Below are 56,153 nucleotides of genomic sequence, written 5' to 3' on the forward strand. Positions count from 1 at the left end.
ATCTTCCGGCAACGACAGCACGACAGGCCCCGGACGCCCCGACGTCGCCGTGTGAAACGCATGACTCAGGTATTCGGGAATGCGCTTGGGATCGTCGATTTGCGCGACCCACTTCGCCATCTGACCGAACATGCGCCGGTAGTCGATTTCCTGGAAGGCCTCGCGGTCGAGATGCTCGCGTGCGCATTGACCGATCAGCAGGATCATCGGCGTCGAATCCTGAAACGCGGTGTGCACGCCGATCGACGCATGTGTCGCACCCGGGCCGCGCGTGACAATCGCGACGCCTGGGCGGCCGGTCAATTTGCCGGTTGCTTCGGCCATGTTTGCCGCCGCTGCTTCGTGCCGGCACACGATGGTTTGAATACGCTCGGTCTCGTCATGCAGCGAATCCAAAACGGCGAGAAAGCTCTCGCCTGGGACGCAGAACACACGTTCGACACCGTGGGTGAGCAACGCATCGACTACGAGACGCGCGCCGGTGGTTTGGGCGGCAGGAAAATCAGAAGCAAGCGGCATTGCGATGAAGCCTCCAGTGTGACGATGGGTGCGATCGGTGCAGTCGGGCTGTTGCCGCATCGAGCCTGGACAGAAGCCGATGGGCGCTTCGACAGCTTACGCCGACAGCGCGTCCAATGTCACGGCGCAGCGCAACCGCATCCACGAAGCGTCCGTTGACCAGGCAGAAACGAAAACGCGGGCCGAAGCCCGCGTCATTAGCAGAACAAACCGCCGTACAAACCAGGCCGCCTCAACACTCCACAATATTCACCGCCAACCCGCCGCGCGACGTTTCCTTGTACTTCGTCTTCATATCCGCGCCGGTCTGCATCATCGTCTTAATCACGGAGTCCAGCGACACGTAATGTGTGCCGTCACCGCGTAGCGCCATTCGCGCGGCATTGACGGCTTTTACCGAGCCCATCGCGTTGCGCTCGATACACGGAATCTGCACCATCCCGCCGACCGGATCGCAGGTCAGCCCGAGGTTGTGTTCCATGCCGATTTCCGCGGCATTCTCCACTTGCGCCGGCGTGCCGCCCATCACCGCTGCGAGCGCGCCCGCCGCCATCGAACAGGCGACGCCCACTTCACCCTGGCAACCCACTTCCGCGCCCGAAATCGACGCGTTCAGCTTGTACAGAATGCCGATCGCTGCCGCCGTCAACAGGAAGTCGATCACGCCCTGCTCGTTCGAGCCCGGCATGAAACGCGTGTAGTAATGCAGCACCGCTGGAATGATGCCGGCCGCGCCATTGGTCGGCGCGGTGACCACACGCCCGCCCGCGGCGTTTTCCTCGTTGACGGCGATTGCGTACAGATTGATCCAGTCGACCATCGACAGCGGATCGCGCAGCGCCAGTTCAGGATTGCCCGACAGCGCGCGATACAACTGCGGCGCACGGCGCTTCACCTGGAACGGGCCGGGCAGATTACCGTCGGCATCGGGATTGTTGATGCCGCAACCGCGCGCCACGCACGACTGCATCACGTCCCAGATCTTCAGCAAACCCGCGCGCGTTTCTTCTTCCGTGTGCCAGACGCGCTCGTTTTCCCACATCAGCTGCGCGATGCTCTTGCCGGTCGATTGACACAGCGCGAGCAACTCGCTGCCGCTGCGGAACGAATGCGGCAGTTGGTCGACGGCGCTCAGCACTTTCGTGTTCGGCGCGCCGGCCGTCACCACAAAGCCGCCGCCAACCGACAGATAGGTCGACTCGCGCAGTGTCTCGCCTTGCGCATCGAACGCGCGCAGCTTCAGGCCGTTCGGATGCTCGGGCAGCGCCTGCCGATAGAACGAAATATGATCTTTCTGCACGAACGGCACGTCGTGCGTGCCGAGCAGCGCGAGCTTGCGCGACGCACGCACCGCTTCGAGCCGCTGAACGATCGTGTCGGGGTCGACGGTGTCGGGCGCATCGCCCATCAGCCCGAGCATCACGCCGCGGTCCGTACCGTGGCCCTTGCCCGTCGCGCCGAGCGAACCATACAGATCCACTTTCACCGATGCCGTCGCGCCGAGCAGCCCGTCGCGTTCGAGCCCTTGAACGAACATCAGCGCCGCGCGCATCGGCCCGACCGTATGCGAACTGGACGGACCAATGCCGATTTTGAAGAGGTCGAAGACGCTGACTGCCATTGCTGCTCCCTGCTGATAAAAGTAAGTTTAGCGCGCCGGCAGCGGTAAGCACACGGCGAGCCACGCGGGTGGCATCGGTGCGAGCTGCAACGCGATCGGCGTATAGCGTCCATCGAGACGCGCCGCCAGGTGAAACAGTTCCGTCGCGTTCTTCGGATCCCACTGACCCGAATAGCCAGGCAAACCGGCCTCGCGACGTTTGGCATCGAACGCGACGTTCGAATGCACGAATTCTTCATGTGTCTTGCTGCCGTCCGCATACGGCGTGAGCCAATCGAGCGCGCCCGCGAGCGACGCACCGTTCGTGCCCTTTTCCAGCAACCAGTTGCGGTTGTGGCGGCGCGCGGCGAGCGCGGCGGTCACAAGCGGTTGCAGGTCGTAGGTGACGTAATGCAGCGCATCGCGTTCGCCGAAGTCGAACGTTGACCCGTCCGGCGCGATGTTGTCGCCGATATGCTCGTCAAACAGACGCTGAGCCGCGTTGATCATCTTGCGGTTATCGAGCGTGAACGCGGCCATTGCGATCAGCTTGATCCGGTGACTCTGCCAGTTGTTGCGATAGGTGCCCTTGAGCGGGCGCGGCTGCGCGTCGATCTGCGTGATGTAGCCGTTCGCGAACTTCGTCAGAAACGCCATCGATGCGTTGCGGGTTTTCACCGGCAGTGCGCTCGCGGTCATGTCGTAGGCGAGGATCAGGCCTTCGAAACGGGTTTCGTCGATCGGATTGAAGCTCGGCTGGTAAGTCGTGACCCACGCAAACAGCAAACGGTCGACCAGCTTCAGATAACGATCGTCGCTGGTCGCGCGCCATGCAAGCGCGGCGTCGCGCAACAGATCCAGATCCTTCTCCGCCTCGACGCTCTGATCGTAGATGCCCTCGTGTGGCAGCGTGCCTTCGGTATGCAGTTTTGCAAGCGCTCGCGGCGGGTCGTTCAGATGCGCCTGCACATTGCTCACCAGTGCTTTGACGCCGGGATCGGCGTTGGTCCGCTCGCTGGTTTGCAGCGCGGGCGCCGCACAAAAATTCATCGCGGCCCGTGCCTGCCGCAGCGGCAGCAGCACGGCTGCGCCAGCCAGCAATAGCGCGCAGGCCTGCTGCCACGTCTGGGCTCGCCTTATTGCGGTCCGGCTTTGCATCAATCGCACCTTTCGCGCCATGCGAAACTCCTCGTTAGGCTGATTCGGTGTGTGATGTTAGCCGTTTGCGGGCACGAACGACAGAACCGCGCACCACCCGCTTACAACATGCGGGCGGTACGCGGTCATGCAGGCGACGGCCAGGATTATTCGTAGTCGGCGACCGGCACGCAGGAACAGAACAGATTGCGGTCGCCATACACGTTGTCCGCACGGCCGACCGGCGGCCAGTACTTCTTCGCGATCAGCGTCGGCAGCGGATACGCGGCGGTTTCGCGCGCATATGCATGCTTCCATTCGTTCGCGATGACGACCGCTGCCGTATGCGGCGCATGCTTCAGCGGATTGTCTTCGCGGTCCGCACGGCCTGCTTCGACCGCGCGGATTTCCTCGCGGATCGCGATCATCGCTTCGACGAAACGGTCGAGTTCTTCCTTCGATTCCGATTCGGTCGGCTCGACCATCAGCGTGCCCGGCACCGGGAAGCTCATGGTCGGCGCGTGGAAGCCGTAGTCGGCGAGACGCTTGGCGACGTCGTCGACGGTGATGCCGCTCGTCTCCTTGAGCGGACGCAGATCGAGAATGCACTCGTGCGCGACCAGGCCGCCGGGGCCCGAATACAGCACCGGATAATGCGGCGCGAGTTTCTTCGCGATGTAGTTCGCGTTGAGGATCGCGGTTTCGGTGGCGGCGGTGAGGTTCTTTGCGCCCATCATCGCGATGTACATCCACGAGATCGGCAGGATCGAAGCGGAGCCGTACGGTGCGCCCGACACCGCACCGATACCGTTCGGCGTGCGTTCGTAGCCCGACGAGATCTGGTTCGGCAGGAACTGCGCGAGATGCGCGCCGACCGCGACCGGACCGACGCCCGGTCCGCCGCCGCCGTGCGGAATGCAGAAGGTCTTGTGCAGGTTCAGATGCGAGACGTCGCCGCCGAACTGGCCCGGCGCACACAGGCCAACCATCGCGTTCATGTTCGCGCCGTCCACATAGACCTGGCCACCGTGCGCATGCACGATCTCGCAGATTTCGCGGACGTTCGCCTCGAACACACCGTGCGTCGACGGATACGTGATCATGATCGCGGCGAGCTTGTCGGCGTGTTGCGCGGCCTTCGCCTTCAGGTCTTCGATATCGACGTTGCCTTGGGCGTCGCACGCGACCACGACCACCTGCATGCCGGCCATCTGCGCCGACGCCGGGTTCGTGCCGTGTGCCGAGGCGGGAATCAGGCAGACGTTGCGGTGGCCTTCGCCGCGCGACGCGTGGTACGCGTGAATGATCAACAGACCCGCGTATTCACCTTGCGAGCCGGCATTCGGCTGCAGCGACACGGCTGCGTAGCCGGTGGCCGCGACCAGCATCTGTTCCAGCTGATCGATCATTTCGCGGTAGCCGACCGTTTGCTCAGCCGGAGCGAACGGGTGAATCTGACCGAATTCGGGCCAAGTGACCGGCAGCATCTCCGAGGTCGCGTTCAGCTTCATCGTGCAGGAGCCGAGCGGAATCATCGAGCGGTCGAGCGCGAGGTCTTTGTCCGACAGGCTGCGCAGATAGCGCAGCATTTCCGTTTCCGAATGGTGGCGGTTGAACACGTGGTGCGTGAGGTACGCGCTGGTGCGTTCGAGTGCGGCAGGCACCGTGTTCTCTGCGGGGAGTTCTGCGTCGAGGGCGTCGATTTGCGGGATTTCGTCGACAAATGCCGCTTGCGCAAATGCTGCGAGCAGATCGGCCAGATCGCTGCGCTTGGTGGTTTCGTCGATCGAGATACCGACGCGCGTGTCGCTCACGCGGCGCAGATTAATGCGCTTGGCCGTCGCCGCATCATGCAGTGCCTGGGTGCGTGCACCGGTTTCGAACGTGAGCGTGTCGAAGAAAGTGTCGTTGACGAGCGTGTAGCCGAGCTTCTTCGCGCCGGCTGCGAGCAGCGCCGCAATACGGTTCACGCGCAGCGCGATCGTCTTCAGGCCGTGCGGGCCGTGATAGACCGCGTACATGCTCGCCATGATCGCGAGCAACGCTTGCGCGGTGCAGACGTTCGAGGTCGCCTTTTCGCGGCGGATATGCTGTTCGCGTGTTTGCAGCGCGAGACGCAGCGCCGGATTGCCTTGCGCATCGACGGTCACGCCGACCAGACGTCCCGGCATCTGACGCTTGAATTCGTCGCGCACGGCGAGATATGCAGCGTGCGGGCCGCCGAAACCGACCGGCACGCCGAAACGCTGCGTATTGCCGACGGCCACGTCCGCGCCCCATTCGCCCGGCGGCGTGAGCATGGTCAGCGCGAGCAGATCGGCGGCGACAACCACATGGCCGCCCGCCGCGTGAATCGCTTCAGTGAGTGCGCGGTAGTCGCGCACATCGCCGTTCACGCCCGGATATTGCAGCAGCACGCCGAACGCGTTGGCGTTCGCCGCATCCGCAGCCGGGCCCACTTTCACTTCGATGCCGACTGGCGTCGCGCGCGTTTTCACCACTTCGATGGTTTGCGGCAGCACGTCGTCAGCGACGTAGAACACGTTCGACTTCGGCTTGCCGATGCGTTGCAGCAGCGTCATCGCTTCGGCGGCGGCGGTTGCTTCGTCGAGCAGCGATGCGTTCGAGATCGCCAGACCCGTCAGATCGACGATCATTTGCTGGAAGTTCAGCAGCGCTTCCAGACGGCCTTGCGAGATTTCCGGCTGATACGGCGTGTACGCGGTGTACCACGCCGGATTTTCCAGCACGTTGCGCAGGATCACCGTCGGGGTGTGCGCGTTGTAATAGCCCTGCCCGATATACGAGCGGAACACCTGGTTCTTGTCCGCCAGCTCACGCAGCGCGGCGAGCGCTTCGGCTTCGCTCTTCGGCTGGGCGAAGGGGCCGAGCGGCAACGTTTCGCTGCGGCGGATCGTCTTCGGAATGACGGCGTCGATCAGCGCGGTGCGCGAGGCGAAGCCCAAGGCTTCGAGCATCGCTTGCTGGTCGGCCGAATCCGGGCCGATGTGCCGTTCGGCGAAGGCGTCATGCACTTCGAGCGCGGCGAGCGAGAGAGGAGTGCGGTTCATCAGACGATCCGGGTGTTCGAGCTTCATGGGGTGTTCCTGGCGGTGCGGCGCGCCATGCCTGACGGACGCCGCACCTGAAGGTTTAAACGAGTAAGTGGATCAGGCGCCGATCGACTTCGAGTACGCGTCGGCGTCGATCAAACGATCTTGCGCGGCGCCGTCGGCCGGCTTGATCTTGAAGAGCCAGCTGTCGTACGGCGCGCTGTTGACCGAATCAGGCGTGTCGGCGACGGACGTGTTCGCTTCGATGATTTCGCCCGAGACCGGCGCGTAGATATCGGAAGCGGCCTTCACCGATTCGATCACGGCGACGGTGTCGCCTGCGGTCACGGTTTTGCCCAATTCCTGAACTTCGAAGAAGACGATATCGCCGAGCGCTTCCTGCGCGTGGTCGGTAATGCCGACCGTCAGCGTGCCATCCGCCTCAGTGCGGACCCATTCGTGCGATTCGGTGTATTTCAGATCGGCCGGGATGCTCATCGGATGCTCCTATGCGGTGTGATTCGGTATTGACTTAATAAAGGGGGCCCCCAAACCTGTCGCTTCACGCCAGGCCCCCCGAGGGGGCAGGAAAACTTGGGGCAACCACGTTTTCTTGAAGGGGTGACGAACGCGCCGGCCGCTTAAACCGCAAGCACTTTGCCGTTGCGCACGAACGGCAGTTTTACCACGCTTGCAGGTACGTTTTTGTCACGAATCTGAACGTGAACGGTGTCGCCGGGCTGCACGCCTTTCGGCACGCGCGCGAAGGCGATCGATTCCTGCATCGTCGGCGAAAAGGTACCGCTGGTGATTTCGCCGTCGCCGTGCGGCGTGACGACTTTTTGATGAGCACGCAGCACGCCTGCCGCCTTGCCGTTGTCCTTCAGCAGGATCAGGCCGACGAACGCGGCCTGCGAGCCGTTCGCTTCGAGTTTCGATTTGCCGACGAAGTCGCGCGGCGAGGTCAGATCGACGGTCCATGCGAGGCCGGCGTCGAGCGGCGAGACGTTGTCGTCCATATCCTGGCCGTACAGATTCATGCCGGCTTCGAGGCGCAGCGTGTCGCGCGCGCCGAGACCCGCGGGGCGCACGCCTTGCGCTTGCAGCGCGCCCCACAGCGCTTCGACGTGAGCCGCCGGGACGATGATTTCGAAGCCGTCTTCGCCGGTGTAGCCGGTGCGGGCGACGGTCAATTCGCCGAACGGCGTATCGGCGACGCGCGCGGCGTTGAAGGGTTTGAGCGATTCGGTGGCGGCGCGCGCGACCGGCACGGTTTGCCAGACTTTTTCGCGCGCATTCGGACCTTGCACGGCGACGATCGCGTAATCGCGGCGCGGCGTGATGGTCAGGCCGAAGCTGCCTTCTGCGTTGAGCTGGCCGAACCACGCGATGTCTTTGTCGGCGGTGCCGGCGTTGACGACCACGCGGAAGTGATCTTCGCCGAAGTAATAGACGATCAGATCGTCGATCACGCCGCCGTTCTGGTTCAACAGACAGGAGTAGAGCGCGCGGCCCGGCGTTTGCAGCTTGGCGACGTTGTTCGCCAGTGCGTATTCGAAGAAGGCGCGTACGCGCTCGCCGGTGAAATCGACGACGCACATGTGCGACACGTCGAACATGCCGGCGTCGGTGCGCACGGCGCGGTGTTCGTCGATCTGCGAGCCGTAGTTGACGGGCATATCCCAGCCGCCGAAATCGACCATGCGGGCGTTGAGCGCGCGATGGGTGGCGTTGAGCGGGGTGTGTTTGAGTTCGGTCATGGGGCCTCGGGCGTCTCGCGAAACAAAAAAGGCCATGCGGCGCTACGCCTCGCGGCCTGATGCCTGCGAGCGATGCGTTGCATGACCCCTCTGTCCTCGATACCTGAGAGATTGCGCTACCGGGCGATGTGATTCGAATCGCTACGGTGAAGCGCGCGCCCCTTCGGTGGGCAGCCTGCCTAAGTCTGAATCATGTTCACGACGCAGACGGCTACTGCCGCTCTCCAGAGTGCGAAAAACCTGAGCCGTGAGGCGGGTTTTTCGACGCGGTCGGTCCTTTTGCCTGAGAGTTTGCGGGTGTGCCCCTTCGGCGGCGCGGCCTGCTGAATAGTGCGGCCAGCGCGCTCTCCCGACGCGTGCGGCGAATGTACGCGAGGGCCGGGGGCTTGTCAAATAAAGGCCCGCAAGGAGCTTGGTGATTGGCGCTGCAGGATGGCGTGCGTCAAAAAAAGCGCGGGACGTGATGCCCGCGCGGTTGCTGTTTTAGTGCCTGAGTTGGCGCGATTATTCGCCGATGGCGTGGGCTGCGTTGTCCAGTTCCTGGTTCAGCACGCGCTGTTCGTCGCCGGAGATGCCGCCACCGTGTTGCGCGGCCATGTCGTGGGCTTCCTGACGGATCACGTCGAGCCGATGGTGCAGCGCGGCGCCTTGCGGGGGCGGGTAGTAGCCCTCGTTTACGCGGGCGTCGATGCGGCGGCTGAGATTATCGATGCGGCCGTCGACCTGATGGAGGCGCTGATCCGCAATTTGCTGTGGGGATGGGCGCGGTGCGGGCGCCGGCGCGGGTTGGGGGGCCACCACGCAGGCGGCCAGCGAGGTGAGCAATGCGCATGCGGTTAGCGCGCAGATAGAACGATGCATGGACTCTCCGGGTTTTGTTTTGTTGCTTGGAATAGGAACGGTTTTGCCTTGCCGGGGGCTGACGTCTCGGTTGGTTTTTTTGTAACTGGATATTCCTTTCGGGTTGTTAGTTTTGCGGTTTTTTGCCTGCGCGGCGCTTTGTGTCTGTGTGCCTGCGGGGTTGGCCTTTCCTTGATTTGTTATTGGTTTATTAGCGTCGCCCCTGTGCGGGGCAGGCACTTACTTTCTTTGCCGCCGCAAAGAAAGTAAGCAAAGAAAGCGGCTTCACACCGCTAATTCTTAAGCGGGTCCCCTGGCTTGGAGGAGGTAGTGGAGCATCTGGAATCGGTGCTCCCGCACACTCGGCGTTGGTGACAAGGCAGTCATTCTTCCGGCGGCGCTGCGCGCGCCGCAGCGGTACTTCATAAAAACCGCCTGGAGGTTTTGGCCCTTGCGCCTGGTTCGGCCCGGTAGCTCGTCCTCCCGTCCCAAATGCCTCGCCCTCGTGTCCCCCATGCCGCACCGAGGCGCTAACGTCTTACTCGGAGTGGCGGCTCGCGCTCCCATACTTGGACATCTCGCCGAGGCGAAGCCGATGGCACCCACCGAACAAGGAATCACCCACTGGTTTCCCTTGCAGACCGTTCCAGCGAGCACGCAGTGCGAGGCGGGAAGAATGATGCCCGAAGCGCCTATCTGCTATCGGTGTTGGGAAGTACCGCTGCGGCGCGCGCAGCGCCGCCGGAAGAATGACTGCCTTGTCACCAGCGCGGAATGCGCGAGAACACAGATTCCAGATGCTCCACTGCCTCCTCCAAGCCAGGGGACCCGCTTAAGAATTAGCGGTTTGAGCCGCTTTCTTTGCTTACTTTCTTTGCGGCGGCAAAGAAAGTAAGTGCCTGCCCCGCACAGGGGCGACGCTAATAGACCAATAACAAATCAAGGAAAGGCCAACCCCGCAGGCACGCAGACAAAAAGCGCCGCCAAAGGCAAACAAACCTAAACCCTTTATCGAATTCGTTCGAACGCCAACCGCACACCCTCATCCGAGCTCCGAGCAGCAAGCTCGACAACAGTCATAACATCAACTGCATCCTGTGCACTAACAGGAAACTTCACGCCATTCTGAATGGCATCAGCCAAGGCAATATAAAACCCAACATAATCCCCATTGCGGGTAGGCAACTGACGCTCAACTTCCTGATCACCTTCCAGCACTCGCACCACGCCGGCAGCGTTGCCAGACCCAAATCCCTCATTGCCGGGCCGCAAGCCGGCCTTCAACTGATCTTCCTGGGTATCGAGCCCATACTTCACATAGCTCCCACGCGTGCCATGAATCGCAAACCTCGGCGCGACCAGCGCCGTCAGCGCGCTTGCATGCAACACGACCTCGAACGCGCCATACCCCAACTGGATATGCACATAATCCGGCGCACTGGCCTGATCGCGATGCGTCCGAACAGTGGCCGAAACCGTCGCCGGCGTACCAAACAAAGCCAACGCCTGGTCGATCAGATGCGGCCCGAGATCGAACAGCAAACCGCCCCCCCGCGAAGCCTCCTCGCGCCAACGCTGCCGAACCTCCGGCCGGAACCGGTCGAAATGCGATTCATATTGCGTGACGCGCCCCAACTCGCCGCTGGCGAGCAGATCCCGTACGGTCAGAAAATCACCATCCCAGCGGCGGTTGTGAAAGGGCACGAACAACTTGCCACGTGCAAGCGCGATATTGGCAAGCGTGTGGGCGTCGGCGGCCGTGAGCGTCACTGGCTTGTCGACCACTACGTGCTTGCCCGCTTCGAGCGTGCGGCGCGCGAGGTCGAAGTGCGTGTCGTTGGGCGTCGCGATCACGACGCAGTCGATTTCGTCGAGCGCGAGCAGCGCATCCAGATCTGCGACCACCTTCGCGTGCGGGTAGTCGGCCAGCGCGTGCTCGGTCTGGCTGGTCGCGATCGCGGCGACATTCGCCCGCCCGCAGTGCTCGATCACCGGCGCGTGGAAGGTCGCGCCGGCAAAACCGTAACCCATCAATCCAATCTTCAACGATGCGGACATGCGTGTCTTCCTGCAAAAACGGCGCGCCGCTTTGCCACCGCGGCGACGGCGCGCAACGACGTAATTGTGGCATGTCCTGAAGACGGACTGTCAGCGTCGTCGCGGGTGTCCGGCAGAGACATCGTTCGCCGCGGTTGTTAAGTCAGCCACCGCAGTTTCCGCCCGGGGGCCGTCACTGCAACCGTACGCGTGGGCTGCTGGCGCGGCCGTGCGGCGCGTGGCGCCATCGCCGTCACCCGCGGCAGCCACCCGCGGCAGTCTCCCGCAGCGGCATCCATGGCAGGCTTCCGTGTTAACATCGCTCCTCTCGCGCGGATCGCTGCGAGCCGGAACGCCCCTCGCACCACGAAAGGCACCCGTTCCAGCCGCCCGCTCCGCGAAGCATGCCCCCGGGCCTTCGGTCTAGCGACTCCGCACCCAAGCGCCCTCAACCGCATTACCAATCCACAGACGATGTCCGCAGGCCTGAACCCCGCTCAAAATGAAGCGGTCCGTTATCTCGACGGTCCGTGTCTCGTGCTCGCCGGCGCAGGCAGCGGCAAGACGCGCGTGATTACGCAGAAGATCGCGCACCTAATCGAAGCCAAAGGCTTCGAGCCGCGCCACATCGCCGCCGTCACGTTCACGAACAAGGCCGCGGCGGAAATGCGCGAGCGCGTCGGCAAGCTGCTCGAAGGCAAGACGCTCACCACGCCCGGCAAGGAAGGCCGTAAAGTGCCCGTCAATCAGTTGACGGTCTGCACCTTCCACTCGCTCGGTGTGCAGATTCTGCGGCAGGAAGCGGAACACGTCGGCCTGAAACCGCAGTTCTCGATCATGGATTCGGACGACTGCTTCGGTATGATCCAGGAACAGGTCGGCTCGACGGACAAGGGCTTCATCCGCAAGATCCAGTCGATCATCTCGCTGTGGAAAAACGGCCTGATCATGCCGGAAGAGGCGATCGCGATCGCCGCGAACGAGGACGAGCACCAGGCCGCGATCGTCTATCGCAACTATGTGGCGACGCTGCACGCGTATCAGGCGGTCGATTTCGACGATCTGATCCGCTTGCCCGCCGAACTCTTCGCGAAGAACGAACAGGTGCGCGACCGCTGGCAGAACAAGCTGCGCTATCTGCTGATCGACGAGTATCAGGACACCAACGCGTGCCAGTACGAGTTGCTCAAGCAACTGGCCGGTCCTCGCGCGGCGTTCACGGCCGTGGGCGACGACGATCAGGCAATCTACGGCTGGCGCGGCGCGACGCTCGAAAACCTCGCGCAGCTCGGCAAGGATTTTCCGAAGCTGCACCTGGTGAAGCTCGAGCAGAACTACCGTTCGACGGTGCGTATTCTGACTGCCGCCAACAACGTGATCGCGAACAACCCGAAGCTGTTCGAAAAGAAACTGTGGTCCGAACACGGCATGGGCGACACGATCACCGTCACGCCGTGCAATGACGAAGAGCACGAAGCGGAATCCGTGGTGTTTCGTCTGTCCGCACACAAGTTCGAGCGGCGCGCGAATTTCCGTGACTACGCGATCCTGTATCGCGGTAATTTCCAGGCGCGCATCTTCGAACAGGTGCTGCGGCGCGAGCGCATTCCGTATGTGCTGTCCGGCGGCCAGTCGTTCTTCGACAAAGCCGAGATCAAGGACATTTGCGCGTATCTGCGCCTGATCGCCAACGCGAACGACGACCCCGCCTTCATCCGCGCGATCACCACACCGCGCCGCGGCGTCGGCAATACGACGCTCGAGGCGCTCGGCTCGTTCGCGGGCCAGGCCAAGGTGTCGCTGTTCGAGGCGGTGTACATGGGTGGCATCGAGGCGCGGCTGTCGCCGCGTCAGATCGAACCGATGCGCGTTTTCTGCGACTTCATGCAGCGTCTCACCGATCGCGCCGAAAAAGATGCCGCAGGCACCTTGCTCGACGAACTGATGGACGCGATTCACTACGAGGCCTATCTGTACGATGCGTTCGACGAACGCCAGGCGCAGTCGAAGTGGCAGAACGTGCTGGAATTCATCGAGTGGCTCAAGCGCAAAGGCACGAAGGCTGAGCCTGACGGTTCTGAGAAGGGCGAAGCAACCGGCTTTGACAACGCCGACGGCCTAGCCGACACCGGCAAGAATCTGCTCGGCCTGATCCAGACCGTCGCGCTGATGTCGATGCTCGAAGGCAAGGAAGAAGATCCGGACGCGGTGCGGCTTTCGACGGTGCATGCATCGAAGGGGCTAGAGTATCCGCACGTGTTTCTGGTGGGCGTCGAGGAAGGCATCATGCCGCACCGCGGCGGCGCCGACGACGCGCCGATCGACGATGCGCGCATCGAGGAAGAGCGCCGCCTGATGTACGTTGCGATCACGCGGGCGCAGCGCAGCCTGCATCTGAACTGGTGCAAGAAGCGTAAGCGGGCGCGCGAAACGGTGGTGTGCGAGCCGTCGCGTTTCATTCCCGAAATGCTGCTCGACGACGCCCCGCCGCCGACCCCCGAGGAAGCGCCGATGTCGCCGAAAGACCGGCTAGCGAGTTTGAAGGCGTTGTTGCAGAAGCCCTGAATGTGAACGCTAGCGCGCCGCTCGCAAGACCCCGCGCGCGGCAGGTGCATCGGCGGTTTTGAGGCGCGCCGGCGTTACAGTGGCACGGCTCGACAACCGGGCGATACTCGGAGACCGCCGCATGGCCACGCCGCCCCTCGCGCACTATCGCCGCGCACTCGAAACCTACATCGACGCGAAGGACAACACGCGTGCCGAACGCATTGCCGAGGCGTTTGCGCCGGACGCGGTGCTCACCATTTCGTTGGCGACGTCGAATATCGCGTTTCCGGCGCGCACCGTCGGAATCGATGCGATTGCGAAAACGCTCGTGAGCGATTTCGGCGCTCAGTATGCGCAGTGCCGGACCTATTACGTGTGCGATTCACTGGCGGTGAAAGACCGCACTATCGAGGCATTGCCGTGGCTGGTGGTGATGCGCGAACTCGCTACCGGCGCATTGCGCGTCGGCCACGGCGTGTATCGGTGGACGTTCGACGAGGCTGCACGCGTGGCGCAATTCCACATCCACATCGCGCGCATGGACGTCGTGCCCGATGCCGACGGTGCGTTGCTCGCAGCGTTGCAAAATGGCTTGAGCTATCCGTGGCTCGCGCCGGCTGACATGCAGCAGCATTTCACATCGCTCGCGCGCAGTACGCCGGCGATGGCGTTCGTCGATGCGTTCAGCCGTCCGGCGGCTGCGCCGGACCATACCCGCACCGGTGCCTAAAACGAATCACGCGTAAAAAATCCCTGCCCGTGTGGCCACGGCGCAGGGATTGTTCGTTTTGCCAGAAACGCCAGGAGCGATTTATTTCGCCGCGCTGACCATGTAATCGACGGCAGCCTTCACGTCCGCATCGGATGCGGTGGAGCCGCCCTTCGCCGGCATCGCGCCCTTACCGTGCAGCGCGTAGTTGTAGACGGTGTCCATCGGTTCTTTCAGGCGCGACGCCCAAGCGTCCTTGTCGCCGAATTTCGGTGCATTCAGCACGCCTGCCGCATGACACGCCTGGCAAACCTGTTGATACAGCGCCTTGCCGGCTTGCGATGCGTCCGCGCTTTGCGTGGCGCCCGGTGCCGGCGCGGCTGTTTGCGGCACGTTCGCCATCGCCGCCATGGCGGCAGCGGCCTGGGCGGCGCCAGCATCCGACGCACCTGCTGTGGCGGCGGCTACGCCCGACGCTGCTTGTGCACCCGGAGCCGCCGCTGCGGGCTGCGCCGGTTCAGGGAAGCTCGCGCCGGAATTGTTCGCCATATAGGCAACCGCGCGGGAGATTTCGAAGTCGCTGTAGTCGTCCGGGCTGGTGCCGCCGCGCGCGGGCATCGCGCCCTTGCCGGTCAGCGCCGTGTGCAGGAGCGTGTCGAAGCCTTGCGCGATACGCGGCGCCCAGTCAGCGGTAGTGGTGAATTTCGGCGCGCCAGCCGTACCCGCCGCGTGACACGCGGAGCAAACGGCCTTGTAGACCTCTTCGCCGGATTTGTAGACGCGCGGCGCATTGGCGTCGCGGACGTCGACCTGCGCAAGCGGCTTGATGCGGGCGCTGACCGCGGCTTCGGAGAGACTGTCTGTGCCGGCGCCGGTACGAGTCGAGACATCGACGTAGACCGCCAGCAGAACGATGATGATGATCGGTACAGCAAACCCCGCGATGATCGCAGCGATGAGCTGCTTGGGGGTTTTGATCGGGGCTCCGTGTGGTGCTTCGCTCATGCTTGTCTCGTCTCCGTGGGTATGTGAGCGGTACAGCGTGACGGCAACTTCTTGTTCTTGAATCAGCCACGGACGATTATAGACGTAACGTTTCGGCGGCGGCGAGCGGCGTGGCGAGGTGTTCAGCAGGCGTTTACCCGCATCGCGGGGCGCTCCTTGTGGCGCTCGGGCGGCGGTTTTGATGCGCCAAATACCGCCATGCGGGCCGTCCGGTGGACGGTTTGGACGAAACCGGGTATCCTTGCGGTCTCGCTTTGGCGTCGCTCCCGTTCAGGTTGCCGCGCTTTCGTGTTGAAGCGCCCGTAGCTCAATGGATAGAGTACTGCCCTCCGAAGGCAGGGGTTGCTGGTTCGATCCCAGCCGGGCGCGCCAAATCTGACAAGGGTTCTAGCCATATCTCCCCCCAAATTGACCGGCCTTCATACCCGACTAGGGCAGCATGAGGGCAAAACTTGCGCGACGCCGCTAGAAGGGGTGAGGATTTCGCTCACCCCTTTGCAATGCCTCGCCGAGCATATCGGGCGACTACGCAAGCGATCCGGACGGGGTGCCGTCGATCACCCCGATGTCGCGCAGGCGGGCGGCAAGATGCGACCAGATCGAATGCTCTTGCGCGCCGAGTAGCTTGGATATTGCGCGGCCATGGCGCGCCGCGGTATCGCGGTGCACACCGACCATTTCCCCGATCGCGCCGCATTTGTGGTCGGCGCCGAAATGTCGTTCGGTGAGCCAGCGGGTTAAATTGGTATCGCGATACTCTTTGCGCTCCACACCAGGCACAAACTGAATAACGAAGTTGATCGCGGTGTGCCAGATGTCATCGTTGCGCCACGGCCAGCGCGACCGCGTCTCGGGTTGCCGGCCGAACGACCTGGGACCGCACGCCGCCAACACGAACGCGAGTTCGAAACGAGACAAATCTCGCACTATGCGCATAATCGCGCCGCCGGCGCCGTCGAATTCCACATCGATAAAGCCAGTCGCGCCCCCCGTAGAACTCCCGCTCGTCGAATCGGATGCACGGGCATACGCGCGCTCTAGCGTCGACGCGACGACCGCTTTAGCGTTCGCGAATTCGTTCGATGAGTCGGGGCTGAGTAACGTAAGCAGATGCCTTGGCATTCTTTCGTGCGCCAGCCCTTCCGGCTGCGGATCGACGTCATCCCAGTGGATAGCTGCGGAACCGTCAGCGTAGATCTTGACGGCGGTTCCAACCCGGCCAGCGTGTATGCTGCGGACGCGATCGCCTGGTTGAATTGCGGGAAGTTGAGTTTGCTCGGGACGAGCGGGGATATGGCTCATGGTGTGGCCTCTTTGATTGGCGGTTATTCCGCTCCCCACTGTCAAATGGGGTGGGCGGGCGCATGACAGGGTTGACAGACCGGCAATCAAAGAAACCGGCGCATCCGAAGATGCCCCCGCCAAGGCCCACCCGCTGAAAGAGGCGCACAAAGGCGTCACGCACAAAAAAGCCGCTCTGCGCGGCTGTGCGCTTTGATTGGTCGGGCTGTCAAACCCGGTGCCTGTTGTCTCGGGCACGACTGGAGTATAGCCGGTTAGGCTTTGTTTACAAGTGGCAAGTGTTGGATAGCGCACGTCCCGCGCTTGCGCCGCCTCGTTCCTAGCGACGCTCAAATGGCGCCGCTTCTTTGGTTTGCCCATCGATGCCCCCCCCGTTGGGACTGGTTGCGGCGCACATGCGCTGTATGGCTACACTACGGCGCTGCGATTGCCGTCCATTCCGCGATGAGCGGGGCAATCTCCGATTAGATCGATGATTTAACGGTCGGGGCAGCATCTTGGCTCCGCTTGATGGTTCGGAGGGCAACATTCGATCGCGGATCGTGCTTGACGAGGCCCGCGGTGCCTGCGTACGATGCGTGAGCATTCCGGCACTCGCCAACGGCGGGTTGATCGCGGCTAGGCGCGGCGTGAGCGGAGGGGACATTGCCCGGAATGTATGACCCTGCCCGCTTCTTTCGAAACCAATCGCAAAGGAGCGAATCATGTCGACAATGCAGGAAAAGGCACTCGAAGCACAGGCGCGACGCGCGGCAAAAGCAGTTGGACTTTTGGCTTTGAAGTCGCGCTGTAGGCTGCATCACTGGAACGATGTGGGCGGCTTTCAGTTGGTCGACCCGTATTGCAACACTGTTATCGAAGGTCTGAGATACGAGTTGAGCCCGGAAGCTGTAATCGAGTTCTGCCAAGACAGGCGAGCATAATGAGAAGGGGGCCGCGAGGCCCCTTTCTCGTTGATGCCTCGCTGAGCGCCGCCCGCCGCGGGGATGGTGCGTTTCACACCCCCCTTGTTCAGATTTTTACCATGCCTACCCTCGAACGACTTGAATCCCAATTCAACGCACCACTCCTGCCAATAGAGGTGGTGCGTGCGAATTTTTTCCCGCACCTCTCTGAAGACACCTTCAACCGCCGCGCGCGAGCAAATGACCTCGGCTTCCCGATTATCCGAACGGACCGGTCGCAGAAGGCCGCCATGTTCGTCCATATCGAGGACCTGGCAACCTATCTAGATGCGCGGCGTACCGTTGCAGTGCGCGAGCACGCCAACCTCACCTAGATTTGCGTTAGCTAAAGACTGACCCCTTCCAGGCGCCGCCCGTGTAAATCCAGAGTTTTGCGTTGGTGGTATCGAATACCATCGGCGCGCAACCGGTCGCAATGTTGGTCGGCGTGCCAGTCGGTGCGCCCGCGCAAGTCGGGATTTGCGTAAAGCCGCCCGTTGCCGTTGTCGCGAGTGCCGCGCCCGTCCCGTTAAGAATGACGTTGCCAGCGGGGCCGCTTGCGCCGCCCGCGCCGGGAGTCAGTTTGATGTCGCCGCCGTGCCCCGTGCCGAATCCTGTCCCGGTCGTCAAATTGACGTTGCCACCGTTTGACGTTGACGTGCCACCGTTGCCGGTCGTGACTGAAAAAGCGGCGCCGTTGACGTTATAGGCGGGGCCTGACGTTGCGCCGCTGCCCGTCGTAACTGAGATGCTGCCCGGTGTACCGCCTGCCGCAGTCGTGCTGCCAGTCGTAAGGGTGATATTCCCCGTGCTGTTGCCTGTACTACTGGTAGACACGGCGATATTCCCGCCGTTGTTGGTCGCCGCCGCCGTAATGTTGATGCCGCCGCCTTGCGAATTGCCTGTGCCTGCCTTTATGTTGACGTCGCCGCCCGTCGTGCCACCCGTGCCGCCTTGCACGACCGCCGCCGCGCCCGTGCCTGACGGTGCCAAACCGCCGATTAGGGTAGCCGCGCCGGGAGTGCCCGACGTGGGGGAGCTTGAGCCACCCTGTAAAAGTAGCGCGCCACCATTGGAAAGTGTTTGCGTGCCCGCTCCTGCTATCACGGTCAGATTGCGACCCGGTGCGGAATTCGAGGCGTTATTAACTGCGTCGCCCGGTTGAATCGTCAAGTCTTGACCGGGCAGAGTTTTGATAGTCGTCGTCGTGCCGGAAAAGAACGTGAGAATCTGATTCAAGCCGCCTTTTAGGCGTGGTCCAAGTTCGCCGAACATTTAGAAGTCCCCCCCGACTGCGAGCACGTCGATTTCCTTCGCGGTCGTCACGGTCGTGAGCGCCTTGATGCCAAGAACCGCGCCGTTCGCGACATACAAAATACGGTTGCCGTTTGCGTCGTACGACAGGCCGGGCCATTGAGCATTGCGAAGAATGTCAACGGCGGGAACGCTATTAACGCTGCCAGCGGTCGCCGGTATCGAAACAGTCGCGAGGATATAGACGACAGAACTGATCGTCATGACAAGCTGAACGTCGCGCGCCGATGAGTCGGTTGACGCGACCGTAAGGGCTTCAATTTTGGTCCCGTTCGTCGCCCCGGTAACGAGCGTTTTAACGTTCGAAGCATCTGCGGGCAAAATCTGTGCAACGTAGTTTTTGACGGTCTGCGGAAAAATCGGGGTTGCTGTAGGCATGCTTAGAGCCCTCCAAAAAGGGTATAGGACACGTAGTCAATGAACGAACCGCCACCGCCCGTTATGGAGGTGGCGATCCACTTACTCGTGGCGTTGTTCCAGACGAGCGAGTAACCGTCGATGCCCGCACCTTCGGTGACGTTGACATCCGAGAGGCTTGCCAGCGATAGAGCGCCGCCGGTAATGCCGATGCCGCGCACCGTGAACCAGTTAGTGCCGTCTGTGAAAAACGAGACCCCCTGGTTCTGCGGAATAGAGAGCGTGCCGTTCGTTACGCCGTCGAGCTTCAGGCCAGACGGTACGGTCAGGGTGCAGCCGCCGGCGCCGATGTTCTGCAACTCGCCCCACCATCCGACCGGGAAGGCGGAACTAACGCCCGAGGTCGGCGTCGGGAGCGCATGGGTTGTAGCCGATGCGCTGTTCATCACGGTTGTCTTGGCGCGATCGCCAGTGACAAGCGTGTAGGACGCCGTCTGCACTGCGCCGCCCGCTAGCAGGATGCTCGTGCGCACCGTGCCGCTGGCCGTGATGGGGCCGTTCGAGGCCTGGTCCGTCTCGACGCCGCCGGCCGCCGCAACGGATGTCACCGTGCCGGCGCCGGCGCTCGCCGTGGCGCTAGGCTGATAGCTGCGGTAGTCCGTATAGCTTGTGGCCGTCATCGTGCCGGTGACGATGGAATAGAGCGGAACCTTGCCAGCCGGAAACCCCGAAGTATTAGCGCCGACCGCGCCCGTGGTCGGGTCTGCATACAAATAGTTCGTCGTGCTGGCAACAAGCGTTACGATGCCGTTCGCGATGGCATGCGCTGTGCCTGTGCTGTCAACGAATGTTCCACCGTATGTCCCCCACGTCAGACCGCTGCACGCGCTCGCGTGACGTCCCCAAAGCATCGCGGGACTAGCCGCGTCGAGTAGGCTATTTACGACCACTTCCTTATTCGCTTGCGTGCTCGAAATGGTATCGAGCAAGGTCGTGCTGTTGGACATGGTTACCTCATGATTTTACTTAACAACTGATTAGTATTACTTATAAAACTATCAGCATGAACTCCCCTCGTGAGCATCCTCTTTCGACATCCCCCGAAGTCAGTCCCCGTCCTCGCACTCGTCATCATCTGCGAGGCGTGAATGGCGGTACGGCACGAGCTCTATTGCAGCCGCGATTCGATGTTCCATGCTGATGCCCGGGTTGCCCATCACCGCCTTAAGGAACTCTTTCGGGTCTTCCGTGGGCTGGATCTCGCTCCACGCCGCAGCATGCTTATCGACCATCCCCGAGCTCCTATTTTTTGTCCTTGTTGTTGACGACGAGCCGCGCCGGAGGCGAGAGCGCCACGAACTTGCTGGCCGCACGCTTCGCCTTATCAGCTTGCTCCTCCTTCTTTCCGCCTTCGCCCTTCTTGGCGTAGAGGAACGGCAACGCTCCGCAGGCCGCGCGGATCTGGGCCGCCGTAGCCTCAACGCGGCCGAGCGCGACGTCCTGCAGCATCGTCAGCACGTCACGATCCCCCATCGGCACGGGAACCGCTTTCGTGCGCTTGAGCGCGCCACCGTGTGCCTGCTGTTCCAGGCTCTCCTTTTTTGCCGGCCGGTGCGCCCCCTCAACCTGCCCTGGCTTTGCTGCCGGCTTGCGGGGGGCGCCCGTTTTCGACGTCTTCGGAGCGTGATTTGCTGATTTAGCGGGTCCGGCCTTTGATTTCCGGCCGGCGCCCGGCCGAGCGCCGCCAGCATTGGCGCGCGCACCTCCGCTTTTTCCTTTAGTGCCACTCATTTGCTGAATTCCTCCTCACCGAGAGATGTTCAAACAACGATTTTTTCTCCGCGTGCGGGAACGCTCGGTTTCCCGCGATCCAAAACGCCAGAGATTCGATCCCCCTACCCCTATCGTCGTCACAGAGGCCGCCAGAACGACGCTGGACGGCTTCGTTCAGCGTCTCGCCCGTGCCGAATCCTCGGCCAGATTCAACGGCTGGAGCGGCTCATCGAGGCCGGCGATCGGATCGTAGCCCTCTTCCTCGCGGCCCTCGTTGCGGGTCATGACGCCGATCTGGACGAGCTGGGTGATGCGGGTAGCGCGCGCCGCGCCATCGCCGCGCATCATTGGCTTATGGTCGAAATCCGGCTCAAGATCCGAATCGGGGCCGAGCAGATTGAAGCAGAGCGAGTATTCCCACAGCCGAGCCCATGGAATCATCGTGTCCGTCCAGAACTCGATGGACTGTTGCTCGATGTTGCTGAAGGTTGCCTTGCTCAGGTCGCCGATCTTGTGCGGTGGCACGCGGAAAATGCGCGCGATCTCGGTCGTCTTGGCACCGCGCGCCTCAATGAACTGGCTGTCCTTGTTCGTGAGGCCGAGTTCGTGGAACTTCATGCCGCGCTCGAGCACGGCAACCTTGCCGCGGTTCGATCCGCCCTGCAGATCCTGCCAGGAATCGCGGAATTGCTGCTTGGCTTCCCTGCTCGCGAACCCACCTGGGTATTCGATCCATCCGCCGCCGGGTTTCGCATCGTTGGCGAAAAACCTCGTCGAATAGTCCTGCATCGACAGCCCTTCGCCAATTGCCTGGCACGCGAGCGTGATGAGGCTTAGACCCATATAGCCGTCGTCGCTCAGGCTACGCAGATGCCAGATATCGTGCCGGCTGTAAGTGATGGTATTGCCGTTCTGATCGATATATCGATAGCGATAATCACCGTTGTCAAGCAACTCGATCTTCATGCGATCGGGGTGCAATGGGAGCAGCTCGGTAATCTCGCCGAGACGATTGGCGATGATCTGGCAGAAGGCATTTCCACGCAACGCCAGGTGCCCTTGCAGCATCATTCGCCATTCATACGGCGTCTGAAAGCGGTTCGGCGCCTTCTCGATCAGCTTATAGAGCCAGTGCGTGCGCTCTTTCGTGCGACCGCCCGATGCCTTCGGCTTATAAAGCTCGAATGGCATGATCGCGAACGATTCCGCCAGCACACGAACGCAAGCCAGCACATCCGGAAGCGTCATGGCCGACGCGGGCGTGACTCGAACGCCTGAAGACGTGCGAATGCCGACCGGCGCGAACCAGAAAGACCCCCATGGCGACCGATCGGTCGCGCCATCGGCGCGGATGCGTGAGAGGAACATTAGGCCGACTCGATATTGTTGGTTTTGCGGGGCACCGGCTGCTCCCAGCCCGCGATATAGGCAGCCGCAAGCGTCAGGCCGATCAGCAATGCACCAGCGATGGCGATACCCCAACCGGGATTGATGATCACGCCGCCTGCGAGAACCATGGCCCATCCGAGCAAGAGGCAGATATTGAAGATTTGGACGTTCAAGGTCACACCTTATTCGATGAAAGTCCAGCCGGTAACAGCGCCGCGCAAGTCCAGACCATTCCCGCCGTCCAACCAAGCATCCGGGGCACCGTCGATACCCTTGGCAAAGCGAACAGTGCGGTACTGCGGCCCATTGCCAAAAGCGGCGCCGTTCGATTGATCGACTTTGACGAGGCACCATGCAGACCCGTTCGAATCAAGATTCGCGGCAAGAGCCGCGGCGGCCGTTTCCGGAGCATTCCAAACGATTCGAGTTGCCATATGATTCTCCTTGGGCGGAAAATTGGTTTAACTGTGGCCGATGAGCCATCACTTCAAGAGCTCGTAATACGGCTCCATTCCCGGTGGGCACTTGCGCGGGTCACCCATCCAAAGCAAAAGAGGTAGATCGTCGTCAGCGCTTACTGTCGGGGGTTGCTTCGTCGATTCGACCGCGGGATTGGCAATTGTGGAAGTCGGAGCTTGCGCGCCGTGAAACGCGGCAATCTCGGCTTGAGCTCGAGCCTCGATCCGAGGCCACCAGTCGCTCACCTTGCGGATCGTCGCATGAACGTCTGAGCGGACGAATGTGGCCGCATTGACCCTGTCACCTTCCGATATCCGAGCATCGATTTCGCGATCCAGCGCACTATCGCTAAGATATTTTCCGCTTGACCATGCCAAGGCCTCAGCCACGCCACCCGCCAAGGCACACGTTTTGCGACCGGCCCAATCATTGGAAGCGGAGATATGAGTGCACTTACCCCTGAACCAGACACCATCTTCGGAATTCGAATGTCGCGTGATTTCGATGTGAGTCGCGCTGCCAAATATTTGTTCGGCCGCCACCGCGTGGGCGCTTTCGTGAATGGCCGTCAAGTACAGCCGAGTCTCCTCATCGGGGGACGTGGGACGCATGGTTTTCATGCGAGCCTCCGTGCCATCTGGCGGTCCGCTTTTTTGTCAATTTTCCCAGGCAACTCCGGCGCTTGCTCGTGCGCAAAGCTCGCCGCAAGTTGAACCTCGCCGTCGTCATTGATGACAGGCCACGCAATTCCTAGCTTTCTACAAATCGGGGCGATAGTGCTCGACATTCCGGTCAGCCGCTCGCTGATCTCGGCGCGCGTCAACGGCTCGAGCGGCATTTTCTGGAGCGTCGCGAGCGCCTTGTCTGCAAGACCCACGCCGGTCGATATTTCGTCGAAGTTACTGCGATCGGCGAAGATCGGAGTATTGATCCATTCATTCTTGCCAACAATTTCGGTCTGGAATCTCAACTGATTCCTGAGCGAGTCCCGTACGGCGTTAAGCTGGATTTGAAACTCGTCGATCCGCAAATCGCGGCTGTCGTAGAGGGTCTTTTGAAGATCGAAAAATTCTTTCTCCCGCACTTGGCGGACGCTAAACAAAGCAAGTTGCGCGTCTCGCATCTCGTTATTCAGGTTGTCGAGCTCTTCGCGAAGGGTACTAATCTGATCGGCCAACTTGCTCTCCTTCACCAGTGCGGCTTTGATCGGTGCCTCATGGCGCTCGTCCACCGTGTCGAGTTGTCGCCTGACCTCTACGCGTTTTGCGACCTTACGCGCCTCGATTCTATTGCGATGGTCTAAAAACTCGGGTAGCGAGAGCAGTTCCTGAATCGTTGCTTCAGCCTCGCTGAGCGAGGAACGGTTACGGTTGAAAATGTTCATTGTCCTGGGGGCTCCAAAAAGAGAAGTGCGATAAAGACATGTTGCCCGCGCCTCCATTCACCGATCAAGCAAACGGAAGGTCTTTGAGATTCACTTCACTAACTTTCCATAACGCCGCTTCGCGACGCTCAGTTTCGGATGTGGATGCGGGACGCCTGACGCTTTCACGGCCTCATACACGGCCTCCGCAGTACGGCAGGTGCGGCGACGCGCGATCGCATCAAATTCCCGCCAGAATGGTTCGAACCGTTTCCCAGACGTCGAGCGTAGTGCGCGCGCCGCCGCTCCGCGGAAATCGCATTCCAGTCGCAACAGGAGCACTTCAAGCCGGTCAGCGGGCAGGAAACCGGCCGCTACCGCCGGCAGCATCTCGCGGGCGTGCCGATAGGCATCGACATTCAGGCTTTCGCTGAATCGCCCCAGAGACGCGGCGGCGGTTCGCTGAGCCTCAAGTCGACGTAGGAGTTCAGGCGCAACATCCCCGCGCCGCCCCGTGAGCGTCTGCAGGACCGTTTTAAGTTCTGCTGAAGATTCAAATAACCGCGCTTGAAACATTACTCGACGGGATTCACTCATGCTCGATCCGGATCTGCGTACGGATGCACGGTCGATGCGTGCGTCGGCCCAATGATCGATTTTCTAAGCGGGACTGATGGAACAAACGTTGACCGAGAGGCCGCGGCATCAGTGGCTTCAATCAGAATCCGCTCGAGGCGTTGCAACCACATGCGAGCGATCGGGACGCCTGGCCGGTGAGGCGAACAGTCGGCCGCCCCGATAGCCAAATCTCTGCGGCCTGCGGCAATCAAACGCGCCTGAATCCGATTAGACGCAGCCTCCCAATCGCCGAGCGAATATTCCTTGCGTAGGTCGATGACACTGTCGACGATGAAATCAAGCCTGCGCAACTCTCGCGTTATTTGGTCATTCAGGGCAGGCGACTTGCCCGCATGGCACGCGCAGTACCACCGGCCGCCGCTTCTGGTCGTAACGACCATCGGACACCCGTAGGCGCTGCACATGCCGGGCTGGCGATGATCGGCGGTCATGGCGCCCTCATCCGTCCGCATATCGCGATTAGTTCGTTCATGCATCTGCGCGCCTCGGCGGCGGCATCCTCAAGCGCAAGGACATCCCCCAGGGGCTTGTCAATCTCCATAGCCCAATAAATACTCAGTTCGGCGCGTCTGGCAATAATCGCGAACTGGGCGATCAATGCCATGAATTCCGAATATATGACTGGATCGTTCATGCCGCCGCCCGTTTCCCTTTATCCATTGCTTCCAGAACGCGCCGCCGGTATTCGGGCAGGCTTTCCCCTTGGCGACCTTGATCCAGGCCGATAGCGCGCGCCGCCGCCTTCACGCTGGCCTCATCCGTACCGACAGAGATTCGCTTTGCGGCGCGCTCTGGCGGATTAAGCATTTCCTCAATGGCCGGCGCGAGGTACGCAGCCGGAACGCCGTTGAGCTTGTACGGTTTGCACTTCTCGACGCCGAGTTCGATCTGCTGCCGCGTTACGCCTGCCTTGTTCCACCCTGCGATCAGCGGGGATTCGGGTTCTACCTTCACGCCAGCGGACTTGAGCCACTCGAAAGTGATCGACACGCCGTCATCGCGCGCCGCCACGCCGCTAGCGCTATCGTCCGCGGGCGCTGAGTCATCCCGCGCGCCGCCAGAGGCGCCAGCGTCGTTTTCGCTGGTTTGCGGTTTTTGGGTTTGATGAGCGTTTAGATCATCATCAGTCGTCGTCTCGTTGGAGTTATCCACAAGCGCGCGATCCATGGCGCCATGACGATTCACTGACGGTTCTATGACGGTTACTGACTGTTGGGGTGCAACAGCTGTTGCATGGTTTTGTGCTTCAGATTGCACCCTTTCACGTTCTGGATTGCACCCTTTCTTGTCACCGTTTGCACCCTTTCCGTTTTCAAACGATGCAGTTTTTGCGCCCTTTGTGGATAACTTCTTGTCGTTCCTAAAGGGTGCAAGTTCTGCACCATTTATCCACTCCCGGCTAATGCGATACTCGCGCGACTTTCCGCGACCGCCTTTGGGGTAAGCAACGGTCTGCAACCAGCCTATGGACTCCATGCGGCGAAGCTGGTACTGCACGGCACGCTTCGACTGGCGAGTCCGCTGTGCGAGCATATCGACGCCCGGGAAGATATGCGTGCCGTCGTCGTGCGCGTGATCGGCCAGCTTCAAAGCCAGATTCAACTCGCCGCCGCCTTGTGGATATCGGTCCCATACGAGAGCCATCAACTTGACACTCATGAAATCGATCTCCGCACACTGTCATCCAGAATCGATAGCCGTTCACTGGCGTTGCGACGGATGTCGAGAACCTGCGCCGTCAAGATCAAACCTCGGCGCGATGTCATGGCGCGCACCTCAAATGATCGCGGTGCGATTGCCGCCATCTGCCTGCGTTTCAGCAAGCATCATCGCTTCCCATTCTTCTGCACACTTGCGGGTGATGACGACGCGGCGGCCGATGCGGAGTTCCTTCGGCGCTTTACCCTTGGCCTTCAGGGTGTAGTAATAGACGCGGCTGAAATGGTATGCCGCGCAGAATTGCGGAATGGTATAGCTGAGAGAGTCGCCCCAATTCTTCGGTACGCACGCGCCTTGATCGTGGGCTGTGGCGACCGTCACATTCGATTTCATAGTCCCTCACTTCGTGAGCGGTTACCCACCTGAGTAACCATGAAGCGAGTCTATTTATGAGCGGACTGAATTAAAATTTCCCTTCCGCTGCGGGAATCCCCATTTCCGCAGCGGACACCCCTATTTTTTCTTTGGCGCGCCGGCGCGTTGTGCTTCCGGCGGAATGGTCAAACGCCCATCTTTGGCGGCCTTTTTTAGCCAGTCTCTTATCGTTTGATCGGTCGGCTCCTTTTTCACGTTCTTAGGCCAATTAGTACCCTCGCTCTTACATACCATCAGTTTCGCGCCGATCTTGTCCGCAACGTCCCCGATGCGCTCTGCCGGCCTTTCGCGCCAGATTTGAGCAGCCCAATCTACCGCCATATCCTCCAGTTTCTTGAGGTCGCGATTGATGACACCGATGCCGTTGTCGGCCGCTTTTTTTGTCCCCCACTTTATGTCCATCATGTCCATTTCAGCGCGTTCGCTGTCGGGCACATATGCGGCCATCAGGGCTTCACAGATCATTAGCGCGCAGTAGGCCGCAGCCCGCCCGGCATCGCCCGTCCGGATAGCATCCTTTGTGTGACTAGCCGCGGCCATCACTCGAGCCCCAGCGGCATCGTTTGCTCGAGTGGCCTTATCCTCGAGGAAGGGAATCAGGCGCTCCATTACTGGCTGGGTAAGGTCTTCTTCGGTCCAGTCTCGGAGATGCGACACCAAGTAGTCAGGGGTGACCCTGATACGTCGATCCTTTGCCAAGTGGATCAATCCCGACTCTGTTATAAATCTTTCCTTCTTCTCGTCGCTTGTTTTGCTCATACCGTCCTCTCGTCGGCGGCTTGCAGTACGGGGCGGTTCAGCTTCGCCACGGCCGCCGACAGGTGTTCGGGAGCCAGGTGGGCGTATCGCAGTGTCATGGTCAGGTCGGCATGGCCCAGCAGTTCGCGCACGGTGTTGAGGTCCACGCCAGCCATAACCAGCTGGGACGCGAAATGGTGGCGCATGTCGTGCCATCGAAAATTGGTGATCTTGGCGTCCTTCAGCAGCTTCTGCCACGCCGTTTTGACATCGACGCGCACCGCGCCGTCGGCGCTCGCGAATACGATGCTGTGCCGGGACTGCTCGCGCCATGCCTTCAGCGTCGACAGCGCCTCGTCATTGAGCGGAATGTGCCGTTGCTTCCCCGACTTTGACGAAGCGTCGATTACGGTCAGGAACGCACGGTCGAGATTCACGTGCTGCCACTCCAGCTTCAGCAGCTCGCCTTGTCGCAGACCGGTATTGATAGACAGCAAAACTGCTGGCTTCAAATGATCAACAAACGCCATGATCCGCATATCCGGCATCTCGGCGTAGCCCCGCGCCGCCCGCCATGCATTCGCGCTATCCCTGGCTGCCCGCTCGCGCTCTTCCCGCGCGTCGAGCGCGGCCCGCAACCGCGTTTCTTCGACGTCTGACAGCCAGCGCACCTTGCCGCTCGGCGCATCGAGCGCCTTAATGGTTTTCATTGGATGTTCGGCGATGACCCCCCATTCGAGCGCGCGCGAGAAAACGCCACGGAGCGCAGAAAGGTCGCGGTTGACAGTGGCAGCGCTCGCGCCGCCCTTCAATCGTGCCGAGCGCCATTTATCGAGGATCCACGCGGTGAACTCGGCGAGCGGCTTGTCCTTATGTTCGGCAAACGCCCTGGCCAATCGATCAAGCGTCGCGCCGCTGCTGCGAGTGTTCGCGGCCAGCCAGTCGCCATAGCGATCGGCGATGAAGGTCTCGAGTGTGGGTGTGCCGACAATCTGCTGAGCCTCTGCTTTCCGCCGGCGCCGCTCAAGGATCTCGGCGGTTGTATCGCTCTTTTTGTCGACGTCACGCAGTGCCTTTCGTGCGAGCTCGCGCGCCGCCGCAGGATTCATCTCGTCCCAGTAGCCGAGCACGCGCCGGCCTTGTTTGCCGTCGGGCTTTGTCCAGCGAATGGTGAATGAGATCTTGCCGGCCGGCGTGACCTTGACGCCGAACCCGCGCGGATCGCTGTCTGCGAAGTCTTGATATTTACCGTTCGCTTTCAGTGATCGCAGAAACTCGCGGTCGATTTTGAATTTCTGCCCCATGCACTAGCCCTCGCTAATTGGGCAAAAGTATAGCCTAGGGCAACGGTAGGGCAAAGCCTGCGGTGAACAGTGATTTACACGACCGATCGCAATAGCACTAAGGCGTTGATTCTAAAAGAGGTGGGAAACATGGGTGAACAGCAGAAAACACCGTTTCTGGCTCTCCGAAGGCAGGGGTTGCTGGTTCGATCCCAGCCGGGCGCGCCAAATCTGGTCGAGTTTCAACGCGATTTTCCCTTGCCTTTCAGTTCGCCTGCCTAGTTTGCCGGCGCCGCAGCCGAGGCCGCCGCCGTCGCAACATCCGCTTTGAACACCGTATTCCAGTCGTCCTTCATATCGATCACAATCCAGCCTTTCGTGTTGGATTCGTCCAGACCCTTGTCGAGTTTGCCGCTTTTCGACGCGCGGTCGTACGCATATTCCCGCTCCCCGTCCGTGTGATGCAGCAGCGCCGAGAGGCGTGGGCCGTCGCCCGCCGAGGTCCATTCGAGCATCGGCACGTCGCCGTCCGAGTTGCCGAACGCGATCACCGGACGCCTGCCGATCACGCGATCGATGGCGAGCGGCTTGGCCGCGCCATCGACCAGGTTGTCGACCTGCGCGAGGCGAGTCAGCGACGCCGCGCTGCTGGTCTGGCTGTACTTGTACTTGACGGTGCTGCCGATCACCTGCTCGGGCGGAATGCCATACACACGCTTCGCCATGTCGCGGGCGAACTCGACGTCGCCGCCGGTGACCAGATAGGTCTTGAAGCCGTTGGCGCGCAGATAGCCGAGCAACTCGAGCATCGGCTGATACGCAAGGCCGGTGTACGGACGGTTAAAGCGCGGATCGCTCGCGGTGTCGAACCATTCGTGCACGAGCGCGGCGAATTGATCGCTGGTCATGCCGGCGTGCGCGGCTGCCAGCAATTTCATCGAGCCCGCATCGCCGCTCGCCGCGACGGTTTTCAGATTGCCTTTCAGAATCGAGCGGAACGGCTCCTGCCGTTTCCATTCCGGATGCCGCCCGGCGACAGTCTTCACGCGTTGCAGTGCGAACACCATTTGTATCGACGCGGGCTGCTCGGGCCACAACGTGCCGTCGTTATCGAATACGGCGATCCGGTCGGTGCGTGCGATAAAGTCTTTCGATTCGGGCGTCGTCACCAGCGTGACGAAATCGACGACCGAGCGCTTCGTTGCGGTGTCGTTCCATGAAGCAAGCGCGGCGCCCGTCGATGCGCTAGCCGACGATTCGCCCGCGTCGTGGCGCGGCGTAACGGTGCAAGCTGAAAGAACTACAACGGTCAAAGCAATGCAGTATCGGTGCATCGTGCGAATCATGAAAGCCTCATTAATAACAGTGGGTCGTCCTGAAACGAGCGCAAGTCTAATGGCGCACAGCGATTATTGCAGCCCCTGCTGTTGCTTTTATTTCGCGAAACGTTTGCTAGTATTCCGCAAAGAAATCATCGACGTGCATTTTTTATCTCCCGCATGCTTCGTTTGGTGCGGCGTCTCTTGTCCAAGGAGCGTCCATGCAAGCCCTGTATCCGGCTATACCCCCTTCGTAGGCTAACCGCGAGACTTGAAGGGATTGAGCCGCGCATCTTATGCGTTTTGCATACTTTTCCGTCCGCTTGAGGCTTACGAGCCAGGCAAACTCGCTCCGGTGATTAAGTCGATTTAATCGAACAAAAATGTAGCGCCCTTTCTTTGTCTTTATTTGCGTATGCAAAGGGATGGGGTCGCCTATAAAAATATTCCGTTTTTCGCGCAATCGTATGTGTCGTTGCGCGGCATGTCCGACGCCAGGTCAGCGCGAGCGGCTGGCAGCCGGTTCAGCCGAATGCGAATCAGACCCAGCAACTCGATTCGCTAAAGCAGGGTCATAATCTGGGCAATGCTAGGGCGAGTGGGCAGTTTCTGGGGCGTGGGTTTGGCGGGGGTGGTTGGGGGGCGGTTCAGGCGGTGAAGTGGCACCGCCCGCAATCCGATCAGACGCTCGGGCCGCGCTCGCAGATCGCGTATATGCTCGAGCACAGGTCGGGGTAGACGCGTCCCAACTCGAAGCAGCCGTCCAGATACGCCCTGGATATGATGCCGGCCTGTAGCGCGGCGTCGATCTGGAAGTTGGCAAGGCCCTTGAAAAAGATGCCGCCTTCCGTGACCGGGCGGAGCTTCGCCGCTCGCAGATCCGCCCTCAGCGTGTCGATCGAATAGGTCACTCTATGACCGTGCGCCGCCTCCGCCGCCGTTACTGCCGCCGGATGATCGATCAGCCCCATGTTGACGGCGATCTGCCGCGATCCCGCGCGTGCATTCGGTGCGGCCACGAACAGGCGTCCGCCCTCGGACAGCCAGCTAACGATCCGGCTTAACACCTCGACCGGATGATCTAGGTGTTCCAACGTGTGGATCAGGAAAATATTGTCATAGCGCTGCGCCGGCTCGAAGGTCTCGAACGTCGAGTGGTGAAATTTGACCGCGCCGTTCACCTTGCCTGACGCAACCGTGATGCAGTCCGCCGATGCCTCGACCACTTCCAGCGCGTCGAAGCGCTGGGCGACCAGCCGCGTGTAATTGCCCTCAAAGCATCCCAGTTCGAGCGCGTTGCCGCTAGCGAAGAACGGCGCAAATGTCCGAAGCATGTACTCATGCATCAGATAGTCGAAGTCGTAAGCGTAGCGATGTTCGGGATGGTCCTTCGCTTCCGCGTTGTAGTCTCTGCTCATGAAATCAATCCTGTCCACGTTGATAGAAACGCCGTTCGACCGGAACGTAAAACTCGTCGAGCGACTCGGGCACCCGGGCGTTGAAGCCTAGTACCTGGCGCATCCACGCATTACATCGATCGAGACTGCCGTAGCCGAACAGCCGGGCGTAGTCGAGCTGCGGTTTAAAGAAGGGGCTGGTGAAGGTCAATGTCAAAGCGCGCCTTGGCGCGTTGGTGGCATTGCGGCCAGTTGCGTGCCACATCCGCGAATCGAACAGCAACACCGAGCCACGCTCGCCAGTGGCACGCGATGCCTGGGCGTAAAACGTTTCGTCGTCGGGCTGCTTCGCGATGTTTTGCGAGTGCGAAAGGATATGTGTCGCGCCGTTGTCCAGCGTGAAATCGTCGAGCATCACCAACGCATTCAGCATGAAGCGCCGCGTGTCGGAGCCGAAACGGATATCGCGGTGTACGTTCTGCACGTAGGAGCGCGAGTCGCGCTCGTTGATTACGCCGCCGTACGAATTGAGGACAAAGTTGCCGTCGAAGAATCGTTTGAAAACCGGCTCCAGGACTGAGAGCTCCGTCAGCAGTTCGACATAACACTCGCTATCCATCAACAGGTGATGCAAGGTGCCGGCGCTGTTTTCCTGCACGCCATTGCGTTGCCGGATCTCGTCGCGCAACTTGAGGGAGGGGGCTAGTGCCTCGACCAGCGAGTCTATCAAATCGGTGCGAATCAGCTGGGGAAGGATGGTCCAGCCTGCCGTTGCAAGCGCAGTGTCGTGTCGGGCATCAATCGTATTCATGAATGGGGCGAGGCAACGGGAAAGGGTGAATGGCTCAGAACCGATCAGCAGCGAGCATGGCCATCGGAACGACGTCGACGTAGTGCCCGGCTTTGAACGCCGCCTGCCGCATCAGGCCCTCGGCGCGAAAACCCACTTTTTCGTAGAGCGCAATGGCGCGCGCATTGGACGAGAGTACGGTCAACGAAACACGGTGCAGATTGAGGTCGCTGAATGCATGCTCTAGCGTCAAGCGTGTTGCGGCCTCGCCGATCCCCTGGCCGCGCGCCGACTCTGCGCCGATCTGGATCGAGAACTCCGCGCATCGGTTCACCCAGTCGATTCCCAGCAGATACGTCACGCCAATCACTTCCTGAGTAGACGCCAGGCACACCGCGAGACGAACGTTACTCGCGCGGGAACCGAGATAGCTATCGAACCATTTGCCGTCGATCTCGGGGCCCACATGCCGGAAGGCACCGCCGAGAAGACTTACCAGCGCCTGATCGGCGCGCCATGCATTGATGGTCGGAAGGTCGCCGCGTTCGATCTCACGTAGGAATATCTTGTCGTTGATCATCCGAGTCGGTCCAGTAAGCGTTGCACTATCGGCGCCAGATCATCGCGCGTGAGCCGCTGATCGCACGGTAAGAAAAGCGTCGAGGCAGGAAGATCGCGTTCGAACTCCGGCACCCCTTCGGCGGTCTCGACGTCCGGCCAGTAGCCGGGCGTGTAGACGCGTTGCACCCGAAGTGCTTCGCGAAGTCCTGAGGGTGCGCCGAAATAGGGGTAGCAAAGCGGCACGGCACCTTCGCTATGGTGAAACCTGAAGCGGTTGTGGCGCTGCAGCTTCTGGTGCAAGAAGGCAAAGTTCGCCACTCGCCTTGCGCGCACGGCGTCGTAGTCGACGCTCGCGAGCATGCGCTGTGTCAGTCGCGACATCTGCAACGGCTCCTGATTTTTCAGGCTTTCTTCAGCTGCCGCGTAGTCTGCGTAACCTGCCTCCGCATCTTGCGCCAGTCGGCTCAACAGATGCGTGCAGCGTTGTACCGAGGCATGGTCGATCGAATTCGGCATATCAACCGGCTGCTGCGTGATGAGATACCCACCATCCGGCACACCGAGGAATTTGCGCGGTGAGTACAGCGTCGCCAGGCAATCGCGTGGCTGCGCGAACAATGCCTGGGCATTGTCGATCACGACGCGCTCGCGCGGAAACCGGTTGAGCACGTCGTCGACCTGGCGCTCGCACAGGCCAAAGTAATTCACGTAGACAAGCCACTCACCCTGCGCGAGGTCGACGGATTGCACGCGCAAATCCGAGTCGAGCCGATAGCGTTTGACCGGTGTGCCGGCCATGCGCAGCGGCTCGATCATGGCATCGCAGATGTACCAGGGTATCCAGACAGCCGTGGGGCGCAGCGAGCGAAGCATGGCTAAGAACGCTGCTCGCGACGACTGAAAACACAGCGCGCCGTCGTGAAGGGGCGACCCGGCCTGTGGCAGTTCCAGCTCGAAATATCCGCCGATTGCACGCGACTCGTCGGCGTTCATGCGGTCACCTGCACGCAAAGCATGTCTCTAACGCAGTCTTTGCTGTTGAACATCAGCACGTCGAGAATCGATAAAGCCGGGTGGAATGCATCGTCGAATTGCGAGTACGGACAGAGGTTTGGCTCGATGAAGGCGAGCTCGACGCCGCGCGCAGAGAACGCTTTGCTGTCGTAAAGTGCCCGGCCGCCCGGCAGGTTCAGATAGATGCGCGCTTGCTCCTTCGCGCAGATGTCGATCACCCGGGCCGCGCCTTTGAGTTGCGCATTGCTGTATGTTGCCGAGGTAGCGACGAACTCGGTGTCGATCTCCAGGTACTTACAGATTTCCACGACGGTGTGCGACGCAAGCAGCGAGATATGCTCAAAAGGCGCCGACAGAATCTGCTGGACCAGTTCACTGATACGTAGATAGTGGGGCGCTTTCGCATACGCGTGGCGAATCGATTCGAGCAGCTTACGGAGCCAATGCTCGCGCGGCTGGATCAATACCTCGTTGATCTTAAGCGAAGGGCTTGCTCCGGCAAGCGGCACAGTCACATACCGGACCTCTGAGCCCAGCAACATTCGGTTGCGGTTGATCCAGCCGTTCTTGATAAAGTTCACGTCGTCGTAAAAGACGAACTTGTCGACTGCGGCCGCCAGCTGGAAATATCCGATATACGGAAACAAGTAGGGCTGCATGATCGCGAGCTTCATGACGGTCAGCAATCCGCGATGAGTCCGATGATGCGATCGAGCATGTTGTCCGTCAGCGCCGGGAAAATCGGCAGACACAACACCTGCTGCGCGGCGGCATGCGCGACCGGCAGGTTTTCGCGGCGCGCGGACGGCAGGCCACGATAGATCGGAAAGTCCGAGATCAGCGGGTAGAAATAGCGGCGTGCGTAGATGTCGTGGTCCCGAAATTTCTGATACAGCGCGTCACGGCTGATCGGATATTCCGGACCGACGAGAATCGGAAAGTACGAGTGGTTCGCCACTTTTTCGCCCGCTTTCGGCAGGCAACGGATGCCTGGCACGTCGCGCAGCCGTTCGCGATAGATCGCGTCGATCTGCGCGCGCCGTGCCAGCGCTTCGTCAATATGCTGCAATTGCAACAGCCCGAATGCCGCGTTGATTTCGCTCATCTTGCCGTTGATGCCGGACGCAACCACTGTCACTTCGTCGACAAAACCGAAGTTCTTCAGATGATCGATGCGCTGCTTCGTCTTCGCGTCCTGGCAGATGATCGCGCCGCCTTCGAATGTGTTGAAGACCTTGGTCGCGTGAAAGCTCAGCACTGCGAGGTCGCCGTGTTCGAGTACGCTGCCGGCTTCGGTTTGCACGCCGAAAGCATGTGCCGCGTCGTAAATCACCTTCAGGTTGTAGTTATCCGCGATCTTCTGGATCGCTTCGACGTCGCATGGCTTACCGTAGCAATGCACCGGCATGATCGCGGTGGTTTGCGGCGTAATCGCCGCCTCGATCTTGGCAGGGTCGAGGTTCAGCGTCGTCGGATCGACATCGACGAATACGGGCTTGATACCGTTCCAGACCAGCGAGTGCGCAGTCGCAACGAACGAATATGGCGTCGTGATCACTTCACCGGTCACGCGCAGCGCCTGTAGCGCGGTGAGCAGCGCCAGCGTGCCGTTGGTGAACAGCGCCAGATGGCGCACGCCGAGGTACTTGCACAGGGCCGCTTCGAACTGTTGGTGAAACGGGCCACCATTGGTCAGGACTTTGCTATCCCAGATCTGCCGAAGATAAGGAATGAATTCTTCGAGCGGCGCGAGATGCGGCTGGGTGACGTAGATGCGCTCATCGGTCTGCGACTCGACGGCGCCAAGCGGTAAGGCTGCGTTCACTTGTTTTCCCCTGTTTCGGAGGGTGCGGTCGCATCGGCTGCGCCGCCAGTAGCGTCCTCTGCCGACACGCCGAAGGCAATGGCCGGTTGGCCGTCGCACCAGCGTTGCCACATGATCCGCAAGGCGCGCGACAGGCCCGCGGCCACCACCTCGGGCCGGAATGCCGCCGATGCCAGGCAGCGCTCGCGCAAGCCGGTCCGAAGCGCCGCGAGCGCAGCAATGTCGGAGGACAGCGCGACGCCTTTAGCGACGAAGTCTGCCTTATCCGTTGCAAGGAAATCTTGCAGTCCGACGTGGGACATCCAGGTCGCGCCGGCTCGGCTCGGCAGTGTGTCGCCGGCGATCGTCAGTGTCGGCACGCCCATCCACAGCGAGTTCAGGACCGTGGTCGAACCCGTGTACGGGAACGTATCGAGGCAGATATCGACGTGGAAATGCTGTTGCAGGTAGACCGGAATTATCGTGCGCGGGCGGAACGTCAAGCGGTCGCGCGTGATGCCTTCCTTGGCGAACCAGTCGGTGAACACCTTTTCATCTTCAGGCGTGGTAATCGAGCCGACCAGCATCCGCGACGATGGCACCGCGCGCAGCAGTTCCGCCCACAACGCGATCACGTCGGGGCGCAGCTTATTGAGGCGGTTGAAACTGCCAAACGTGATATAGCCGTTGTGCATGGCCGGCAGAATGTTGACCGGCGGTGAGTTTTTCTCAGGCTGGAATGCGGCGCTCGACGGCAGATGGACGATCTTTTCCGTGAACTGGCGTTCGATCAGTCCAAACGGCACCGCGAATTGGTCCGCGAAGTAGTAGTCCATCGCGCTCAGGCCGCTGGTTGCCGGGTAGCCTATCCAGCTCACTTGAACCGGGGCCGGTTTGCGGGCGAACGTCAGAAGGCGGTTCCGGCCGGTGTGACCCGACAGGTCGAACAGAATGTCGATCCGATCATCGCGGATCCGGTTGGCCAGTTGCGCGTCCGGCAGACCGGTGATCTGCTGCCACTGAGTCGCGAACCCGCGCATGACCTCCGTCCGGTCGTCTTCGAGGTTGTGGTTGTTGTATACATGAAGGGACAGACTCGCATCCTTCGCGAGGTGCTCCATGATCGGCATCAGGTAAGACGACACCGCGTGCCGGAACAGGTCGCCGGATACGAGGCCGATTTTCAGCTGACGCGTCGGGTTGCGGTTGTTCGCGTGATGTGGCCACTGCGCGCGCACCGGCGCTTCGTGGGTTTCGGCGAATTTGAGGTGCTCGGTCAGCAACGTCTCGGGTTCGATCTCGGGATTGTGCGTCAATGTGAATAGAAGGTTGTTGTGCGAGACCTGGTCCGTCGGGGTGACTTCGAGCGCCCGGCGGAAGCACTGCTCGGCTTCCTGCACAAATCCCAGATCGAGCAGCAGTACCCCGAGGGAGCTATGCACGATGGACAAATCCGGCGTCAGTTCAACTGCACGGCGGCTATGGGCGACTCCATCAGAGACACGGCCTTGCGCCACCAGCGTCATGCCAAGAATACGATGCCCTTCTGCGTGCTCCGGGTTGATAGCGATCATGGCTCGGCATACCTGTTCGGCCTCGGCATATCGAGACCTGAGGCGTAGCGTATCGGCCAGCAACATCTGACATTCCAGGTCATCCGGCAGTAATTCGGCGGCTTTACGCAACGGCTCCACTGCATCGCCGTATTGACCGTGACGGTGCAGCGCGATGCCTAGCCAGCGCCAGGCAAAATTGTCCGTGGGATAACGCTGCGTGAGCGTGCGTGTATGCTTGATTGCTTCCACGACGCGACCGCTGTTATACAGTGATGTCAAACGACTTCTGTCCTGCGGAGTGACCTTGCGTCGTGCGGTGATGCTGGTCTTGCCGGTTTCCACCGCGTATTCCCCGAGTGCAGCCGGAGGTTCTGTGCCTGTTTGTTCGTTTACTGGTGGTGTCGTGGAATCCACAGGCACGGCGAACGTCTGAATAACGCTCTCCGGACTCGCCATTCGGGCGATCAGGCCGTCAACCGCCTGCCCGTTGAGACCTTGCTGCTGCCCCATTTCAAGCGCAAGCCAAGCGGCGGGCGTCTGGCCGGCGTCGATCAGCGCGTTGATATAGGCGACCCAGTATTGACCGTTGTGTGGCGCAATACCGAGCACCAGTTCGAAGTGCGGCAGCGCCTCGGCTGGCCGTGAGGTTTGTACGCGCAGCACACCGAGGTTGTAGTTCACGTCCGGATGCGCGGGCTTCGCTTCAAGGATCGCCTGGTACAGCGCTTCGGCGTCGTCGAGTTCCCCCTTGTGATGGTGCTCCAGCGCGGTTTGCAAAACGAGCGCAATGTCTTGCTCGAGTTGTTGTTCGGGCGTCAAGGGCTCAGCGGTCGGCTGGTCGTACAGGAGAGTCATGGTCTCAGCACAAAATGGTCTATGAGGGAAATTGTGCGACGAGGCATGGCTTTCCGATGCGCGGAGATGACGGTAAAAAAGCCGCCTGTTTGGCGTATGGGCAGGGGGAGCGGAAAGCCGGACGGCAAGAAAAAAGCCCGCACGAGGCGGGCTGAGGGAACGAGCGCACTTGGCTTCAGCGCGTGGTTCTTATTGTCTGGTCATGCGGCTCGGTCCAGTTTTTCTGCCAGGCAGCAGCGGCCGGGCTTTGACGCCGGTTACAGGCGTGCGACACGCTGATATTCGCCGGCGGCCCTGGTGCGCCCGATCGCCACCTCGAACTCAATGTGCAGTTCGTTTTGGGTGGTTTGCGCATCGGCGAGAAGCGCCTCATCGATCGCCTGGATCCGGCGGATCATGTCGAGCGCGGCCGGCTCCTGATTCGCGGTCAGCGACATCAGCAGCGGCGAGCGCGCTTCGGTCAGTCGCGCCGCTTCCGGCCAGTCGGCAAGCGAGGCCGCCTGCTCGATCGCGTGGGTCATCGACAGCAGACGTTCGACCAACTCCGTCTGGGTCATTTCGGTCGCGTTCATTTATTTAGGCCTTGTTGGTGGCCAAGGCTCCGGCGCTGTTGGTGCCGCCGAACAGGGCGGTCAGGTACTGCGAGTTGTTGTTCATCGTCGCCATCAACGTGTTCAGCGCGGTGAATTGCGCCTGATACTGGTTCGTCAATTGCGTCGTGTAGGTGGCGAGCGAGGTTTGCTGCGCGGTGATGCTCTTCAGATCGGCGTTCAGCGCGGTGTTGCGCGTATCGATGATGCCGCCGGTCTGGGTGAAGGTGGTGATGCTTTTGTTCAGCTGCGCGGCAATGCCGTTGGTCGAGTTGAACAGCGAGGCGATCGTCGCCGGGCTGCTGGTCAGCGCGGTGGTGAGCTTGCTGCTGTCGACCACCAGCGTGCCGTCCGCCGGGCTGTCCTTCAGCGTAATGCCGATCGACGCCAGCGTGGTGCCCGAGCTGCCCGAGCCGACGGCGCCGCCGACGATCGTGGCCAGCGTGTTCTTGATCGTCTGCAGCGTCGAATCGCCCAGCAGCGGGCCTTGCGAGCTGGACCCCGCGGTGTACGACGAGAGCGAGGCCATCGTCGTGACGACGGTGTTGTAGAGGCTGACGAAATTGGTGATCGCGGTATTCTGCGACGTGGTGTCCTGCGAAACGGTCAGCGTCTGCGTAGTGCCTGCCGAAGCTGCCGTCAGGTTCATCGTGACGCCCGAAATCGCGGTTGTGACGGCGTTGCTCGAGCTGCTCGCCGCGATCCCGCCGACCGTGAACTGCGCGTCCTGGGCCGACGCGCTTTGCGTCCAGGCCTTGGAAGTGTTCGACGAGACGATCGACGATGCGCCGCCGGTGGTGCTCGCCGTCGAGGTCACGCCGAGGCTCGACAGGCCGTTGTCGGTCGTGACGTTGCTGGTCGAAACATTGATGACGTTGGCCGCACCCGTGCTCGCCGAGCGCAGCACGAGGTGGGCGCCGTCCGTGCCGTTCACGATGGTTGCTGTGACGCCGGGGTTGCTGCTGCTGGCGTTGATCGCCGAGGCAATGCCGGCGAGCGTGTTGTTGGTGCTGTTGACGTTGACGTTCATCGACTTGCCGCCGAGCGAGATCGTCAGCGTGCCGGTGCCCAGTTGCGTCGTGGCGCCGAACGCCGCCGATGACAAAGCCTGCGAGCTGGCGATCTGCGTCACCGCGACCGAATAGCTGCCCGCTGCCGCGCCTGCGCCCGCCGTTGCCGTCAGGCCGGTGCCGCTCGCGGTTGCCGCGAAAGTCGACAGCGTGGTGCCGTTGGCGAGGTTCGTGAGGCCCGATTGCAACGCGCTCAGCGCGGAGCTCAGAGCGCCGTACGCGGAGAGCGTGGTGTTGTCTTTGGTTTGTTGCGCCGTCAGAGCCGCCGTTTGCCCTGCGGTCTTCGCGTTCACGAGTGCCGAAACGAGCGTCGACACATCCATCGACGAGTTGCCGGTCGAGCCACTGATAATCGACTGAGCGGCCGATTGCAGCGCAGCATTGGCGCTTGCAGTAGAAGACGTGGTTGAGATCGAGGACATGCAAAGGCTCCGGGCGTCGAGGAATCTGTGTTGGTGTGGCGCGATGCTACATCACTACGGAACGGAAATGCACAGCGGGAGGCATGCCTCCCGTTGCTTGAAACCCGGCGCTGCGCCGCGCTTGCGCGCAGCGCCGTTACTGCGTCAGCTCTTATTGCAGGAGCTTCAGAACTTGCTGCGGGTTCGAGTTGGCTTGCGCCAGCACCGAGATACCAGCTTGTTGCAGCACTTGCGCCTTGCTCAGGTTCGCCGTTTCTTGTGCGAAGTTGGCGTCCGTGATTTGCGATTGTGCCGACGACAGGTCGGTCGATTCAGCTTGCTGCGACGTCGCGATCGCCGTGAAGCGGTTTTGTGCGGCACCGAGCGATGCTTGCAGGTTGTTCACGGTTTGCAGTGCATTGTCGACGGAGACCATCGCTTGGTTTGCGCCGGTGACCGTGCTGATGTCCAGGCCCGAAACCGTCGGCGGGGCGTTGATCGCGTTGATCTGCGCAACTGCGGCGGTCTGGGCTGCGGAGGCGGCTCCAGGCGAGAGTGCACCGGCGCTGAGTGCCAGCGTGGTGATGGCGGTGCCGGTGCCTGCCTGCGTGCCCGTGCTGAAAATCGCGGCTGCGACAGTCGCGGCGATAGCCTGGTTGTTTTGATCGGTGAAGGTATAGCCACCCTTGCCGTCCGACAGTACGTTGACCGACGTGATCGCCGGGCTAGCAGCCGATGTATAAACACCAGTCGAATCGAGACTCACTGCGACCGTGCCGACCGTCGCGCCCGTCTGCACCAGGCCACCACCGATCTTCGCAGCCGACATCGACTGGCTCAGGTTCAGGCTGACCGTTTGACCGACGTTCGCACCGACCTGGAACGAGATGCTGCCTGCCGAGCCGTCCAGAATGTTCGTGCCGTTGAACGTCGTTTGCGACGCGATACGGTTCACTTCCGAGATCTGCGCCGAAACTTCCTTCTGCAGTGCTGCCTGGTCGCTCGACGACAGCGCACCGGTCGATGCTTGCACGGCCAGTTGGCGGATACGTTGCAGGCTGGAGGTCAGCGAGGACAGTGCGCTCGATGCGGTTTGAATCATCGACACGCCGTTGTTCGCATTCGACACGCCCTGGTTCAGGCCGTTGATCTGCGTTTGCATACGCGTCGAGATCGCCAGACCTGCTGCGTCGTCAGATGCGTTGTTGATGCGCTTGCCCGACGACAGGCGGGTGATCGCTTGCGAGAGGGCGCTTTGCGAGCCACTAAGGTTTTCCTGTGCAACCAGCGAGTTGATGTTGCTATTGATTCCGAGCATTGAAAATCTCCTAAATAAGCCTTGAGCCCAATACGCCACGATGGCATCGGCGGAAGCACTCGTTCATTGCTGGCCGCCTCAGTGAAGGTTGACGGCGTCCCTAAAAAAAACTTGAGGGACTTTCTGCAATTGCGACCTAATTGTTTTTCAGACCGGCTGACGCGGCGAGCGTCTGGAAGTGGCTTCCAGCCTTGTTCGGTAGATGCACTGCAGGTGTCGAAAAGCTGGCGTATTCTCTTTTTCTCTTGTGACAAACCCCGGAGAAATCATGCATAAGCGCAGGATTGGACGTTCCGAATTAGAGGTTGCGCCGCTTATGTTCGGCGGCAATGTATTCGGCTGGACCGCCGACGAAGCCACCTCGTTTTCGATTCTGGATGCGTTTGTCGATGCCGGTCTCGACTTTATCGATACTGCCGACGTCTATTCCGCGTGGGTGCCGGGCAACCAGGGCGGCGAGTCGGAAACCATCATCGGCAAGTGGTTTCGGCGGAGCGGCAAGCGCGACAAGATCGTGCTCGCCACCAAAGTCTCCAAACACCCGCAGCGCAAGGGCTTGTCGTCGGCCAACATCCAGGCAGCCGTCGAAGATTCGTTGCGGCGCTTGCAAACCGATTACATCGACGTCTATTTCTCCCACGACGACGACACTGAAACGCCTCTGACCGAGACGCTCGGCGCCTATCAAAAGCTGATCGATGCGGGCAAGGTGCGGGTGATCGGCGCGTCGAACTACAGCGGCGCACGGGTGGAGGAGGCGCTTGCCGTGTCCCGCCAGCATGGCCTGCCCGAATATCGGCTGCTGCAACCGGAATACAACCTGTACGACCGGGCGGAATATGAAAGCGAAATCGAGCCGGTGGCGCTCGCCAATCAGCTCGGCGTGGTGGTGTATTACAGCCTTGCAAGCGGCTTTCTGTCCGGCAAGTACCGCTCGCCGGCAGATCTGGCCAACAAGGCGCGCGGCAGCCGGGTTGAGAAGTATCTGAACGAGCGCGGCCTGCGGATTCTGGGCGCGCTCGACCGGGTCGCCGAGCGGCACGGCAGCACGCCGGCCACGGTCGCATTGGCGTGGCTGATCGCGCGGCCGAGCGTAACGGCCCCAATTGCCAGCGCCACCTCGGTCGAACAGCTCAAAAGCCTCGCCGCCGCCGTCCATCTGATGCTGAGCGGCGCCGATATCCGCGAACTGGACGAGGCGAGCGCCTGATTATGCAAGTGACCTGGCGCAATCGCTAAACCCCTGGTAGGATGGAGAGTTTCCTGATATCATCAGGAGTGAATTGAGATCTTTGCCTGTTTCGTCAATGTTTTTCATTGATGAAAGGTTGGCGAAACGGCAGCAGACGCGGTTTTGCATTACGTCTGTCCGCGTTGCGCGGTGAACTCCCCACCTCTCTTTTCCGGCCTCCGTGGCCGCTTTGCCTCTCGTTTCATTCGTGGTTTGGCCGGGTTCTGCCCGCGTTTGCCTGTTACTGGCCATGAATCGGAACGACCGGAGGGCCGGCGCGTGAGCGATTTCCCGCCACGCAATTAACCCGTATCAAGTGATTGAGTTAGGAATTACATGACGACGATTCTTCTGAAGGAAAACGAGCCGTTCGAAGTGGCGATTCGCCGCTTTCGTCGCGCAATCGAAAAGAACGGCCTGATCGCTGAACTGCGTGAGCGCCAATCGTACGAAAAGCCGACAACGGCACGTAAGCGCAAGAAGGCTGCTGCTGTAAAGCGCCTGCACAAGCGCCTGCGCAGCCAGATGCTGCCGAAAAAGCTGCACTAAGCACGTTTTTTCTGCACGGCCGAACGGCGGTGTGAGCTTCGAAAGAAGCCACATCGCCGTTTTGCTTTTGGGGCGCGGATTTGATGCGCGGCGGGCGCATGACAGCCCTTGCCGCTTCCCGCGCAGCCTTGTCGCGTAAGGCGAACGCCGCTCGGGCGTTTCCCGGAGTCTCCAGCCTTTGTTAGACGTGCGGCACTAAGCGGGCCGGCAGTGTTGCCGCATCAGCCGGCTTTCCGATTGCGTCCCTTCTTGCCGAGCGCCGCGCATCGCGCGCGGCACATGCAGTTCGTTTCGTGATCGTTCACCATGCCGACCGCCTGCATGAACGCGTAGCAGATCGTAGAGCCGACGAATTTGCAGCCGTAGCGCTTCAGCGCCTTGCTGAGCGCGTCCGAGACCTCGGTCGATGCCGGCGCCTGTTTGTACGAGGCCCAATCGTTCTGGATCGGCGTCTGATCGACGAACGACCACACGAAGTTGGCGAGCGAACCGTGCTCCGCCTGAATCTGCTGCACGGCGCGTGCGTTGTTGATGGCGGCTTCGATCTTGCCGCGGTGACGCACGATACTTTCGTCCAGCACGAGCGCATCGACTTGCCTGGGCGTGAAGCGCGCCACCTTGTCGATATCGAAGTCGGCAAATGCGCGGCGATAGCCGGCCCGCTTGTTGAGAATCGTCGACCATGACAGGCCGGCCTGCGCGCCTTCCAGCACGAGCATCTCGAACAGATGTTGGTCGTCGCGCGAGGGCACGCCCCACTCGGTGTCGTGGTAGTGTACGAGCGCTTCGCTCGACGCCCAGTTGCATCGCTGTGTCACTTTCGCGCTCCTGCGTTGTCATGTCGCCCGCCAGCATAGCGGAACGCCTGCGCGCTGCAAGCCGGCCGTTCAGCCGATTGCCGAATTGAAATCGACCTGCCACGCTATGCGTTATTCACGACCTGAATTCACTCGATTCGATGACTACAGATTTCTTTCTGCTCGGCATTGACGGCGGCGGCAGCGGCACACGCGTCGTGCTCGGCGACGCGCAAGGCCGCGAACTGGCGCAGGCGGCGAGCGGGCCGTCAGGCTTGGGCCTTGGCGTAGAACGCGCATGGCAGGCCATTCAGGCAGGCTGCCACGAGGCGTTTGTACGCGCCGGCGTGACGCTGGACTGGTCGCGTTGCGTACTCGGTTGCGGGCTCGCGGGCGTCAACAACCGCGACTGGCTGGCAGCATTCCGCGTGCTGGCGCCCGGGGTGGCCGGACTCGCAATTGAAAGCGATGCCTACACCACGTTGCTCGGTGCGCACGGCGGCGCGCCCGGCGTGGTCGTCGCGCTCGGTACCGGCAGCGTGGCGGCGGCGCTCGACGGCGACGGCGCATGCCGCACCGTCAGCGGTTACGGTTATCCGTCGGGCGACGAAGCGAGCGGCGCCTGGCTCGGCCTGCGGGCCATTGCGCACGCACAACAGGCGCTCGATGGACGGGGGCCCAACGACGATCTGGCGCAGGCGCTGCTCATCCACGTCGGCGCGCGTGACCGCGACAGTCTCGTCGTGTGGCTTTGCGAGGCTAACCAGACCGCTTATGCGAGGCTCGCGCCGATTGTCATCGCGCATCGCACGCATCCGTTTGCAGCGCGTTTGCTCGGCGAGGCCGGTGCAGAGGTGGGCAAGATGATTGCGGCGCTCGACCCCTCGGCGAGCCTGCCAGTCGCGCTGTGCGGCGGCCTCGGCGCGCCGTTGCGCGAGTATGTGCCGCAGGTCTATCAGGCCCGTCTACGGGAGCCGCTGGCCGACTCGGCGCACGGCGGATTGCAACTGGCGCAACGCGAAGCCGCCCGCATCGCCGGCTGAGAATGGCGTGGTGGCCGGCAGCAGCCTGCGGATGTGGCGGGCAACGGTAAAATGCGTTCTTTGAACGCTGCCCGGCTGCTCACACTATGTATAAAGTCATCGCCACGGATCTCGACGGCACGCTGCTCAACGCCGATCACCAGGTGGACCCGTTCACGATCTCCACCGTGCGCAAGCTGGAAGCCGATGGACTGCACTTCGTGATCGCCACAGGCCGCCACTATTGCGACGTCGCGGGCATTCGCGACCTGCTGGGCATCAGTCCGTATCTGATTACGTCGAACGGCGCGCGTATCCACGCACCGGACAACACGGTGATCCATGCGGACGATCTGCCGCCTGCCATCGTGCAGCGCCTGGTGCAGCCGGAAATCGCGGGCGAGCATGGCCGCGTGATCGTCAACCTGTTCGCCGACCAGGCGTGGTTGATCGATCGCGATGCGCCGGACCTGTTGAAGTTTCATCAGGATTCCGGCTTCACCTACGAGGTAACCGATCTGCCCAGGCACGACGGCGTCGACATTGCGAAGGCTCTGTATATCGGTGAGCCCGACGATCTCGCGCAGGTCGCGGCAAATCTGGCGCGCGAATTCGGCGACGCGCTCTATGTCACCTATTCGTTGCCGGATTGCCTGGAAGTGATGACGTCGAACGTCTCGAAAGGGCGAGCTTTGCAGATCGTGCTCGAACGCCTTGGCGTCGATGCGTCGCGCTGCGTAGCGTTCGGCGACAACATGAACGATATCGACCTGCTGGAAACGGCCGGTCATCCGTTCATGATGAACAACGCCAATCCCGACCTCATGACACGCTTGCCGAACGTGCCGCGCATCGGCAATAACTTCGAAGCAGGCGTCGCGCATCATCTGCGCAAACTTTTCTCGCTCGATGACGAATTGATGTCGTGAAACGGAATCGCCCCGAATCCACTTTCGCGGACACGGGCCGGTTTTTCGTTTGAGCCTCCGGTCGAAGGCCGCTTTAAATCTTAATTACCCGATTAGTCTGCCGTGCCGGCGGAAGCGCCCGCGGCCGCCGCCGATCGAGCGCCGGGCAGCGCCGCACAAGGACAATCGGCGATGCGGCCGTCCAATCCCTGGTGATCGTGCTTGAAGCTGGCGCGCGCCGTGCCGTTTTGCCAGTCGAGGCGAACGACATAAATACTGTCGAAGTCGTCGCTTTGCCAGTTGGGGACGTCGGCGGCACTCCCGCCGTGCGCGCTCAGCATCTGGCGCAGCAACTTCACAATCAGCTTGTGTTCCCAGGCAACGACAATCAGCTTGTCGCGATTGGCGGGATTGGCGAGCGAGGTGCCGAGCTGGTCGATCTGGGCAAAGCCGTACGGCGTTTGCACCGGCATCTCGAATTGGATGGCAGTCGGCTCGATGGTCGCCAGTGGCCGGACATAATAATAAGAATGACCGCTGTCGTCCTTTTGCTGGCTGGGATCTGGCGCGTAGATCGCGTCGGGCTTGCCGAACTTGGCCGCGATCACCGCCGGCAGCGCAAGCGCACGATTGAGCCCCTGGCAATTAAGTTGGCCCAAGCCCTGCGCGGGTTTCTCGCCGTGGCGCACGAACACGAGCGTTTCTATATTGCCGTCGGCTGCATGCGCGGCCGGTGGCGCCAATACGCCGATGCAGAAGCTGCCGAGGGAAAGTGCAACGCCATGCAGGAATCCGCGGAAACGGTTCATCGGTAGGACCTGTGCGAGTCGGGGGAAGTCGCACGATTCTAGCAGCGGGCACGAGCGGCTATTGCGCGGCTCACCTTGTTCGCACCAAAACAAGGCGGGCGCCGTTGCGCCCGCTTGACTGCAAGGATAAGCGCCGCGCCTATCAGTCGAGAGCCAGTTCCTTCGAATCGGCGCGACGGCCTCCGGCGAGCGCGGGATACAGCACGCCCGCGATCACTGCGCCAATGATCGGCGCGACCCAGAACATCCACAGTTGATCCACCGCTGCGCCGCCGACGAACAGGGCCGGGCCGGTCGAGCGCGCCGGATTGACCGACGTATTCGTAACCGGAATCGAGATCAGGTGAATCAGCGTGAGACACAGGCCGATTGCGATCGGCGCGAAACCGGCCGGTGCGCGCTTGTCAGTCGCACCGAGGATGACGAACAGGAAGAAGCCTGTCATCACCACTTCGCAAATGAACGCGGCGGCAAGCGAGTAATGACCCGGCGAGCGCTCGCCATAGCCGTTGCTGGCGAAGCCGCTTGCAACGAGGTCGAAGCCCGGCTTGCCCGACGCGATCAGGGACAGCACCAGCGCCCCGAGTACCGCGCCGATCACTTGCGCGACGATATACGGCATCAGATCGCGCGCCGGAAAGCGTCCGGCGACGGTCAGGCCGACGCTCACCGCCGGATTCAGGTGGCAGCCGGAGATGTGGCCGATCGCGTAAGCCATTGTCAGGACGGTCAAGCCGAATGCGAGCGAGACGCCGACGAAGCCGATACCGAGCCCGTGGACCGGACCGGCGAAATTAGCGGCGAGGACGGCGCTGCCGCAGCCTCCGAGCACGAGCCAGAAGGTGCCGAACAGTTCGGCAGCGAGGCGCTTTGACAACTGCATGATTGGTGATCCTAAAAAGTTCGACGCTCTGAATAGCATGCATGGCCGAGCGCGGCTGCATGCCTTTGAGCGCGCAATTCTAGACAATGGCCGGCAAATCGAGTGTCAAGAATTGTCAAGGTGGAGTCCGCTTTACCTATTATTTTGCGATAAAGATGCCATTTAACAATTCATCGACACTTAATAATTATCAGAGGATATCTGGCTAAATCGGTATTATTGGCCATTGCGAATTTTTATAATTACAGTTAGTCTGCGTGCCAATGAGTTCTAGAAAAGGGGAGAACCGAGATGTCTCAATATGCGGACCTCAAGGCGCAGATCGCCAAATTGCAGGCACAAGCAGAAGAAGCCCGGCGCACGGAAATCGACAATGTAGTCGCCGACATCCGCCAAAAGATCGCTGAATACGGTCTAACCGCGCAAGACCTCGGCTTCGCAGTCGCTGCCAAGCGCGGACGCCCGCCCAAGAAGGCACCGTTGCCGGCCAAGTATCAGGATCCGAAGTCGGGCAATACATGGAGCGGGCGCGGCAAGCCGCCTAAGTGGATTGCCGGCAAAAATCGCGAGCGCTTTCTGATCGGTGCGGTTTGAACGGGGCACGGGGCGTATCGAAAGCCAATTGAAGGATTATTGGTGCTCGATCGTTTATTCGCTTCGCGGTAATTCTGACATGGAAGCGCATCCACACGGGCATTAAAAAAGCCGCCCTCGAAGGCGGCTTTTTCTTAGAAGAAGCGGGGTTAACTCTGACATACCCGCTCGCGCAAACGATTCACATGACAATTTTGTTCGTGATTGGCGTGGGAATCGCGCAATCGGAAAGCGGCGCAAGCGGACGTAAGCGGCTGAGTGCAAAAAGAGCGTCAGCCGCTTTAGCGCGTCGATCAACCTACTGCGACCTGGCGCAGTACCGGACGGCGAGTCGCTTCGATCAGTGCCGAATAGCCGTCGACATAATTCTGCGCCATCGTTTTCGAACTGAAGCGGCGCTCGAACTGCGCCCGAATCTCAGTGCGCGACAGCTCGTCCAGCCGTTGAAGCGCGGCAACCGCGCCTTGCACGTCTTCGACGATATAGCCGGTCACGCCGTGGTCGATCACTTCTGGCACCGAGCCGCGGTTGAACGCGATCACCGGCGTGCCGCAGGCCATCGATTCGATCATCACAAGGCCGAACGGCTCCGACCAGTCGATCGGGAACAGCAACGCCTTGGCGCCCGACAGGAACTCGGGCTTCTGCGCCTCGTTGATCTCGCCGACGAACTCGACGTGCGCCAGCGACAGCAACGGCTCGATTTCCTTCTTGAAGTATTCCTGGTCGACCTTGTCCACCTTGGCGGCGATCTTCAGCGGCAGACCGCTTTGTGCAGCGATCTTGATAGCTGTATCGACGCGCTTCTCAGGACAGATACGGCCGAGGAACGCCAGATATTCCGGCTTCTTGTGCGTTTGCGGCGTCAGCAACTGGTCCGGCAGACCGTGATAAATCGTGTTCAGCCAGTTCGCCTGCGGCAGCGGCGTGCGTTGCGAGTCGGAAATCGACACCACCGGCACATGCGAGAAGGCGTCGAACACCGGCTGAAGCTCCGGCAAGTCCAGACGGCCGTGCAGCGTCGTCACGAATGGCGTGTCCATCGTGGTGAACAGGGGAAACGGCATGTAGTCGAGGTGGAAATGCAGCACGTCGAATTCGTGCGCGACCTTGCGCACCTTTTCCATCATCAGGACATGCGGAGCCAGCGCGTCGCGGATCGTCGGATCGAGGCGCAGCGCTCGCGGCCAGCAGGCGTCGAGGTTGGCGGATGTGACCGAGTCGCCGCTCGCGAACAGCGTAACGTCGTGGCCGAGGTCGACCAGCGCTTCGGTCAGGTACGACACGACGCGTTCGGTGCCGCCGTAAAATTTCGGCGGGACGGCTTCGTACAACGGCGCAATTTGTGCGATTCGCATGCGTTTTCTCCTGTTCACAACGGCTTCGCACAACGGCGCTCGAATGGAGCGAGGAGCGAATGCCGGACGGACGGTTGGGCGCGGTAAGCCGCCGCCCGGGGGTGCTCCGAACCTGTATCGGGTAATCCCTGAGGCTCATTATCGGGGTTGGCCGGGCCAATTCGAGGTATTTTTTCAAACGCTTAATGTTGTTACAGCGCGAAACATGATGCGTTACAGGTAGGCTGGATGGGTGTCCCGATAGTCGTGAAGAAAGACCGGCTGGGTAGCCAAACGCTTTAAACGCTTCGGAAAGCGATGGAAGGACGCCCGGCGGGCTGGACACGGCGCCTGCGTCAGGCGCGTTGCATAGAAGTGAAAACGTCTTATAATTCTTACTCACCATTGCACGGTGCGGATCATGAGCCTTCGGTGGCTCACCGTTCGGCACACATCGTACCGGCCGCAGAAATCTCCCTGGCGCATCGCAACTCGCGAACTACGCGCTTTTTCAACCCGAATATTCCTTTCCGATTGGCCCGTTGTAGGAAAAATTCCTACAACAATGACGGATTAATCCGTCAAACAGGCTGGGTGTCTGTCCGATTTTCGTCCGCTCCCCCTTTCGACACAATGCTCCCAACACCAGAAACGAGCCGATTCGTGCGGTTTAAGTGCGCGCGTTCGAGCAAACGTTTCCGAAACGGCCTGACCAGCCAGATATACCCCGGGGGAATCATGAGCGCGACAAGCGAAATGCTCAATGAGATCAGAGAAGTAAACCTGTCTTATCTCCTGCTCGCGCAGCGTCTGTTGCGCGAAGACAAGCCGATGGGCATGTTCCGCATGGGGATTTCGGACCAGTTAGCCGATGTGCTCGCCAATCTGTCGTTGGCGCAGACCGTCAAGCTGGCGGCGTCCAATCAGGTGTTGTGCCGTTTCCGTTTCGATGACCATGCGGTTCTGTCCGCTCTCGCCGACAAAGGCAAATCCAGCGCCGTGGCTCAGGCGCATTCCGCGATCCTGATGGCTAGCCAGCCGGTCGAACAACTCGGCTGATGGCAGCTTGCATCTCAAATAAAGCAATCAGGACGTGGGAAATGCAAACGGATGGCCTATAAAAGCGTAGTGCTCGAAGTCAGGGAAATCACCCTGGCGATCGAATTGATAGAACTCGGCGCGCGTTTGCAGTTGCTGGAGGCGGAAACCAGCCTTTCGCGCGACCGGCTCATCAAGCTGTACAAGGAGCTGAAGGGGGTTTCGCCACCCAAGGGCATGCTGCCGTTTTCGACCGACTGGTTCATGACCTGGCAGCCGAACTTTCACTCCTCCCTGTTCTACAACATCTACCGTTTCATGGCAGGCCACGGCGGCTGCCTGACGATCCAGTCGATCGTGAAGAGCTACCGGCTCTATCTGGAGCACGTCCACCTGCACGACGACGAACCCGTGCTCAGTCTCACGCGCGCCTGGACGCTGGTGCGCTTTTTCGACTCCGGCATGCTGCAAATGACCGCCTGCTGCCGTTGCGGCGGACACTTTGTCGCGCATGCGCACGATCCGCAGCACGCTTTCGTCTGCGGGCTGTGCCAGCCGCCCTCGCGGGCCGGTAAGACAAAGAAATTCGCCGACGCCCGGGCCCGCGAGAGCCTGGCCGCCCTCGCGGTTTGAGCGGCGCGCCGGCCGCCAACCCGGCGCCAACCCGCGCCCGCAACGCGTATCCCCGTCCGGCCGGCCTCGCAGCCCGATCGCGCGGCGCCCGTCCTGTTTAACGCGCCTGTGGTTTACACCGGGGTGACACGCTGCTTTTCCGTCAAAGTTTTCTGCTCCGTTGCCGTAAACCAGATTAACGACGGTGACCGTCGCTTCTTTGTGAGGGCTCGGCAGTGCTGATTTTCGTGGGAACACTCGTGACGCTGTTGTCTGTCTTCGGCGGTTATGCGCTGGAAGGCGGCCATCTCGGCGCGCTGTTGCAGCCCGTCGAAGTGCTGATGATCGTCGGTGCCGGACTCGGTGCGTTCATTCTCGGCAACGGGATGAAGACCATCAAGGCGACGGTGCGCGTCATTCCAACCCTCTTCAAGGGCGCGAAGTACAACAAGGACGTCTATATGGAGCTGATGGCGCTCCTCTACGTCCTGCTGGCCAAGGCGCGCAAGGAAGGCACGCTGACGCTGGAAGCCGACATCGACGATCCGTCGAAGAGCCCGATTTTCACCCAGTATCCGAAGATCCTCGCCGACAAACACATCATCGAGTTCCTGACCGACTACCTGCGGTTGATGGTGGGCGGCAACATGAACGCTTTCGAGATCGAAAGTCTGATGGACGAGGAGATCGAGACGCATCACCAGGAAGGCGAAGCGCCGGCGCATGCCTTGACCAAGGTCGGCGACGCGATGCCGGCGTTCGGGATCGTCGCCGCGGTGATGGGCGTGGTGCACACCATGGCCTCGGCCGACAAGCCGCCCGCGATTCTCGGCGAGATGATCGCCCAGGCACTGGTCGGCACCTTCCTCGGGATTCTGCTTTCGTACGGGTTGATCGGGCCGCTCGCGAGCGTCGCCGAACAGCGCGTGACCGAATCGACCAAGATGTTCCAGTGCATCAAGGTGACGATTCTCGCGAGTCTGAACGGCTATGCGCCGGCGATCGCCGTCGAATTCGGCCGCAAGGTGCTCTTCTCGACCGAACGCCCGTCGTTCGCCGAGCTGGAAGAGCACGTGCGCCGCGTCAAAGCCAAGTAACGGGCGCCGGGAACCGAATCGATGAGCAAGGACAAAGACCGCGCCATTGTCGTCAAGCGTTCCGCGCCGGCCAAGAAAGGCCATCACGGCGGCGCGTGGAAGCTCGCGTATGCGGATTTCATGACCGCGATGATGGCGTTCTTTCTGCTGATGTGGCTGCTGAGTTCGGCCTCCACCGTGCAGTTGAAGGGCATCGCCGATTACTTCAACCAGCCGTTGAAGATCACGCTGTGGGGCGGCGATCGCAGCGCTGAGGATTCGAGCATTCTGAAGGGCGGCGGCCGCGACATCTCGACCGACGCGCAAGGCGTGACGCGTTCCACCGACGGTTCGGCGAGCCGCGCCGAGCGTACCGCGTCGCATAACAATGAGGAATCGGTCAAGCAGCTGAAGGGCGAACTGGAACGCCGTGAGCAGGTTCGCCTGCACGACCTCCAGGTCAAGCTGATGGCCGCGATCGAAGCGAATCCGGTGCTGCGCCAGTTCAAGCAGCAGATTCGCATCGACTCGACGCTGACCGGCCTGCGCATCGAAATCGTCGACTCGCAGAAGCGGCCGATGTTCGCGACCGCGAGAGACGTGGTTGAACCGTACATGCGCGACATCCTGCGCGAAATCGGCCACACGCTGAACGACGTGCCGAACCGCATCATCGTGCAGGGTCACACCGACGCGGCGCAATACGCGGGTGGCGAGAAGGGCTACAGCAACTGGGAACTGTCCGCGGACCGCGCCAATGCGTCGCGCCGCGAGCTGATCGCCGGAGGCATGGACGAGGCGAAGGTCATGCGCGTGCTCGGCCTCGCGTCGACCCAGAACCTGAACAAGGCGGACCCGATGGATCCGGAAAACCGCCGCATCAGCATCATCGTGCTGAACAGGAAGTCGGAGGAGGCGCTTGACCATGACGACTCCACCACGACCACCTTGTCGGACGACGCAGCCGGCTCGAAGCCGCTGCTGCAAAAGCTTGCGCAACCGGTGACGGTTGCACCGAAGGCGCCGGCAACGGCGGCCAAGTAACAGACAGCGATTGCCGGTGCGCGTTTCCTGCGAGGCGGGAAATGCCCGGCGATCCATAGCGTAAGTGCAGCGAGGTTTTCATGATCAGGCACATTCTGGCAATCGACGATTCGGCATCGATGCGGCAAATCCTCGCCGCAACGCTGACGACGGCCGGCTATGAAGTGACGCTCGCGGCGGACGGCAACGAAGGGCTCGAGAACGCGCTCGCCATGTCGTTCGACCTCGTGCTGACCGACCAGCACATGCCGGGCAGGACCGGCCTCGATCTGATCGCCGCGCTGCGCGGCAACCCGGCCTACCAGGCGACGCCCATCCTCGTCCTCACGACGGAATCGGGCGAGCCGTTCAAGGCGGCGGCGCGCGCTGTGGGTGCGACCGGCTGGATAGAAAAGCCGCTCGACCCCGACATGTTGACCGAACTGGTGGCGGCGTTAGGCGAATCAGACCAGGCATGAGATCCAGATGAGCGCCACCTTTACACAAGTTATAGAAGCTTTCGACGCGGCGGCACGGCAGCCCAAGCCTAGACAGGAACTCTCGCGGTGACCCAGGCATGACACTCGACATCACTCAGTTCTATCAGACGTTCTTCGACGAAGCGGACGAATTGCTCGCGCAGATGGAGCAGTTGCTGCTCAATCTGGATATCGCACACCCGGACCCCGAAGACCTCGCGGCGATTTTCCGCGCGGCGCATTCGATCAAGGGCGGCGCGGCGACGTTCGGTTTTACAGCGCTGACGGAAACGACCCACATTCTCGAATCGCTGCTCGACCGCGCGCGCAATAACGAACTCGTGCTGCGCAAGGACATGATCGACACGTTCCTCGAAACCAAGGACGTGTTGTCGGGCCAGCTCGCCGACTACCGCGCGAGCGCCGAGCCGGACGCGGCGGTCGCCCGCGCGATCTGCGCGAAGCTCGAACAGTTGCACGCGGAGAGCCGTTTCGGCGGCGCGCCGGCGGAGCCGGCTCCGGTTCCGGCAGCAGCAGTTGCAACGGCAGCACCAGCAGTACAAGCAGCACCGGTAGAACCACCGGCAGCAGTACAAGGCGGCACCCCGCCGGAGCACGTCGTCGAACAGGCGGTGCAGGCGGCGGGCGAATGGACTGACGGCGAACCGGCACAGACCGGGCAAGCCGCGGGAGCCGGCGATGCAAACGAAAGCGCCGGCCCCCATCTGAAAATTACGCTACGGGGCGTGGATGAGAAGGACCAGGAACTGCTGGCCGAAGAGCTCGGCAACCTGGGGAACATCGTCGGGCAGGTCAAGAGCGGCGGCGATCTGACGCTGTGGCTCGCGACCGATGTGAGCTCCGACGACATTATCGCCGTGTGCTGTTTCGTGATCGACGAAAGTCAGATCTCGATCAGCCGCGGTGCGGCACCGGCCGACGATACCCAGCAAGGCGAACCTGGAACGCCGGACGCTGAGCATTCGACGCCGGTGCAAGCAGCACAGGTAACACAGGCAGCACAGGCAGCGTACGCAGCACCGGTGGAGCAGACAGCATCGTCGGCACCGGCGGCCGACTCCGCTGCGTCCACTCGCTCCGCCACGCACGGTCTGTTCGACGCGTCGGCGCAACAGCCGAATGCGCCGGCAGCCCACGCACCGGCACCCGCGCCGGCGGCGAATGCGGCCGCACCGGCCGCTCCCGCCGAACAGGACCGCAAGGCGCGTCCGGCCGCGGCGGCAGGCGGCGCGGAAGGCAGCTCGATTCGCGTCGGCGTCGAGAAGGTCGATCAGCTGATCAACCTGGTCGGCGAACTGGTGATCACCCAGGCGATGTTGGCCGAGACCACCAGCACGTTCGATCCGGCATTGCACGACCGCCTCTTCAACGGCATGGCGCAACTCGAGCGCAACGCGCGCGATCTGCAGGAAGCGGTGATGTCGATCCGCATGATGCCGATGGATTACGTGTTCAGCCGCTTCCCGCGCCTGGTGCGCGATCTGGCGGCGAAACTCGGCAAGGAAGTGGAACTCGTCACCTTCGGTCAGGCGACCGAACTCGACAAGAGCCTCATCGAACGGATCATCGATCCGTTGACCCACCTCGTGCGCAACAGTCTCGACCACGGCATCGAAACCGTGGAAGCGCGGCGTGCGGCGGGCAAGGATTCGACCGGCCAGCTGGTGCTGTCGGCCGCGCATCACGGCGGCAACATCGTCATCGAAGTCAGCGACGACGGCGCCGGCTTGCGCCGCGACAAGATTCTCGCGAAGGCCGCCAAACAGGGCATGCAGGTCAGCGAAAGCATGACCGACGAAGAAGTCTGGAACCTGATCTTCCTGCCGGGCTTCTCGACGGCGGAGCAGGTGACGGACGTGTCGGGCCGCGGCGTCGGCATGGACGTGGTGAAGCGCAACATCCAGTCGATGGGTGGTCACGTGGAAATCACCTCGCATGCGGGCAAGGGCAGCACCACACGGATCGTCTTACCGCTCACGCTGGCGATTCTCGACGGCATGTCGGTGAAGGTCGGCAACGAGATCTTCATTCTGCCGCTGAACTTCGTGATGGAGTCGCTGCAACCGCGAGCCGAAGACATCTACACGGTGGCCAACGGCGAGCGCGTGGTGCGCGTGCGCGGTGAATATCTGCCGCTCGTCGCGCTGCACGAAGTGTTCTCGGTCGAAGACGCGAAACGGGAACCGACGCAAGGCATCGTCACCATCATGCAAACCGAAGGGCGCCGCTTCGCGATG

Annotated in this window: 57 protein-coding genes, 1 tRNA gene and 2 riboswitches (2 of these 60 cut by a window edge); of the genes, 16 read left to right on the plus strand and 42 right to left on the minus strand. The window is 61.3% G+C overall.

The genetic code is table 11. The features are described 5' to 3' along the window. The 8 genes from WN982_RS00235 to WN982_RS00270 form a co-directional block, all read right to left on the minus strand. Positions 1-519, minus strand: the 5' portion of a protein-coding gene (locus WN982_RS00235; RefSeq protein WP_341313871.1) for a thiamine pyrophosphate-binding protein. It extends 1,191 nt beyond the left edge of the window; the window shows 519 of its 1,710 coding nt (coding positions 1-519); its start codon is at positions 517-519; the stop codon falls past the left edge of the window. Positions 520-751: 232 nt separating this feature from the next. Further along, the gene (locus WN982_RS00240) at positions 752-2,140 is read right to left on the minus strand and encodes an L-serine ammonia-lyase (protein ID WP_341313872.1); all 1,389 of its coding nucleotides are present in this window, start codon (positions 2,138-2,140) and stop codon (positions 752-754) included. Between the two features lie 27 nt (positions 2,141-2,167). Then, complete coding sequence (locus WN982_RS00245) at positions 2,168-3,298, minus strand: alginate lyase family protein (protein WP_341313873.1); 1,131 nt, start codon at positions 3,296-3,298, stop codon at positions 2,168-2,170. A 125-nt stretch (positions 3,299-3,423) separates the two neighbouring features. Further along, on the minus strand, positions 3,424-6,354 hold the full coding sequence (gene gcvP, locus WN982_RS00250) for an aminomethyl-transferring glycine dehydrogenase (protein ID WP_341313874.1): 2,931 nt from the start codon (positions 6,352-6,354) through the stop codon (positions 3,424-3,426). 72 nt (positions 6,355-6,426) lie between these two features. Then, on the minus strand, positions 6,427-6,807 hold the full coding sequence (gene gcvH / locus WN982_RS00255) for a glycine cleavage system protein GcvH (protein WP_341313875.1): 381 nt from the start codon (positions 6,805-6,807) through the stop codon (positions 6,427-6,429). Between the two features lie 143 nt (positions 6,808-6,950). Next, entirely contained in the window at positions 6,951-8,069 is a 1,119-nt protein-coding gene (gene gcvT / locus WN982_RS00260; RefSeq protein ID WP_341313876.1) for a glycine cleavage system aminomethyltransferase GcvT, read from the minus strand. 80 nt (positions 8,070-8,149) lie between these two features. After that, a riboswitch (glycine riboswitch) is annotated at positions 8,150-8,307 on the minus strand. A 22-nt stretch (positions 8,308-8,329) separates the two neighbouring features. Beyond that, positions 8,330-8,431, minus strand: a riboswitch (glycine riboswitch). A 142-nt stretch (positions 8,432-8,573) separates the two neighbouring features. After that, positions 8,574-8,930: a hypothetical protein gene (locus tag WN982_RS00265; protein ID WP_341313877.1), complete on the minus strand. Its 357-nt coding sequence runs from the start codon at positions 8,928-8,930 to the stop codon at positions 8,574-8,576. A 987-nt stretch (positions 8,931-9,917) separates the two neighbouring features. Continuing rightward, the gene (locus tag WN982_RS00270) at positions 9,918-10,967 is read right to left on the minus strand and encodes an oxidoreductase (protein WP_341313878.1); all 1,050 of its coding nucleotides are present in this window, start codon (positions 10,965-10,967) and stop codon (positions 9,918-9,920) included. 453 nt (positions 10,968-11,420) lie between these two features. On the opposite strand from WN982_RS00270, the gene WN982_RS00275 reads away from it, so the two are divergent. Then, positions 11,421-13,511, plus strand: coding sequence for a UvrD-helicase domain-containing protein (locus tag WN982_RS00275; protein ID WP_341313879.1), 2,091 nt, complete (start codon positions 11,421-11,423; stop codon positions 13,509-13,511). A 121-nt stretch (positions 13,512-13,632) separates the two neighbouring features. Beyond that, complete coding sequence (locus tag WN982_RS00280) at positions 13,633-14,223, plus strand: hypothetical protein (RefSeq protein ID WP_341313880.1); 591 nt, start codon at positions 13,633-13,635, stop codon at positions 14,221-14,223. 81 nt (positions 14,224-14,304) lie between these two features. Here WN982_RS00280 and WN982_RS00285 read toward each other — a convergent pair whose 3' ends face one another. Then, entirely contained in the window at positions 14,305-15,207 is a 903-nt protein-coding gene (locus tag WN982_RS00285; protein ID WP_341313881.1) for a c-type cytochrome, read from the minus strand. A gap of 296 nt (positions 15,208-15,503) precedes the next feature. Between WN982_RS00285 and WN982_RS00290 the strand changes: the two genes are divergently transcribed. Next, positions 15,504-15,579 (plus strand) — tRNA-Arg (locus WN982_RS00290). A 153-nt stretch (positions 15,580-15,732) separates the two neighbouring features. On the opposite strand, the gene WN982_RS00295 is transcribed toward WN982_RS00290, so the two are convergent. Next, entirely contained in the window at positions 15,733-16,509 is a 777-nt protein-coding gene (locus WN982_RS00295) for a hypothetical protein (protein ID WP_341313882.1), read from the minus strand. A 704-nt stretch (positions 16,510-17,213) separates the two neighbouring features. Between WN982_RS00295 and WN982_RS00300 the strand changes: the two genes are divergently transcribed. Next, a complete protein-coding gene (locus WN982_RS00300) occupies positions 17,214-17,432 on the plus strand; it encodes a hypothetical protein (protein ID WP_341313883.1) in 219 nt (72 codons plus the stop codon). Positions 17,433-17,533: 101 nt separating this feature from the next. Next, entirely contained in the window at positions 17,534-17,788 is a 255-nt protein-coding gene (locus WN982_RS00305) for a pyocin activator PrtN family protein (RefSeq protein WP_341313884.1), read from the plus strand. Between the two features lie 7 nt (positions 17,789-17,795). Here WN982_RS00305 and WN982_RS00310 read toward each other — a convergent pair whose 3' ends face one another. From WN982_RS00310 to WN982_RS00445, 28 genes are all read right to left on the minus strand, one after another. Then, positions 17,796-18,728, minus strand: a complete 933-nt coding sequence (locus WN982_RS00310; RefSeq protein ID WP_341313885.1) for a hypothetical protein — start codon at positions 18,726-18,728, stop codon at positions 17,796-17,798. After that, complete coding sequence (locus tag WN982_RS00315) at positions 18,729-18,971, minus strand: hypothetical protein (protein WP_341313886.1); 243 nt, start codon at positions 18,969-18,971, stop codon at positions 18,729-18,731. 176 nt (positions 18,972-19,147) lie between these two features. Beyond that, positions 19,148-20,131 (minus strand): hypothetical protein, encoded by a 984-nt coding sequence (locus WN982_RS00320; RefSeq protein ID WP_341313887.1) that lies wholly within the window; start codon positions 20,129-20,131, stop codon positions 19,148-19,150. 99 nt (positions 20,132-20,230) lie between these two features. After that, positions 20,231-20,416, minus strand: coding sequence for a hypothetical protein (locus tag WN982_RS00325; protein WP_341313888.1), 186 nt, complete (start codon positions 20,414-20,416; stop codon positions 20,231-20,233). Positions 20,417-20,426: 10 nt separating this feature from the next. Continuing rightward, the gene (locus tag WN982_RS00330; protein ID WP_341313889.1) at positions 20,427-20,915 is read right to left on the minus strand and encodes a hypothetical protein; all 489 of its coding nucleotides are present in this window, start codon (positions 20,913-20,915) and stop codon (positions 20,427-20,429) included. Positions 20,916-21,071: 156 nt separating this feature from the next. Continuing rightward, the gene (locus WN982_RS00335; protein WP_341313890.1) at positions 21,072-22,265 is read right to left on the minus strand and encodes a phage portal protein; all 1,194 of its coding nucleotides are present in this window, start codon (positions 22,263-22,265) and stop codon (positions 21,072-21,074) included. Next, positions 22,265-22,459 carry a hypothetical protein gene (locus WN982_RS00340; protein ID WP_341313891.1) on the minus strand — a complete coding sequence of 65 codons (195 nt, stop codon included), beginning with the start codon at positions 22,457-22,459 and terminating at the stop codon, positions 22,265-22,267. The genes WN982_RS00335 and WN982_RS00340 overlap by 1 nt, the downstream gene beginning before the upstream one ends. Before the next feature lie 9 nt (positions 22,460-22,468). Beyond that, on the minus strand, positions 22,469-22,720 hold the full coding sequence (locus WN982_RS00345) for a hypothetical protein (protein WP_341313892.1): 252 nt from the start codon (positions 22,718-22,720) through the stop codon (positions 22,469-22,471). 48 nt (positions 22,721-22,768) lie between these two features. Then, the gene (locus WN982_RS00350; RefSeq protein ID WP_341313893.1) at positions 22,769-23,365 is read right to left on the minus strand and encodes a hypothetical protein; all 597 of its coding nucleotides are present in this window, start codon (positions 23,363-23,365) and stop codon (positions 22,769-22,771) included. Beyond that, complete coding sequence (locus tag WN982_RS00355) at positions 23,362-24,129, minus strand: hypothetical protein (RefSeq protein WP_341313894.1); 768 nt, start codon at positions 24,127-24,129, stop codon at positions 23,362-23,364. Before WN982_RS00355 ends, WN982_RS00350 begins: the two co-directional genes overlap by 4 nt. A 90-nt stretch (positions 24,130-24,219) precedes the next feature. Next, positions 24,220-24,705 (minus strand): hypothetical protein, encoded by a 486-nt coding sequence (locus tag WN982_RS00360; RefSeq protein ID WP_341313895.1) that lies wholly within the window; start codon positions 24,703-24,705, stop codon positions 24,220-24,222. After that, positions 24,702-25,178 (minus strand): hypothetical protein, encoded by a 477-nt coding sequence (locus WN982_RS00365; RefSeq protein ID WP_341313896.1) that lies wholly within the window; start codon positions 25,176-25,178, stop codon positions 24,702-24,704. The genes WN982_RS00360 and WN982_RS00365 overlap by 4 nt, the downstream gene beginning before the upstream one ends. After that, complete coding sequence (locus tag WN982_RS00370) at positions 25,175-25,381, minus strand: hypothetical protein (protein WP_341313897.1); 207 nt, start codon at positions 25,379-25,381, stop codon at positions 25,175-25,177. Before WN982_RS00370 ends, WN982_RS00365 begins: the two co-directional genes overlap by 4 nt. Beyond that, the gene (locus tag WN982_RS00375; RefSeq protein WP_341313898.1) at positions 25,378-26,406 is read right to left on the minus strand and encodes a hypothetical protein; all 1,029 of its coding nucleotides are present in this window, start codon (positions 26,404-26,406) and stop codon (positions 25,378-25,380) included. Before WN982_RS00375 ends, WN982_RS00370 begins: the two co-directional genes overlap by 4 nt. 117 nt (positions 26,407-26,523) lie before the next feature. After that, complete coding sequence (locus WN982_RS00380) at positions 26,524-26,799, minus strand: hypothetical protein (RefSeq protein ID WP_341313899.1); 276 nt, start codon at positions 26,797-26,799, stop codon at positions 26,524-26,526. A 120-nt stretch (positions 26,800-26,919) separates the two neighbouring features. Continuing rightward, complete coding sequence (locus WN982_RS00385; protein WP_341313900.1) at positions 26,920-27,600, minus strand: hypothetical protein; 681 nt, start codon at positions 27,598-27,600, stop codon at positions 26,920-26,922. Further along, positions 27,597-28,883: a site-specific integrase gene (locus tag WN982_RS00390; RefSeq protein ID WP_341313901.1), complete on the minus strand. Its 1,287-nt coding sequence runs from the start codon at positions 28,881-28,883 to the stop codon at positions 27,597-27,599. The genes WN982_RS00385 and WN982_RS00390 overlap by 4 nt, the downstream gene beginning before the upstream one ends. Before the next feature lie 257 nt (positions 28,884-29,140). Then, positions 29,141-30,208: an HAD family hydrolase gene (locus WN982_RS00395; RefSeq protein WP_341313902.1), complete on the minus strand. Its 1,068-nt coding sequence runs from the start codon at positions 30,206-30,208 to the stop codon at positions 29,141-29,143. A 653-nt stretch (positions 30,209-30,861) separates the two neighbouring features. Continuing rightward, the gene (locus WN982_RS00400) at positions 30,862-31,599 is read right to left on the minus strand and encodes a class I SAM-dependent methyltransferase (RefSeq protein ID WP_341313903.1); all 738 of its coding nucleotides are present in this window, start codon (positions 31,597-31,599) and stop codon (positions 30,862-30,864) included. A 4-nt stretch (positions 31,600-31,603) separates the two neighbouring features. Next, a complete protein-coding gene (locus WN982_RS00405) occupies positions 31,604-32,389 on the minus strand; it encodes a phytanoyl-CoA dioxygenase family protein (RefSeq protein ID WP_341313904.1) in 786 nt (261 codons plus the stop codon). Between the two features lie 34 nt (positions 32,390-32,423). After that, a complete protein-coding gene (locus WN982_RS00410; protein ID WP_341313905.1) occupies positions 32,424-32,948 on the minus strand; it encodes a GNAT family protein in 525 nt (174 codons plus the stop codon). Then, entirely contained in the window at positions 32,945-33,922 is a 978-nt protein-coding gene (locus tag WN982_RS00415; RefSeq protein WP_341313906.1) for a hypothetical protein, read from the minus strand. The genes WN982_RS00410 and WN982_RS00415 overlap by 4 nt, the downstream gene beginning before the upstream one ends. Continuing rightward, positions 33,919-34,617, minus strand: a complete 699-nt coding sequence (locus tag WN982_RS00420) for a WbqC family protein (protein ID WP_341313907.1) — start codon at positions 34,615-34,617, stop codon at positions 33,919-33,921. The genes WN982_RS00415 and WN982_RS00420 overlap by 4 nt, the downstream gene beginning before the upstream one ends. Before the next feature lie 5 nt (positions 34,618-34,622). Beyond that, complete coding sequence (gene vioA, locus WN982_RS00425) at positions 34,623-35,768, minus strand: dTDP-4-amino-4,6-dideoxy-D-glucose aminotransferase VioA (RefSeq protein WP_341313908.1); 1,146 nt, start codon at positions 35,766-35,768, stop codon at positions 34,623-34,625. Next, positions 35,765-38,158, minus strand: coding sequence for a tetratricopeptide repeat protein (locus WN982_RS00430; protein ID WP_341313909.1), 2,394 nt, complete (start codon positions 38,156-38,158; stop codon positions 35,765-35,767). Before WN982_RS00430 ends, vioA begins: the two co-directional genes overlap by 4 nt. Positions 38,159-38,415: 257 nt before the next feature. Next, complete coding sequence (locus WN982_RS00435) at positions 38,416-38,730, minus strand: flagellar protein FliT (protein ID WP_341313910.1); 315 nt, start codon at positions 38,728-38,730, stop codon at positions 38,416-38,418. Positions 38,731-38,734: 4 nt separating this feature from the next. Beyond that, on the minus strand, positions 38,735-40,240 hold the full coding sequence (fliD, locus tag WN982_RS00440) for a flagellar filament capping protein FliD (RefSeq protein ID WP_341313911.1): 1,506 nt from the start codon (positions 40,238-40,240) through the stop codon (positions 38,735-38,737). A gap of 151 nt (positions 40,241-40,391) precedes the next feature. Beyond that, positions 40,392-41,537: a flagellin gene (locus WN982_RS00445; RefSeq protein WP_341313912.1), complete on the minus strand. Its 1,146-nt coding sequence runs from the start codon at positions 41,535-41,537 to the stop codon at positions 40,392-40,394. A 268-nt stretch (positions 41,538-41,805) separates the two neighbouring features. Here WN982_RS00445 and WN982_RS00450 point away from each other — a divergent pair, with 268 nt between their 5' ends. Both WN982_RS00450 and rpsU read left to right on the plus strand, forming a co-directional pair. After that, on the plus strand, positions 41,806-42,747 hold the full coding sequence (locus WN982_RS00450) for an aldo/keto reductase (protein ID WP_341313913.1): 942 nt from the start codon (positions 41,806-41,808) through the stop codon (positions 42,745-42,747). A 357-nt stretch (positions 42,748-43,104) separates the two neighbouring features. Further along, entirely contained in the window at positions 43,105-43,317 is a 213-nt protein-coding gene (rpsU, locus tag WN982_RS00455) for a 30S ribosomal protein S21 (protein ID WP_006050883.1), read from the plus strand. 221 nt (positions 43,318-43,538) lie between these two features. Here rpsU and WN982_RS00460 read toward each other — a convergent pair whose 3' ends face one another. Continuing rightward, on the minus strand, positions 43,539-44,135 hold the full coding sequence (locus WN982_RS00460; RefSeq protein WP_341313914.1) for a DNA-3-methyladenine glycosylase I: 597 nt from the start codon (positions 44,133-44,135) through the stop codon (positions 43,539-43,541). A gap of 140 nt (positions 44,136-44,275) precedes the next feature. Between WN982_RS00460 and WN982_RS00465 the strand changes: the two genes are divergently transcribed. Together WN982_RS00465 and WN982_RS00470 are read left to right on the plus strand one after the other, a co-directional pair. Beyond that, positions 44,276-45,157: a BadF/BadG/BcrA/BcrD ATPase family protein gene (locus WN982_RS00465; RefSeq protein ID WP_341313915.1), complete on the plus strand. Its 882-nt coding sequence runs from the start codon at positions 44,276-44,278 to the stop codon at positions 45,155-45,157. Positions 45,158-45,243: 86 nt separating this feature from the next. Next, complete coding sequence (locus WN982_RS00470; protein WP_341313916.1) at positions 45,244-46,065, plus strand: Cof-type HAD-IIB family hydrolase; 822 nt, start codon at positions 45,244-45,246, stop codon at positions 46,063-46,065. A 92-nt stretch (positions 46,066-46,157) separates the two neighbouring features. On the opposite strand, the gene WN982_RS00475 is transcribed toward WN982_RS00470, so the two are convergent. Together WN982_RS00475 and aqpZ are read right to left on the minus strand one after the other, a co-directional pair. After that, positions 46,158-46,853 carry a histidine phosphatase family protein gene (locus tag WN982_RS00475; protein WP_341313917.1) on the minus strand — a complete coding sequence of 232 codons (696 nt, stop codon included), beginning with the start codon at positions 46,851-46,853 and terminating at the stop codon, positions 46,158-46,160. 142 nt (positions 46,854-46,995) lie between these two features. Continuing rightward, entirely contained in the window at positions 46,996-47,736 is a 741-nt protein-coding gene (gene aqpZ, locus WN982_RS00480; RefSeq protein ID WP_341313918.1) for an aquaporin Z, read from the minus strand. A 291-nt stretch (positions 47,737-48,027) separates the two neighbouring features. On the opposite strand from aqpZ, the gene WN982_RS00485 reads away from it, so the two are divergent. Continuing rightward, a complete protein-coding gene (locus tag WN982_RS00485; protein ID WP_341313919.1) occupies positions 48,028-48,330 on the plus strand; it encodes an H-NS histone family protein in 303 nt (100 codons plus the stop codon). A gap of 293 nt (positions 48,331-48,623) precedes the next feature. Here the strand turns inward: WN982_RS00485 and WN982_RS00490 are convergent, their stop codons facing one another. Next, positions 48,624-49,688, minus strand: coding sequence for a glycosyltransferase family 4 protein (locus tag WN982_RS00490; protein ID WP_341313920.1), 1,065 nt, complete (start codon positions 49,686-49,688; stop codon positions 48,624-48,626). Between the two features lie 717 nt (positions 49,689-50,405). Between WN982_RS00490 and flhD the strand changes: the two genes are divergently transcribed. The 6 genes from flhD to cheA all read left to right on the plus strand — a co-directional run. Further along, positions 50,406-50,726: a flagellar transcriptional regulator FlhD gene (flhD, locus tag WN982_RS00495; RefSeq protein WP_006050893.1), complete on the plus strand. Its 321-nt coding sequence runs from the start codon at positions 50,406-50,408 to the stop codon at positions 50,724-50,726. Between the two features lie 51 nt (positions 50,727-50,777). Then, on the plus strand, positions 50,778-51,338 hold the full coding sequence (gene flhC / locus WN982_RS00500; protein ID WP_341313921.1) for a flagellar transcriptional regulator FlhC: 561 nt from the start codon (positions 50,778-50,780) through the stop codon (positions 51,336-51,338). A gap of 215 nt (positions 51,339-51,553) precedes the next feature. Beyond that, positions 51,554-52,414, plus strand: coding sequence for a flagellar motor stator protein MotA (motA, locus tag WN982_RS00505; RefSeq protein WP_341313922.1), 861 nt, complete (start codon positions 51,554-51,556; stop codon positions 52,412-52,414). A 21-nt stretch (positions 52,415-52,435) separates the two neighbouring features. After that, positions 52,436-53,437 (plus strand): flagellar motor protein MotB, encoded by a 1,002-nt coding sequence (gene motB / locus WN982_RS00510; protein WP_341313923.1) that lies wholly within the window; start codon positions 52,436-52,438, stop codon positions 53,435-53,437. An 80-nt stretch (positions 53,438-53,517) separates the two neighbouring features. After that, positions 53,518-53,895 (plus strand): response regulator, encoded by a 378-nt coding sequence (locus WN982_RS00515; protein WP_341313924.1) that lies wholly within the window; start codon positions 53,518-53,520, stop codon positions 53,893-53,895. 98 nt (positions 53,896-53,993) lie between these two features. Then, positions 53,994-56,153: the 5' portion of a chemotaxis protein CheA gene (cheA, locus tag WN982_RS00520; RefSeq protein ID WP_341313925.1), read on the plus strand. The gene runs 183 nt beyond the window's last position; only the first 2,160 of its 2,343 coding nucleotides appear in the window; it begins with the start codon at positions 53,994-53,996; the stop codon falls past the right edge of the window.

Origin of the sequence: Paraburkholderia sp. IMGN_8 (genome assembly GCF_038050405.1) — a bacterium.
GTDB lineage: Bacteria > Pseudomonadota > Gammaproteobacteria > Burkholderiales > Burkholderiaceae > Paraburkholderia.

Coding starts and splice junctions, on each gene's coding strand:
- WN982_RS00265 (WP_341313877.1), bottom strand. CDS start 8,930: ATGCATCGTTCTATCTGCGCGCTAACCGCATGCGCATTGCTCACCTCG.
- WN982_RS00240 (WP_341313872.1), bottom strand. CDS start 2,140: ATGGCAGTCAGCGTCTTCGACCTCTTCAAAATCGGCATTGGTCCGTCC.
- WN982_RS00345 (WP_341313892.1), bottom strand. CDS start 22,720: ATGGCAACTCGAATCGTTTGGAATGCTCCGGAAACGGCCGCCGCGGCT.
- fliD (WP_341313911.1), bottom strand. CDS start 40,240: ATGTCCTCGATCTCAACCACGTCTTCTACTGCAAGCGCCAATGCTGCG.
- WN982_RS00295 (WP_341313882.1), bottom strand. CDS start 16,509: ATGAGCCATATCCCCGCTCGTCCCGAGCAAACTCAACTTCCCGCAATT.
- WN982_RS00310 (WP_341313885.1), bottom strand. CDS start 18,728: ATGTTCGGCGAACTTGGACCACGCCTAAAAGGCGGCTTGAATCAGATT.
- WN982_RS00475 (WP_341313917.1), bottom strand. CDS start 46,853: ATGAACCGTTTCCGCGGATTCCTGCATGGCGTTGCACTTTCCCTCGGC.
- flhC (WP_341313921.1), top strand. CDS start 50,778: ATGGCCTATAAAAGCGTAGTGCTCGAAGTCAGGGAAATCACCCTGGCG.
- WN982_RS00435 (WP_341313910.1), bottom strand. CDS start 38,730: ATGAACGCGACCGAAATGACCCAGACGGAGTTGGTCGAACGTCTGCTG.
- WN982_RS00300 (WP_341313883.1), top strand. CDS start 17,214: ATGTCGACAATGCAGGAAAAGGCACTCGAAGCACAGGCGCGACGCGCG.
- WN982_RS00415 (WP_341313906.1), bottom strand. CDS start 33,922: ATGAACGCCGACGAGTCGCGTGCAATCGGCGGATATTTCGAGCTGGAA.
- WN982_RS00450 (WP_341313913.1), top strand. CDS start 41,806: ATGCATAAGCGCAGGATTGGACGTTCCGAATTAGAGGTTGCGCCGCTT.
- rpsU (WP_006050883.1), top strand. CDS start 43,105: ATGACGACGATTCTTCTGAAGGAAAACGAGCCGTTCGAAGTGGCGATT.
- WN982_RS00375 (WP_341313898.1), bottom strand. CDS start 26,406: ATGAGTGTCAAGTTGATGGCTCTCGTATGGGACCGATATCCACAAGGC.
- WN982_RS00305 (WP_341313884.1), top strand. CDS start 17,534: ATGCCTACCCTCGAACGACTTGAATCCCAATTCAACGCACCACTCCTG.
- WN982_RS00385 (WP_341313900.1), bottom strand. CDS start 27,600: ATGAGCAAAACAAGCGACGAGAAGAAGGAAAGATTTATAACAGAGTCG.
- WN982_RS00430 (WP_341313909.1), bottom strand. CDS start 38,158: ATGACTCTCCTGTACGACCAGCCGACCGCTGAGCCCTTGACGCCCGAA.
- WN982_RS00275 (WP_341313879.1), top strand. CDS start 11,421: ATGTCCGCAGGCCTGAACCCCGCTCAAAATGAAGCGGTCCGTTATCTC.
- motB (WP_341313923.1), top strand. CDS start 52,436: ATGAGCAAGGACAAAGACCGCGCCATTGTCGTCAAGCGTTCCGCGCCG.
- WN982_RS00405 (WP_341313904.1), bottom strand. CDS start 32,389: ATGAATACGATTGATGCCCGACACGACACTGCGCTTGCAACGGCAGGC.
- WN982_RS00390 (WP_341313901.1), bottom strand. CDS start 28,883: ATGGGGCAGAAATTCAAAATCGACCGCGAGTTTCTGCGATCACTGAAA.
- WN982_RS00285 (WP_341313881.1), bottom strand. CDS start 15,207: ATGAGCGAAGCACCACACGGAGCCCCGATCAAAACCCCCAAGCAGCTC.
- WN982_RS00420 (WP_341313907.1), bottom strand. CDS start 34,617: ATGAAGCTCGCGATCATGCAGCCCTACTTGTTTCCGTATATCGGATAT.
- WN982_RS00350 (WP_341313893.1), bottom strand. CDS start 23,365: ATGAAAACCATGCGTCCCACGTCCCCCGATGAGGAGACTCGGCTGTAC.
- WN982_RS00470 (WP_341313916.1), top strand. CDS start 45,244: ATGTATAAAGTCATCGCCACGGATCTCGACGGCACGCTGCTCAACGCC.
- WN982_RS00515 (WP_341313924.1), top strand. CDS start 53,518: ATGATCAGGCACATTCTGGCAATCGACGATTCGGCATCGATGCGGCAA.
- WN982_RS00370 (WP_341313897.1), bottom strand. CDS start 25,381: ATGAACGATCCAGTCATATATTCGGAATTCATGGCATTGATCGCCCAG.
- WN982_RS00380 (WP_341313899.1), bottom strand. CDS start 26,799: ATGAAATCGAATGTGACGGTCGCCACAGCCCACGATCAAGGCGCGTGC.
- WN982_RS00330 (WP_341313889.1), bottom strand. CDS start 20,915: ATGAGTGGCACTAAAGGAAAAAGCGGAGGTGCGCGCGCCAATGCTGGC.
- WN982_RS00465 (WP_341313915.1), top strand. CDS start 44,276: ATGACTACAGATTTCTTTCTGCTCGGCATTGACGGCGGCGGCAGCGGC.
- WN982_RS00410 (WP_341313905.1), bottom strand. CDS start 32,948: ATGATCAACGACAAGATATTCCTACGTGAGATCGAACGCGGCGACCTT.
- WN982_RS00245 (WP_341313873.1), bottom strand. CDS start 3,298: ATGGCGCGAAAGGTGCGATTGATGCAAAGCCGGACCGCAATAAGGCGA.
- WN982_RS00445 (WP_341313912.1), bottom strand. CDS start 41,537: ATGCTCGGAATCAATAGCAACATCAACTCGCTGGTTGCACAGGAAAAC.
- WN982_RS00315 (WP_341313886.1), bottom strand. CDS start 18,971: ATGACGATCAGTTCTGTCGTCTATATCCTCGCGACTGTTTCGATACCG.
- WN982_RS00320 (WP_341313887.1), bottom strand. CDS start 20,131: ATGTCCAACAGCACGACCTTGCTCGATACCATTTCGAGCACGCAAGCG.
- WN982_RS00325 (WP_341313888.1), bottom strand. CDS start 20,416: ATGGTCGATAAGCATGCTGCGGCGTGGAGCGAGATCCAGCCCACGGAA.
- WN982_RS00400 (WP_341313903.1), bottom strand. CDS start 31,599: ATGAGCAGAGACTACAACGCGGAAGCGAAGGACCATCCCGAACATCGC.
- gcvP (WP_341313874.1), bottom strand. CDS start 6,354: ATGAAGCTCGAACACCCGGATCGTCTGATGAACCGCACTCCTCTCTCG.
- WN982_RS00280 (WP_341313880.1), top strand. CDS start 13,633: ATGGCCACGCCGCCCCTCGCGCACTATCGCCGCGCACTCGAAACCTAC.
- WN982_RS00365 (WP_341313896.1), bottom strand. CDS start 25,178: ATGACCGCCGATCATCGCCAGCCCGGCATGTGCAGCGCCTACGGGTGT.
- WN982_RS00360 (WP_341313895.1), bottom strand. CDS start 24,705: ATGAGTGAATCCCGTCGAGTAATGTTTCAAGCGCGGTTATTTGAATCT.
- flhD (WP_006050893.1), top strand. CDS start 50,406: ATGAGCGCGACAAGCGAAATGCTCAATGAGATCAGAGAAGTAAACCTG.
- gcvT (WP_341313876.1), bottom strand. CDS start 8,069: ATGACCGAACTCAAACACACCCCGCTCAACGCCACCCATCGCGCGCTC.
- WN982_RS00355 (WP_341313894.1), bottom strand. CDS start 24,129: ATGAACATTTTCAACCGTAACCGTTCCTCGCTCAGCGAGGCTGAAGCA.
- gcvH (WP_341313875.1), bottom strand. CDS start 6,807: ATGAGCATCCCGGCCGATCTGAAATACACCGAATCGCACGAATGGGTC.
- aqpZ (WP_341313918.1), bottom strand. CDS start 47,736: ATGCAGTTGTCAAAGCGCCTCGCTGCCGAACTGTTCGGCACCTTCTGG.
- WN982_RS00485 (WP_341313919.1), top strand. CDS start 48,028: ATGTCTCAATATGCGGACCTCAAGGCGCAGATCGCCAAATTGCAGGCA.
- WN982_RS00270 (WP_341313878.1), bottom strand. CDS start 10,967: ATGTCCGCATCGTTGAAGATTGGATTGATGGGTTACGGTTTTGCCGGC.
- WN982_RS00395 (WP_341313902.1), bottom strand. CDS start 30,208: ATGATTCGCACGATGCACCGATACTGCATTGCTTTGACCGTTGTAGTT.
- WN982_RS00490 (WP_341313920.1), bottom strand. CDS start 49,688: ATGCGAATCGCACAAATTGCGCCGTTGTACGAAGCCGTCCCGCCGAAA.
- WN982_RS00335 (WP_341313890.1), bottom strand. CDS start 22,265: ATGTTCCTCTCACGCATCCGCGCCGATGGCGCGACCGATCGGTCGCCA.